Below are 49,218 nucleotides of genomic sequence, written 5' to 3'. Positions count from 1 at the left end.
CTGAACAGAAAGAACCCGAGGCCGATTAGGCCCCGAATGGTGAAGATAAGCAAAACCCGTTATCCGGTGAATCGCAATGCTGCTCCGCTTAAGTGAACAGCATTGCGCTCAGTGCGGGCTTTTTTGTGTCAGAAGTTTTTACGTACACCAAAGACGAAGCTTGTATCTGAATCGTCATCATCACCGGCATTCCCGAACGGTGTTTCATCCGAGATGTAATCTGCTGCGATAAAAATATCCACATGGCCCAGCTCAGGGAAATCGCGGGCTAACTCTGCACGGAAAGTAAAGGCAGAATCATCAGCATCATCCGGCGACCAGTAGCCGGCAGACAGATCCAGGTAGAGGCGGTAATCGAGGTTTTTCTCGTAGCTGATTTCCGGGTACCAGTACTTGTTTTTCACTCCACGATAGAGCTCGATGGTGACATTGCGTGTCGGACTGGTGCCTATCTTGAATTCCGTTTCATCTGACAGACCATCGGTCAGATAGTTATAGGTCAGGATTTCCAGATCCAGGTTAAAACCGCCGTTAAAGCGTAGGTTGTAGCCGAAGTTCACATCCATCTCCACCGGCAGACCTTCCGAGTCATCCGGCGTATCAACATTAGAAAACCACACACTGCCATAGGCGTCGCCATTTTTAACGTCAGCACCGCCCTGAATCGCAGGATCGTGATCCGTCATGGTCAGGCCGCGGAACAGGTAGTCAGACACCAGCGCTGCGTTATAAGAAACATTGGCGGCCATGGCTGCAGAGGTCATCAGAAGCGCTGCCGGAGCAGCCAGTAAAGCAATCGGTTTCATGGGATCTCCCGGTTTATTATCATCGGCGGCAATATGTCACAGGCGCTGTGATAAAACCGTGAAAAACCTCCCTGTTATGACAATTCGCGCGCAACGCGCAAAGGTCAGTGTCGCTCAGGGAAGCAAACAGCGGACAAATGCTGATCAACTGCAGGCCCGCTTGTGATAAACTTAGCGACATATTTAGCCGTAAATTTTATCTCTCAATCAGGGCGTAAGACTGCGCACTGTAAGAGCGCCTGAAAGACCCGGACCACTCCGGATCACACAGGCACAGCCCCGTGAGTAAAACCGCATGAGTAAAGAATCCCCAGCCAGTTCCGCAACCGAAGCTCAGAAAGCAGCCCGCAGCGGCGAAAAGTTTCGCAGCGAACACGGATTTAACGCCATTAAAGACGGTATGCGGACCCGTAAAAGCGATGAAGCTGAAGCTCCGGTAACCCGCAAGCCGGCCTGGTTACGGGCGCAATTACCGGGTGGTCAGCGCTTTGAAGCCGTAAAAGCCAACGTGCGCAGCCACAAGCTGAGCACCGTCTGCGAAGAGTCCCACTGCCCGAATATGGGCGAGTGCTGGGCCAACGGTACTGCTACCATCATGGTGATGGGTTCAGTCTGTACCCGTGCCTGTAAATTCTGCGCAGTCGACACCGGTAACCCGAAAGGCTGGCTGGATCACGATGAACCGGCCAACACGGCTGAATCCGTCCAACTCATGGGCCTGCGTTATATCGTGTTAACGTCAGTGGACCGTGACGATCTCGCCGATGGCGGTGCCGCGCACTACGCTGCCTGTGTCAGCTCAATCAAGCAACGCACTCCGGAAGTCCGCGTAGAAGCCCTGACCCCGGATTTTGACGGTGTTGAAGAGCATGTCGCCCTGGTAGTGGATTCCGGTCTGGATGTGTTTGCCCAGAACGTTGAAACCGTTGAGCGTCTGACCCATGTGGTACGCGATAAACGCGCCGGTTACCGCAAAACGCTGGACGTACTGGCCTTTGCCAAACGCCACAACCCAGCTGTGATCACCAAGAGTTCAATCATGGTTGGCATCGGCGAAACCGATGAAGAAATTTATCAGACCATGGACGACCTGCTGGCGGCTGGCGTTGACGTACTGACCCTTGGCCAATACCTGCGTCCGACCAAAAATCACCTGCCGGTGGACCGCTACGTAACTCCTGAGCAGTTCAACCGCTACCGTGAAATCGGTCTGGAAAAAGGCTTTATGGAAGTGGCGTCCGGCCCGCTGGTACGTTCCAGCTACCGTGCCGATAAGATGTTCAACAAGAACAATCTGGGCATCGAATTACCGACCATTCCGGGTTCTGAAGCCAGCGCGGCAGAGCAGCCGGAAAATCTGATTCCGATCACCCCGGTCAGTCAGTAATTCTGACTCGCCAAAAAGACATAAAAAAGCCAGACTCAGTGTCTGGCTTTTTTATGTCTGCGGTCGCTGCGGTTACCTTAACTGCTGTCAGCCGGCGTCCGCCCCACCCTCCAGCAGAGTCAGCAGCTGGCGCTGTAATTCTTCCTCAACGTCGGCAAACGTCACTGGCTGATCCGTCTCGTTGACGATCTGAGTCATCTCCATACCAGCATAGCCGCAGGGATTTATGCGATGGAAAGGTTCGAGATCCATATCCACGTTCAGAGCCAGACCATGAAACGAACGGCCATGACGGATACGCAGCCCCAGAGAGGCAATCTTGCGCTCGCCAACGTACACCCCAGGCGCATCAGGTTTGGAGTGTGCGTCAATTGACCAGCGCTTCAGAGTGGCGACGATAGCGTCTTCAATGGCTGTCACCAGCGCGCGCGGGCCCCAGCCTTTGCGTTTGATGTCGATCATCAGGTACACCACCAGCTGCCCCGGACCATGATAAGTCACCTGGCCGCCGCGGTCGGCCTGCACCACAGGAATATCACCGGGTAACAGAATATGCTCTGCCTTACCCGCCTGTCCCTGAGTAAATACCCGCTCATGCTGCAGAAACCACAGTTCATCTGCGGTGTCTTTGTCGCGCCCGGAAGTGAACGCCAGCATGTCATCGTAAACAGCCTCATAAGGCTGCAGGCCGAGCGAGCGGATATGTGTATCTGTCATCAGATCACCATGTGCACGTATTCGTGGGCCATCAGGTCCTGATGCAGGTTCTGCAGCTGATCAATCCCGGTGGCGGTAATGTACACCGTCAGTGCGCGGAAGCGGCCGTTTTTGCTGTCACGCACGGAAATACGCTCAACATCCAGATCCGGTGCATGAATACGCACAATTTCAAGAATGACGGCTTCGTAGTCGTCCTTGCCATGGCCCAGAACTTTGACCGGGTAGTTGGCGCAGGGGAACTCAATTTTGGGGGCTTCGGGCTGGCTCACAGCAGGATCCTCTCTGAATATCAGAGCGCTATATGGTTATTGCCGGTGGGTAATTCAAGGTGCACCGGGTAAATAGCTTACCCGGTGACAGTCATGGCTGAATCAATCAGCTCAGGCGAACAGTTTTACGAAGAACATCTTGATGCTGCCCATCAGGCGGCCAAAGAAACCGGCCTCTTCGACAGAGGAAAGTGCAACCAGCGGGCGCTGTGCCAACACTTCACCGTCTTTACTGATGGTCAACGTACCCAGCTTCTGACCCGCTGCAATCGGTGCTTCAATAAATTCATCGGTGGCGATGTTCACATCCAGCTCACCTTTCAGGCCGCGTGGCAGAGTCAGAGACAGTGGTTTTTCCACGCCCAGCTCGACACTGTCAGTGGCGCCCAGCCAGACATCAGCAGACTGCAGTACTTCACCACCTTCATAGAGGCTGCGGGTTTCGTAATAACGGAAGCCATAAGCCAGCAGCTTCTGGGTTTCACGGGCACGGGCTTCATCGCTGCGGGTTCCCATCACGACGGCAATCAGACGGGTGTTTTCGCGGATGGCAGAAGCTGCCAGACAGTATCCTGCGGCTTCGGTATGACCGGTTTTCAGACCATCAACGGAAGGATCGCGCCACAGCAGCTTGTTGCGGTTTGGCTGGCGGATATCGTTGTACTCGTAGTATTTCTCAGAATACAGACCATAGTAATCCGGGTGATCATTGACGATGTGCAGTGACAGCAGCGCCAGATCGCGGGCGGTGGTGTAATGATCATCGGCAGGCCAGCCCGTGGCGTTAACAAAATGGGTATTGGTCATGCCGAAGCGTTCTGCATACTGGTTCATCCAGCCTGCGTAGGCTTCTTCCGAACCAGCAAAATATTCTGCCACGGCGACGGATGCGTCGTTGCCTGACTGCACGATAATGCCGCGCAGCAGATCAATCAGCTTCACCTGCTTGCCAACTTCGACAAACATTTTTGAGCCGCCTTTGCGCCAGGCTTTTTCACTGATTGGCACCAGAGTGTCTTCTGCCACATTACCTGTTTCCAGTTCATGCACCGCAATATAACTGGTCATCATTTTGGTCAGACTGGCAGGTGGAAGACGCTCATCGGCATTGTGCTCAACCAGAATCCGGCCACTTTCTGCATCCATCAGGATATAAGCAGAGGCATCAAGATCCGGGGCTTTCGGCACGATAACTGCTGCCTGTGAAGTAAAAGACAAAAAGGTAAATAAAGTAACTAACAGAAGACGCATATAGGGACTCAAAACCGTCGTTTGGATACGGGCGCGCATTGTACCACGCTGAATGTTTTTTGCAGGCCGCAAAACGGCCCCGGAGGGAAAGACTGACTGACTGCTGCTAAGTTCCCGGCCGGAGGTGAAAACCCGACCGGGAAATGCACATTAATCCGAACTCTGACGAACCAGCGATGTTTCCCGCGAAGGGTGCAGGGTAACAAACGGATTGTTATCCGCTACCGCTTCAAAGCTGTGACGCAAACGGAAAGTGGTATCCATGCGGCGCAAACACAGAGTAAGGCGCACCGTCAGCCAACGATAATCGGCTTTATTTCCTGTATGAATCACCACCGAAGCATCGTTATCCAGAATCGCTTTGCACACAGGCTCGAGCGAATCAACGATATCGCGGTTGCGGTCGGCGAGCAGTTTGTCTTCCACCGGATAACTGGCAATAGGCGCAGAATCTTCTTTTGCTTCATTCCACAATTCTGCAACTTCTGCTGCATCCGCAGACACAGCAGCAGCTACCGCTTTACTGGCCACAGGTTGAGTTGCTGCAGGCTTTTTTACTGTAGATTTGGCCGCTGCGAGACGCTGCGCCTGGGCTGCTTTTTCTGCTTTTTCAGCCGCGGCACGACGCTGGCGTTCTTCCTGCTGACGCCGTTGCTGCTCTTCTGCCGCCTGCTTTTTAGCCTGAGCAGCAAGGCGTTTTTCTTCTTCCGCTTTGCGTTTCTGCTCCGCTTCCGCCCGGGCTTTTTCTTTTGCGGCAGCCTGTGCCAGCTGGCGTTGACGCTCCAGCTCGGCTTTATCCGGCGCGGTATTTTCAATACTGGCGGCCAGCTGAGGTTTGCCCTTGAAGACGTTATCCAGCTTTGCCTGCGCCTCTTCCAGCCCCGGGGTCAGCGCTGCAACCAGCCAGACTTTATCCAGGTAACTCTGCGCACGGGCATAATCTTTCGCGCTGATCGCGCTTTCTGCCAGCTCGACATAGGCTTCGCCCCACTTATAGGTAAGCGGCACGATGCTGAAATCAAACGGATTTTCCTGACGGATGCGGTCAATTTTTTCCAGGGCATTATTGCCCGCCGGACTCGACAGTCGCTTGGCTGCGATGTCGGCTTTGATGGCCCCCAACAGGTCTTCATTAGCAGCCTGTACCGGCGACGCCAATACAGCGCACACCAACAGGGCATGTGATATTAATCCTTTCATGGATCTGCAGCTCTTCGTTGTTATCGTTTTAATCAGGCGCTTTGTATTACGGACCCCAATAAATCTTCTGTGGATTCATTCCGTGGCTCCTTAGGGTAAAATGCAGAGTTTTGGCCTCTATTGTCAAGTTTCTTTAACCCGGAGTGATCTTATGTGGCTGCGTGCCGGATCCGTTTTATTCGCCCTGCCGGGCGTTATTCTGCTTATTTTCTACGGCATCGAGATGTCAGCCATGACCGACTGCCTGCAAAGCGGCAAGCATTTCGATTTCGTTAATCAGGTGTGCGCAGAGACTGAACAGCCCATCGTTACCTTCTACCAGCGCCATACACTGGTGGTGAATCTGGGCATGCTGGTTTCCGTGATCGGTATGTTCGCCATGGTCTGGGGGATGCTGATCAAAGGCATGGCGCACCCTAAAAATGATCAGTAAGCCTGCGGTTGCCGGCTGATAATCCGCTGCGGTTTCAGCCGCAGCATTTCTTGAATTTTTTACCACTGCCACATGGGCAGTTGTCATTACGTCCTGGTTGCCAGCGACGGCATTGAGCATCGCCATCAACATAACGCCAGAAGCCATCGTCATCACGTCTGAAGCGCGACGTCTCAGTCAGCTCCTGATAGCCATCCTGATCACGGAAGCGCGCCGCAAAGCGCACCCTGCCCTTATTACCCTGTTCAGATGCGTCGTAAATTTCCAGCCCGCACCATTGAGTATCATCGGCAACAAGCTCAGCAGGACGGTTTTCCTGCGCCCAGCTGCGCAACAGGTAATCAGTATGCCCCATTACAAACGCAGAATAACGCGAACGCATCAGTGCCTCAGGTGACGACGCCGGCTGACCGTTATGCAGCAGACCGCAGCAGACAGCGTAATCAAGGCCTGATCCACAGGGACAGAGCGTCACTGCAGTGCTCCGTTACCGCCGGTGCGCACCATTGAGAATAATTTCTCTACCGCGGCAACCAGTTCATCACTGCGTTCCGGCGAACCCAGCACCGCCATAAAGTGCGGGCGCATACCGGGCAGAGACAGCAGATCACCAACCAGCGCGTTAAATGCACCTTCACCCTGATCGTTGCGCGCCAGACACTCGAGATAATTCAATAACAGATTGCCGCGCAGGTCGCGCCAGCAACGGCTGCCCAAAGCGGCCAACAATTCAATGGAGTGTTTGGCCGGGTGCTGCAGCAGTGCCTGTAATAACAGAATACGCTGATCGGCATTGACGCTTTGTGAGAGTGCCCGGGCAAAGGCGGCAAGGTCCGCCGCATCGGCGCCCTCAGCCACGACTTTTGACAGGGTATCGTTGATCACTGTGGTCAGCGCCTGCCCTGGTTGCTGACTTTCCAGAAAACCCAGCAAGGCATTGCGCGGTACCTTTGGCATATGCGGCAATGCATTCTGCACCAGCAGGCTGTTGTGATCTTCGTCCAGACGGGCAACGACTTCGGCCAGCCCCTGCAGACCCAGCTGCTGCCATTTATCCCAACCCATATCACCGCTCAGATAGGCCCGCGCAGTGCTGTAATACTGAGTGGCATCCTGACCCAGAGCGCGCAGCGCCAGCGCATGAAAATACGCCATGCGGTTCGCATCCGGCTTATAACTGCACGGCGCTTCGCCATGCTGTTTTTTTGGGGCGGCAGCGACCTGCAGCCAATGCTGCAGAAAGGCATCCCGCGGGCCCGGCTGCAGAATGTTCTGTTCGTCCAAAGGCAGTTTCAGGAACCAGATATTGTGCTGGCCCGGCTCATCCGGATTCCAGCTGAGAATACCGAGCCACGCCTGCTTCAGATACGGCACAGGATAAGGTTCCGCCAGCGCTTCAAAGCGGGCGAAAAAATCCACCGGGATTTCCTCGATTCTGCGCCCGAGATCAAATACCCGCATTTGTGCGCCACTGTTGGCTACCAGTTCACCGATGGTCACGACCTGCCCCTTATCTGCTGATTTGGCGCGGAGTTTACCAGTTTTTAGCTGGCTTATGCCCGCCACGCTGACAATTACAGTCAAAGACCAACGGCGATCATAGGGAAACAGGCGAAGCCCCGGGCGTTTTCGGTTATCCTGAGCGGGCTAATTTCCGGGAGAAAGAATATGCCTTTTGTTTTTGCAGCTCTTGCAGGTTTTATCATCGGCGGCGGTGTCGTTGGCTACATTTTATCGCAGCGCTGGAAAGCCCAGGTGCAGGAAGCTGAACAGGCACTCAATGAGATCGCTGAGCAACACCGCAAAGAACAACAGGAAAGCAGCGCCCTGAAACAGGAGCTGGCGGGCATTAAGTTCGAACTTAACCAGACGCGCAACGAATTACGCGCGGCAAAGAAAGCCGACGACTAAAGAAAAGCCGACGACTAACGAACAGCAACGACAGTCGCTGCCCTCCCAAACGTCGATAGCCCTTATTATTTTGAACGCCGCGCCAGCAGACTGCTGACCACAAACGCCAGCACGCACACGACAGCAAAGATCAGCAGCATGCGCGGTCCGGAAATATGCTGCAGCGCCTCCTTACCCAGCCAGTAAACCGGTAACAGCCAGGCCGCCGCCCAGGCACAGCCGGAGAGTATATTCACCCACCAGAAGCGCGCTGCTGGCATATCACACACCGCAGCAACCGCCGGAATCAACGGCCTTAACGGTCCGACAAACCGTCCGATGGCAATGCTCACCACGCCATAGTCGTGAAAGAAGCGGTAACCGCGCTCCAGCCATTGTGGATGATCCTTAAGCACTGGCCACTGATGCAGCCCTCTGCGGCTGAAACGCCCTATATGAAAACTGATGCCATCGCCGGCAATGGCTCCGAGCGCCCCCGCCAGCCACCACCAGAAAGGCGGTAACCCCGCAGCCGCAGCCGCCAGTGTCAGCGCCACCAGCCCGGCCATGCCGGGTACCAGCAAACCAATCACCACCAATGATTCCACCGCCGCCAGCAGACATACCATCACCAGCAATGCCGGTGCGGACTGCATCGCCTGCTGCAGAAATTCGCTCACGCTGTACTCCTCCGTCATGGTACACAACTGGCACCATGGTCTTTCTGCCCTTCACAGCAGAGGTTAATGACTTTATTCTGCAGTTACCGGATCAACCTATAACAAGAATAATAAAACGTATGACTTCTCACTCTCTGCCCGACAGCCAGACCAAAGACACAGCAGATACCTCACGCATCAGCATCAGCGCCCACTACACCGGCCAGGTCTGGTACCGGCACGGTCTGTCGCAGCGCGAATTTGTAACACCAGCTGGCCGCATCGCTGGCCTGGCGCTGGCGCCGGTTAATGCCTTCCTGCGCTCCGTGGCTGGCGCGGATATTGATACTTTTCTGTTACAGCGTCATCGGGTCATCGACCACCTGGTCAGTGATCTGATTGAAAATCACGGCGTCACTCAGGTGGTGGAAATCGCTGCCGGGCTGTCGCCCCGGGGCTATCGTCTGCGCCGCAAATACCCGCATATCCGCTATGTGGAGGCTGACCTGCCAGCTATGGCAGCACGCAAAGCGCGCCTGCTCAGTGAACTTGATTGCGGCCCGGAGCATCAGGTAATGCCCTGCAATATTCTGCTGAATGATGGCCCGCTATCGGTTCACTCACTGCTGAACACGCTGAATCCTGCGGCACGCACGGTCATCGTCACTGAAGGTCTGGTGAATTATTTCGAACTGCCGCTGATCCGTGAAGTCTGGTCGCGCATGGCCGTCAGCCTTAAGAAATTCGATGCCGGATTCTACGTAACCGATCTGTATCCCGATTTTGCCGATCATCCGTCTTACCGCTATGTGAAACTGGCCCAGAAACTGGTCGGCCTGTTCACCCGCGGACAATGGCCGCTGCACTACTCTTCAGACGATGCAATCCGCGCCGGGTTCCATGAAGACGGTTTTGATAAGGTTGAGGTGCATGACCCCGCAGCGTTTTACGATTCGCTCAATCTGCCGCGCGCCAGAACACAGACTCTGGTGCGCCTGATCCGCTGCTCAGTCAATGCCTGAAGAAACAGCAGCCAGACGCTTCATTAATTAATCAGAAAAAGCTGCCAGCTGCAGGCTGGCACGCTTTTGTTTCCTGAGTTTGGCTAACAGGCGCTTCTCGGCATCTTTGGCGTCTTCGCCCGGCGTCAGCCCCATAGACGCAGCGCTCAGAGAAATTTCCGCAAAGGGCTGCCAGGGTTTCTGCTGCAGGCTGCGTTTGATCCGTTCCATCAACACCAGCGCACCGTCCTCGGCGCAATGCGGCAGAATCAGCGCAAACAGATCGTCCCCAAGGCGGAAGACTTCATCACCGGCCCGGATCATCTGCTGGGTATTCTGCGTAAAATATGGCAAAAACTGCGACATCACCCGGTTACCGTGAATATCAATCAGCTGGCGGTAATCATCAATCGACAATCCGATCAGACTGACGCTCTGCCGCGAATGTTCGCTGCGTGCGATTTCACGTTCCAGCGTGTTAAAGAAATGGCGGCGGTTATAAGCGCCAGAGACCTGATCGGTCAGCGCCAGACGCTTCAATGAGGCAATTTTGAGCATCATCAGATAAGCAAAACACCAGGCCGACCCCAGCAACAGCGAATAATTCACCCCGGTTCTTAATGCCCGGGCAAACCCTTCATCCATCCACAACAGAATCACCATAATCACAGCCACCAGCAGATTAATCAGGGTGGCGGCCGCCAGTGGCAGAGCAAAATAACTGAACATCGGCAATGCAAACAGGCAATGCGTCATCAGCTCCGGATATTCTGGCAACTGATACAGAGCCAGCCCGGCCAGCGTGATGGTCAGCGGATAATTGATCCAGGCGGAGCTGTCGTGATTGCGGTTAATAAAGATATAAAGACTGCTGAAAATAAGGACCGGAATTGCAATCGCATTGCTCAGCACCAGCGAATACAGGCCCTGACGATACTGATCATACATAAGCACAGCGATGGCCGGTGCCGCCAGCAGATACACTATGGTCTGCAGGCGTGGCAGCAGTTCTTCCCGGGTAAGGTTATTCAGCATGCTGCAGGCCCTCTGTTAACCGGCTGATCAGACTGTCGGCATCGTCGTCCGGCCGGTAAAGCTCGGCGTGCAGCGTGAGGTTACAGATCACGCCTGGCTCCTCGTCATCCTTCGTCTGGCGCAGCGATGCCATCAGCTGCTCAGCCTGGCGCTGATGACTGTGTGGCATCAGAATAACAAAATCATCGGTATCGAGGCGGTAACAGGCATCGTAACGACGCAGGGCACGACGCAGCTTTTTACCCAGCTGCACCAGTTTCTGCTCATAGTCTTCTTCCTTCAGCCGGCTCCACTCCTGCGGTGTCGCCACCGCCACCAGACACAGGTCACTGCGCTGACGGTCAGCCCGGGTCATCTCTTTATTAAGATCAAGATGCAGCTGAAACTCGTTGTAGACCTGAGTAACCGGATCGGTGTTGACGATTTCCCCCAGCGCCCGGTTAGTCCGCTCATTGATCAGGGCAAACATCACGGAAAAAGTAAAACAGGCGGCGTAGGTAAACAGCATCTGCAGGCGGGTGTAACTGCTGAAATCATCCAGAACCAGAATCACCAGCGCCACACTGTAAGCCATAGTGATGTAAGTGGCGGGCTTAAACGGGAAAAGAAAGTAAATATAGACGGGGACCAGATAGACCCAATGCGCGACATCCGCATTCTGATGCATACCAAACAGAGTGAATAACAACAGCATGCTGGCCAGCACCCACTCCGGATACGGCGACGAGCGTTTACGCCGGCGCAACAGCAGATAAGCGGCAAACATTACCAGAAAGAACGAAAATGCCGCGGCGATGACGGCAAACTGCTTTTTATTTTCCAGCAGATCCAGTGCTGCGATCACGCTCAGGCCCAGAGCCATCAGCAATGAATACAGAACCTTTACCTGCTGCATAATCAGATTGTGAAAATGTGCCTTTTCCATAATAAGGAAGACGTCCCGTCTGCTGAACCATACAGGATGGCGTTATCCTGTACCTCTTGGTGTATACTAGCGCACTTTATCCGATATTGAGTTCAGGCTTTACTGATGAACGTAGCTGAGTACATGCAGACTCTGGGTCAGAACGCCCGTCAGGCGGCGCGCGCTATGTCCAGAGCCACCACCGAAGACAAGAATAAAGCCCTGCTGGCCATTGCCGGAATCATCGCCGAACAGCGTGACCGGATCAAAGCCGCTAACGAGCAGGATATGGAACAGGGCCGCCGCAATGGCCTCGATGCCGCCCTGCTTGATCGTCTGGAATTAACCGACGACCGCATCGACACCATGATTGAGGGCCTGCACCAGGTAGCCTCTCTGGCAGATCCTGTGGGCGAAATCACTGACCTGAAATACCGTCCAAGCGGCATTCAGGTGGGTAAAATGCGCGTGCCTTTAGGTGTGATCGGCATTATTTATGAAAGCCGCCCGAACGTAACCATTGAAGCCGCATCTCTGTGTCTGAAATCCGGCAACGCGGCGATTCTGCGCGGTGGTTCTGAAGCCATTAACGCCAACCAGGCGCTGGCTGACTGCATCCGTGCCGGTCTGGAAGCCTCTGGTCTGCCGGCTACCTGTGTACAGGTGGTGGAAACCACTGACCGCGAAGCCGTTGGCCAGCTGATTACCATGCCTGAGTATGTGGATGTTGTCGTACCGCGTGGCGGCAAAGGCCTGATCGAACGCATCAGCCGTGATGCCAAGGTCACTGTAATCAAACATCTGGACGGTATCTGTCACGTCTATATCGACCAGTTTGCTGACAAAACCAAGGCCATCAATATCGCGATTAACGCCAAGACGCATCGTTATGGCACCTGCAACACCATGGAAACCCTGCTGGTGCATGAAGCCGTAGCGGCAGATGTTCTGCCGGAACTGGCCGAAGCCTACCGTGGTATTGGTGTTGAGCTGCGCGGTTGCGAACGCACCATGGCGATTCTTAACGACATTAATGCCGCCTGCCCTGAAGACTGGGATACCGAATATCTGGCACCGATTCTGGCGATGAAAATTGTCGATACGCTGGAACAGGCCATGGATCACATCAATGATCACGGCTCACACCATACCGACGCCATCATCACCGAAAACTACACACTGGCGCGCCGCTTCCTGACCGAAGTGGATTCCAGCTCAGTGATGGTGAATGCCTCTACCCGTTTTGCTGACGGTTTCGAATACGGTCTGGGCGCGGAAATCGGCATCTCCACCGATAAGATTCACGCCCGTGGTCCGGTTGGTCTGGAAGGCCTGACATCACAGAAATACGTGGTGTTAGGTAATGGTGAAATCCGTCAATAATCGGGAAAAACGCTGGGCGGTGCTCGGCGGCACCTTCGACCCGGTGCATATCGGTCACCTGCGGATTGCGGTGCAATTGCGGGATCTCGGCTTTGAAAAAGTGCTGCTGATCCCCAATCATGTTCCGCCACACCGGCCACAGCCTCAGGCCACCGGCGCTCAGCGTCTGGCCATGCTGGAACTGGCCTGCGCCCGTCTTGATGGCGTAGATACCAGCAGCATTGAGCTGGAGCGTGATGATCTGAGCTACAGTGCTATCACAGTAGAAGCCCTGCATGAGATGTACACTGACGTCGGCTTTACCTGGGTCATGGGTCAGGACGCCTGGCAGGGCTTTGAACACTGGCACAAACCCGGTGAACTGCTGGACCAGGCAAACCTGTTGGTTATCAGTCGTCCCGGTGTGCGCAATGTCAGTCACTGGCAGGAGCAGCAGCTGGAACAACGGGAATGCAGTATCCGTGAACTGTTAGCCTATGAAGCAGGTCGAATCTGTCTGCACCACTGGCCGGAGCTGGATGTATCGGCTTCCGACTTGCGCCGCGCCCTCAAGCAAGGCGACAATGTAACCTTTCTGACGCCGGACGCGGTGCTGGAATATATTGATCAACAACAACTCTATCGATAGAAATTAATGCAAGCTGACCAAATAAAAGATCTGGTAACCGAAGCGCTGGACGACATGAAAGCGCAGAATATTGTTACCCTCGACGTCCGCGGACGCACTTCCGTTACCGACTGGATGGTCATCGCCACCGGTACCTCTAACCGCCACGTTGCGGCTGTCGCCAACAACGTAGAAGTCAAAGTCAAAGAAGCCGGTCTGCGCCCGAATGGCACAGAAGGGCGCTCTGCCTCTGATTGGGTGCTCATCGATCTGGTGGATGTCGTCGTCCACGTAATGACCGATCAGTCCCGTCATTTTTACGATTTAGAACGCCTGTGGGGTGAACCGGACAGCGGAAGCAGCGACGCATGAAGCTGAGGCTGCTGGCCGTCGGGCACAAAATGCCCGCATGGGTTGAGCAGGGCTTTGCCGAATACGCCAAGCGCCTGCCCGCCGACTGCAGTATCGAACTGGTCGAAATCCCTCCTGGCCACCGCGCCAAAAACACCAGCAAAGAAAAAGCCATGCAACAGGAAGCGGAAGCCCTGCGCAAAGCCATTCGTCCCCAGGACCATGTGGTTGCGCTGGATGTGCTTGGTGCTTCCTGGTCAACTGAAAAACTGGCCTCACAGCTGGAAAACTGGCGTATGCAGGGTGGCGATGTTGCCCTGCTGGTCGGTGGTCCCGATGGCATGACCGACGACGTTCTGGCACTGGCCAAACAGCGCTGGTCACTGTCTGCCCTGACCCTGCCCCACCCGCTGGTGCGGGTCCTGCTGGCGGAACAAATTTATCGTGCCTGGAGCATCCTCCAGGGCCATCCTTACCATAAGTGAGGCCGGCTGATGTGGGAACATTCATTCAGAGATAAGGTGGCGGAGCACAGCCTGTTCCGCGCCCGGGCCATTGTCCTGGCTGTGTTTATCCTGATATTCCTCGGTATCCTCGCCTGGCGCATGGCCTACCTGCAGATTACCCTGCATGAAAAATACAAAGACCTCTCCGAAAACAACCGGATTCAGCTCCGTCCAATTCCTCCTAACCGTGGCCTGATCTACGACCGCAACGGCGTACTGCTGGCAGAAAATATTCCGGCCTACAGTCTCACTCTGGTGCCGGAACGGGTGAAGAATATGGACGAAACCCTGAACTTTCTCGATCAGCTGATTGGTATCAGTGAGCGCGATATTGAGCAGTTTGAAAAACGCCGTAAAACCCGTCGCCGCCCGTATGAACCGGTAGTGCTGCGCCACAAGTTGAGCGAAGAAGACATCGCCAAGGTAATGGTGAACCGCTTCTACCTGCCCGGCGTGGATGTCGAAGCCCAGCTGGTACGGCATTACCCTCAGGGCGAAGCCTTTGCTCACGCTCTGGGCTATGTCGGCCGCATTACGCAGGGTGAGCAGAAACGCATCGACGCCGACGACGATATGAAGCGCCGTTACAGCGCCACCCGGGTGATCGGTAAAATCGGTGTTGAAAAACAGTACGAAAATGATCTGCACGGTGAAGTTGGCTACCAGAAAGTGGAAACCAATGCCCGCGGCCGTATCATCCGTGTGATCGAACAGCAGGACCCGATTCCGGGACAGGATATCACCCTGAATCTCGATTCCCGCCTGCAGAATCTGGCGCGTAAAGAAATGCAGGGCATGCGCGGTGCGCTGGTTGCCATTGAAGTCGCCACCGGCGCCATCGTCAGCCTCTACAGTAACCCCAGTTTTGACCCCAACCTGTTCGTGACCGGTATTTCCCACACCAACTTTTCCGCCCTGCGCGACAACCCGGACCTGCCACTGTTTGACCGTACTGTGCGCGGCCAATACCCGCCGGCGTCAACGCTGAAACCGTTTATTGGTCTGGCGGCACTCAATGCCGGCACCACCAACTGGAAAGAAACCATTAACGACCATGGCTGGTTCCAGCTGGAAAATGACGAGCGCCTGTACCGTGACTGGAAACGTCAGGGTCATGGCATTGTGAATATGGAACGGGCAATCGTGGAATCCTGCGATACCTATTTCTATGAAATGGCCGTACGTACGGGGGTGGATTCCATCTCGCCGTTTCTCAGCCAGTTCGGTTTTGGCCGCGACATGACGCTGGATGTGATCAACGCCCTGCCCGGTCTGCTGCCCGACCGTGAATGGAAGAGTCAGCGTCATGGCTCATTCTGGTATGCCGGTGATACCGTAAACATGGGCATTGGCCAGGGCTATACGCTGGTCACACCACTGCAACTGGCCACCGCCACTGCGGTACTGGCCAATCATGGGGTATGGAAAGTACCGCATCTTATTTACGCCCATAACGACCAGGTCGATGAGATCGCCCACGGCGACATTCCCGATATCGAATTACGCGATCCCGCAGATTGGGATCGCATGAGTCATGCTATGCAGGAAGTGGTTTCCGGTCTGCACGGTACCGCGCGCCGTCTGCTTCCCAACCTGAAATACCCGATTGCCGGTAAAACCGGTACAGCGCAGGTTGTGGGAATTAAGCAGGATGAAGAATACGATTCTGAGGCCCTGCGTGAGCGTCTGCGTGACCACGCGCTGTTCGTCGCTTTCGCACCGGTGGAGAAGCCAGAAATTGCCATCGCCGTAGTGATTGAAAATGGTGAGTCCGCCGGACGCACGGCAGGGCCTGTGGCACAAAGCATTATTAACGAATACCTCGGAGGCGCGGAAGGCTGATGGCGAGTACTGATTTCAGCCGCACCATGGGCAGCGGCGAACACCATTCCGGCTTCGGGCGCAGTCAGGCGATGTTCCGCAAGGTGCACCTCGATCTGCCTCTGACCTTACTGCTGCTCATCCTCGCTGCTGGCGGTCTGTTGATTCTGTACAGTGGCAGCGGTCAGATGATGGGCATGGTCGAACGTCAGGCCATTCACTTCGCCATTGGCATGGTGGTCATGGCCATCGCCGCACAGATTCCGCCGCGTATTTACCGCAATCTTGCTCCGTGGGCTTATCTGATCGGCGTGCTGGCGCTGGTCGGTGTACTGGTGATGGGCGTTGGTGCCAAGGGGGCGCAGCGCTGGCTGGCACTGCCCGGTCTGCCGCGTTTTCAGCCATCCGAACTGGTCAAGCTGGCACTGCCATTAACCGTGGCCTGGTATATGTCGCGTCATCCGGTACCGCCAAAATTTACCCATCTGCTGAAAGCCATCATTATTATTGCTGTGCCTACCGTTCTGATTCTGAAGCAGCCGGATCTGGGGACTTCCATTCTGATTTTCGCCTCCGGTGCGCTGGTGCTGTTTTTTGCCGGTATGTCCTGGTGGCTGATTTTATCCTGCGTCAGTCTGGTAGCCGCCTGCGCGCCACTGATGTGGTTTTTCGTAATGCGTGAGTATCAGAAACAAAGGGTACTTACGTTTCTCAACCCGGAAAGTGATCCGCTCGGTTCCGGCTGGAATATCATTCAGTCGAAGACCGCGATTGGCTCCGGCGGTATTGATGGCAAAGGTTTTCTGCAGGGTACTCAGTCACAGCTTGAGTTCCTGCCGGAAAGCCACACTGACTTTATTATTGCCGTGCTGGCGGAAGAACTGGGGCTGATCGGTGTACTGATTCTGCTGTCCGTTTATTTCCTGATTATTATGCGCTGTCTGTATTTGTCTTCCCGCTGTGAAACTCTTTTTGGTCGTCTGTTGTCCGGTAGTTTATCTGTGACCTTTTTCATATATGTTTTCGTAAACATAGGTATGGTCAGTGGCATCTTACCAGTGGTCGGCGTACCCTTGCCTTTGGTGAGTTATGGCGGCACGTCAGTGGTCAGTCTGCTGACGGCATTTGGGGTACTGATGTCGATGGCGACTCACCGCCGCAGTTAAAACGGCAATTACAATAAGCAGGAAAGTGCATGCAAATTATGGGAAAAAAACTGATCGGAATTGGCAGCCTGTTATTTTTCAGCGCGTCATCAGCACTGGCAAATTACGATCAACATGAGCGCACCGAAGAATTCATCGCCGAAGCCAGCAAAGAATACAAACTGAATCCGGATGAACTGCGCAGCTGGCTTGCAAAGGCTGAAAAAATGGATTCGGTCCTGGAGGCCATCCAGCGTCCTGCGGAAAAAGTTCTCGAATGGGACGGCTATCAGGATATTTTTCTGACCAGCAAACGCATTTCTGCCGGTAAAGCCTTTATGGAAAAGCATGCAGATCTGCTCGCTGCAGCAGAAAAAGAATATGGCGTCAGCAAAGAAATCATTGCCGCGATTATTGGCGTCGAAACCTTCTACGGTACCCGTCAGGGTGGCTACCGGGTTCTGGACTCACTGTCCACGCTGGCCTTTGACTATCCTAAACGCCCGCTGTTCTGGCGCGAACTGAAAGCCTTCTTCTCACTGGCCGAAAAAGAAGGCCTTGATCCGGCCACCATCAAAGGTTCATACGCCGGCGCTATGGGCTATGGCCAGTTTATTCCAACCAGCTACCTCGCCTATGCAGTCGACGGTGACGGCGATGGCAAACGCGACCTGTGGGGCAACCCGGCGGATGCCATTTTCAGTGTTGCCAACTATTTCAAACGCCACGGCTGGAAATCCGGTGAAGCTGTAATCCAGCGTGTGCATGTCTCCGGTGATAAGTACGAAGAGATCATCAATGACAGCCTCAAGCCTAAATGGACAGTGGCCGAGCTGGAAGCGCTTGGGGTTAAGCCGACGGAAGCGATCGCCGGTGATCGCCCAGCCAATCTGGTGCGCCTGCAGGGCAAAAACGGCGCGGAGTTCTGGCTCGGTGAATACAACTACTACGTAATCACCCGTTACAACCACAGCCGTCTGTACGCGATGGCCGTGTACCAGTTGAGTGAGGCACTTAAGTGATATTGACCGGGCGCCTTTGCGCCCTGTTCTGCCACCGCCTTATTGACCAGCGCGCAATGACAGGTACTTCAGGCCGGCATTCAGCCCTGCTGGCAATGATCGCAGCGCTGCTGCTGGCCGGTTGCAGCAGTGCGCCTTCCCGCTACCAGCATGATCAGGATTTCACGCCATCGCCGCTCACAGAGCAGCATGAAATGGCAGAACCTGAGCCCAGAATTGAACCCCGCAGTGCCATGGGTAACCCTGCCAGCTACAAAGTATTTGGCAAGGAATACCATGTAATGGACAGCGCAGTGGGCTATAAAGAACGGGGAATTGCCTCCTGGTATGGCATGAAATTCCATGGTCACCGCACGTCCAACGGCGAAATTTACGACGTCTACCAGTTCACCGCCGCGCACAAAACCCTGCCTTTACCGTCTTATGTAAAAGTTACCCGACTCGATAACGGTAAATCCGTCATTGTGCGGGTGAACGACCGTGGCCCCTTCCATGAAGGCCGTATTATTGATCTGTCCTACGTCGCCGCAGTGAAACTGGGAATAAATAAGCAAGGCACTGCAGAAGTGGAAGTTGAAGTGGTGCAACCACCCCATGACGACAGCGTGCGTTGGGTTCAGGTCAGTGCATTATCGGATATCAAAGCCGCAGAACGCCTGCAACAGACTCTGCAGCAAGCCCTTATGCCAATGCAGTGGCCGGTTAGCATTACCACGCCGGATACCGTAAAGCCGCTGCACAAAGTCCGTATCGGTCCCGTACCGGAAGGGGAATCTCTCGATGCGGTGCTGGCCCGCCTGAAAGAAATCAATATAACCGATCCCCTGCTGCTGGCGGTTCATCAGCTTTAGGGCTTCTTTTTCTAATGCTTACTGCGTTTCTGTTCGCTTCGTTTAACTTCATCCCTTTAACTTCATTCCTTTAGCCCCCTTCTCTTATTCTCATCCTTTTCTTGCCCAGCTTGCTGACTCAGACACAGATTGGCAGTGAACAGGCGAGTTGGCAGGTAAATGGCAGGCAAAAAAAAGGGCCACAACCATTGTTGGGCCCAGAGGCAAGGTACTCAGCGCAGAAAACAGGAGGGCTGATGCCCAACGACCACGTTTGCAGCCGCCCCCGGTGCCCTGTCAGCCCGGGGTAAACGACTGACGATTACTCGCCAGTTCCGTGTTTTTGCATATCTTTTTTGACGGCAATGTATACGCCAGCAAAAAAGGCGCAGGTAAGACCTACGATCAATAAACCGGAAATAACCACTTCATCCATAAACATAAGCTTTACCTCTCGTCGCATTTCGCCGGGTCTGTGCCAGGCATGATTGCCGGTATGAAGCTCGTCAACTGGGTTGATCCTGCCCGAACCACTGGGCTCGTCCGGCGTCGTTGAAGTAACTTTAGCAAGGCGCCGGAAGCCGGAATTGATTCAAATCAAGTTAAAAATCGCGCTGAACGCACTTAAATCCACACATTGATTCAGGTCAAATATCCTTATTCAGCCAATGGTTAATGGTGCAAAGATTGCTGAGGATGGAGGCGCAAAAACTACTTAATCGGAACAATTACGCCGGATTAGTCATTTTGCCGATTGGTATTTAAGCAAAGTGCGGGCAAACTAGGATCACGGGCAATAACAAAAAGTCATCAAATGGCAACCAGGAACACAGGGATTCAGGATGAGCATTCGATCATTGTCAGCAACCCTGCTGGCGATTCAGATAGTGCTGCCACAGGCGGTTAATGGGGAAGAATTCACCGCTCAGGCCAGTGGCGATGCGACACAGTCAGAGGCTGCAGCAGACACAAGCCTGCCGGCAACACTGCAAAAACTTAACGAACTTTTTCGCGCTGACGACTACGACGCCGCCTACCAGCTGGCTTCAGATAGCGCTGCAGATTACGAAGGCGATGAGAGTTTCGATTTCTTCTATGGTTTCAGCGCCATGCAGTCCGGCCATGCGGATCAGGCCGTTTTCATCTTTGAACGGCTGAGTAACAACTAGCCGTACAATCCCAGATACCAGACCGAACTGGCGCGCTGTTACTACACGCTCGGTAACTACGCTGAGGCCGAACGTCTGTTCCTGCAGATTAAAGAGCTGAATCCGCCGGAAAATGTTGCCCGCAGTGTGGATAAATTTCTCGATGCTATTGAAGAAAAGCGTCGTCAGCAGCAATCCATTGCCTCAGCCCTGATTACTCTGGCCGGCGGTTACGATTCCAACATCAACAGCGCCACGGATCTTGAGGAAGTGGAAGTTCTCGATTTTGTTCAGCCCGTGCTGCTCAACCGCGACTCGCGCGAACAGGACAGTGGCTACCTGCAATTACGCGGCGTGGCCAGTTACTCCGCGCCTATGACCCGCCGCAGCCGCTGGAATATCGGTGCCGGGGTCAGCCGCAAAGACAATACCGACAGCAACGCTTTCGACCTTGATACCGCCAATCTCAACGCCGGCCTGCAATGGCTGCGCGGCACACATACTCTGGGCCTGAGCGCCAATTTCAGCCATTACTGGTTTGGCGGTGACTCGCTGCTGAATGATGGTGGCCTGCGCTTCAGCTGGAAAAACCAGCGGGCCAGCGGTTTACGTTATACCTCAGACATCAGCTATAACCTGCAGCGCAACCGCGTGGATCAGGAACTGGACCTTAACCGTCTGCAGTGGCAGGCCGGTATAGGTTACAGCCAGCCGCGCTGGAGCACCGCCCTGACACTGCTGCTGGCCACGGATGATCCGCAAACCGATTATCGCGGGCGCGACACCGCCGGTCTGTCATTACAGGGAATTTATCGCGCTGGCGCTGCAACCAGTATTTACTCGCAGCTACAGTACCGCGCTTATCGTTATCAGGAAGCACTGCCGACAACCAATATTCTGGCCGCTGGCGAAACCCGGGATGACGACCTGGTGCAGTTTCTGGCAGGTGCCCGCCATGCTCTGCATAAGCAGGTATCCCTGTACATTCAGGCAAATGTAATGGATTACAGCAGCAATATTGATCTGTACAGCTATGATCGTTACCTGGCGGAAGCCGGGGTGAATCTGACTTTCTGAGGACGCCACTATGAACAGGATTTCTTCCGCCCTTAAGGCTGCCCTTCTGCTGCCACTGTTATTACTGGCGCTGCAGGTTCAGGCCCTGACCGAATCCGGCCACGTCATTATGGTCAAAGGCGAAGCCAACGCCATTTCTGCGGACGGCATCAGCCGTGAACTGAAGCGCCGCGATGCCGTGTATGAAACCGACACCATTGTCACCGGCGATAACAGCCGCATTCAGATCCGTTTTATCGACAAAGGCATGCTGGCATTAAAAGCCAACAGCCAGCTGAAAATTCAGGCCTATCATGATGCCGGTGCTGAAAATGCCGAGCCCCAGGTACTGCTGGAGCTGGTAGAAGGTGGTTTCCGTACCCTCACCGGCAGCATCGGCAAAGGCAACCGCGAAGCCTATAAAGTCGAAACCCCGGTGGCCTCCATCGGCGTGCGCGGCACCCTGTACAGCATTCAGCTGCAACGCGGTGATCTGATCGCAGGTGTGTGGGAAGGCGGTATCCGTATTACCTCGCCAATGGGCAGTTTTAATCTGGGTATGGATGCCGACTTCGCCTATGGCATCGTCAGTGGCAACGGCTTTACCGGCCTGCTGCAGGCTCCACCATCACTGGACGAAGCGCCGGATACGGACTCGGGCTCACAACAGCAGGCGCCTGCACAGGACAACACCCAGGCCGCGGCCGACATTCTCAATAGCCTGCTCAACAACCCGGATGACGTGACCTCCGAGGAATTGGGTGAAGCGCTGGAAGCGCTGAAGGATCTGGGCATCGAAGTGGTGGAAGTGCCTGATCAACCAGATACCCCGGAACCCGATACACCTGAGCCAGTGGAACTTATTACCGCCGCACAATTGGCCGATCTGCTGGCATCCCCCGAGCGGGCAGTGATTTCCTCAGGCGCCCATGGTGGCAGCCTGGCCTACCTCACTGATCTGGATGGCACCATGTCTTTCGTACGCATGGACGGCAATACCATTGCTGATGTGATTGATGTCACTCAGATGGGCAGTGCAGATTCTGCTGCGGTTGCGGACCCGACCATCGCTCTTACGCCGACAACGCTTGTGTCCTGGGGCGTATGGAATGGCAGCAGTGAAACGCCGCTGTCCTTCCAGCAGGAAGGCGATGCGCAACCCGGCGCACTGGAAGAGCCGCTTTACTGGGCCATTGCGACTCCGGTGGATATGTTTGAATACAGTAATGCTGCGGAAATCACAGGCATTGTTACCTTCGTCGTCGAAAGTGGTATCGGCTCAGACAATCAGGGCTACGACATGACGTCAGCTTATGGCGACTTTCAGCTGGATCTTGATACCGGGGAAATCAGTACAGGCACTCTCTTTATGGACATAGGTACCGACATTGAAAGTACCGTGGGAAGCTGGAATGTCGATTTTGAAGGCAACCTGATCAATGTTGATGGCACAAGCCAGATAACTACGATACTGACTGGTGGCGCATTCAGTGACTTCCTGACCGATGGTTCTGTGCCGCTCGACCTGAACGCCAGCAACCTTAACGGCATGCTGTTCGCACCGGACCCGCAACAGGATCAGATTCTGCCCAACTTCCTCAGCGCCTTTTATCTGAAGACCATTATCGACTCCATCAATCCGGACCCGCGTACACTCAACGGTCTGCTGATTTGGAGCTCATTCCCGGGCACATTGCAGTAAATACTCACCGTGCTGAGAACAAAGAAAAGCGCCATACGGCGCTTTTCTTTTATCCGCTGAACAACGATTGCTTACTGGATCGATTACTTACTGGTATGGCGATACACCCCATCCCAGTCCCCGGGCAACGGCTGATCTTTTAACTCCGCTATCCTCTCAAGATAGATGTGGTAAATCTTTGCGCCATGGGCCTGGGCAAGATGAGTAAACAGCACGCTGGCTTTATCCCACTGCTGCTGAAGATAAAATCCGCGGGCACGGCTGTAATCATCCAGCTCTGTCAGCAGTTCTTCACCAGCATCGGCGGCAAGACAGACAGGCTCGTACACATCCACGGCTTCTTCCTTGCCCTTCACCTGAATGCGGTCAATAAAACGGAAAAGGTAATCGCCGGCCTGCTCCCGGGTAAATTCACTGACCAGAATTTCAACACCGTAAAACTTGGTCAGACTTTCCAGACGCGAACCCAGGTTCACCGCATCACCCAGCACGGTATAGGCCCGGCGGTAAGAAGACCCCATGTCACCGACGTTCATCAGCCCGGTGTTGATACCAATGCCGATGGCGACTTGCGGCCAGCCACGCTGTACAAATTCAACGCTCAGTTTGCGCGTCACCTGCTGCATCTGCAACGCTGCAGCTATGGCATGACTGGCATGCCGTTCATCGTCCAGTGGCGCCCCCCAGAAAGCCATCACCATATCGCCTACGTATTTATCAATGGTGCCTTCATGATCGAAAATCACTTTGGTTACCGGGGTAAAATAGCTGTTCAGCAGGGCTTTCAGATCTGCAGCACTCAATCCTTCAGAAATACTGGTAAAGCTGCGGATATCACTGAACAGTACCGACAGCTCTTTACTCTCCCCGGTGAAGTGATAGGCATCCGGGTCTTTCACCATACGGTCGATATGAGCGGGCGGTACGTACTGATCGAACATGCCTTTTAACAGGCGGCGGCTGCGGTTTTCCCGGGTAAAGCCCCAGCCCAGATTCAGCATGGTCAGTGATACTGCCAGAATCAGCGCCGCCGCTACCGGCAGATCGAGCCGGTAATTAACCCACAGCGCAAGATTACCGGCGACCAGCAATGCCGCCGCCAACGTGCTCAGCAGCACGGCAGATAATGGCCCCAGTGATGGCAGCCACAAAGACAGCAGAGCCCCAAGCAGTACCAACACCGTCAGGGTCGCACCAGCCTCCCATTCAGGGCGGTAAGGAAAACCATCGTTGAGAAACGCGTCGATGATGGTGGCATGCACTTCGACGCCGGGATACTGGGTTTCCAGCGGCATGGTCCTGAGGTCAGCCAGGCCGATTGCCGAGGTTCCCACCAGCACAATCGCACCTTCCAGTGCGCCGTCCGGAATATTGCCCTGCAGCACATCAGTAGCGGAAAAATACGGGAACGTTTTGCGCCCGCCGCGATACGGCACAATGACCTGACCAGAGGCATCCGTACGGGCAAACATATTACCCAGACCAACCCCACGGATCACTTCAACATCGCCGATCCTGGCCTTTTCCAGCTGTATTACCCGGTCAAACAGATAAGTGGTCAGGGTCGCCAGTGCCAGCGACGGATAAAGTTCATTGCCATAGCGGATCAGCAACGGCGCCCGGCGTATGGCACCGTCGGCGTCGTTCAGTGTGGTAACAAAGCCGCCGTCTGCCGCGGCCTGCTGCAGCTCAGTGAGCGGGGCTGCATAGCCCGGCCTGGTGATAACGACCAGATGGTTAATTTCCTCTGCAGACAGGCGGTAAACCGGCTTGGGTAAAGCACCGACAGATACCCCGCTTTCATCCAGAAAAAAATTACCCAACACCACATCTGTGGCAGGCAGACTTTCGACAAAGCGGGCATCGGCATCAACCAGTGGGCGCCAGTCTTCATTCAGCTCTTCACTGCCCTCTCCATGAGATTTCAGACGCTGCTGCAGTTCATCCAGCGGATTAGGTTCAGGCTCCGACAGCACCACATCAAAAGCAGTCACCACAGCACCGGCCTCTGCCAGACGGTCCACCAGTTCGGCCAGACGGAAACGACTCCAGGGCCAGCGTCCTTCGGTGGCAAGTGAGCGCTCATCCACATCAAGAATAACGATGGGCTGCCCGCCCGTTGTCTGCGGTTCAAGCGCCAGTCCGGCGGCAAAGCGCCAGTCGTAAAGAAGGTAATCGAGGCGCTGAATCCACTGCCCCATGCCTTTTGGACTCAGGGACAAAAGAATTATAAGGAAGGTAATCGCAATACCGGTTAAACCGGGCAAGCCGCGCCCTGACGAGACAAACCTGAACATGAAGTTCCCCGCTGACATCCCTGCTGAGAGCTGTGCTCCGCTGTTGTTTTTATCACCCGCCAGTCTGCGGTTGCAGTGAACCGGGGAAAGATTCTTATAGTAGCGGCAGTGCTCTTGCTCAGGCAAACGACCTGTGCTCTGCGCGTTGAATCCGTGCCGTTAATATTGCGAAAAAATGGAGTGAGGGAGATGACAGGTGTCAGCATCACTGACGGGAATCAGCTGCCCGTAAAAATCCTTATTTACGGGTCTGCAGGAATCAGGCTGTTACCACCTGGCCCCGGTAAATACGCTGATTGCGTGGTGCGCGCTCAGCGTCATCGATCAGAATCTGTCTGCCGCGATACACCCGGTGAATCTCGGCTTTTGCCGGTGGTTCCTGAGTCGGCAGAAATTCCTCAACCAGCATCAGCAGCTCCTGACTGACGCCGCTTTTGACCAGCAGGCGCAGATCTTTCTCTAACGTATCAGAGTCAAAATGAATCACGTAACCCTGCTCATCTTTTGCCAGACGTTTAATCTTTTGCAGAAGAGCGATGTTATGGCGATTAAATTCCATACGTTTCCCCCGGTTATTTATAATTCAATGTCAAGGGGGTTTAGCAATGCTTATACCATTCTTTTGTCAGTGCTCTGTAAAGTTGCTGCAGAGCCCACCAGCTCAGCATTTATCAGTACTGAGAACTGATCGGCAATGCTTTTCCAACTGGCAAATTCTGCCTGCTTCCGTGCATTCTGTCGCAAAACTGCAACATTCTGGTTCAGGATACCGAGAGAAGACTCAATAAAGGCACGATCGTCACAGGACGCCGCCAGCAGGCCGTTTTCTCCATCCCGGATATGTAAAGCTGCGGCCGCCAATGGAAAAGCGACCACCGCCAGTCCACTGGCCATGGCTTCCAAAGTGACGAGGCCAAAGGTCTCCGTCTGACTGGGAAACAGGAACATATCAGCGGAAGCGTAATGGCGGGCAAGCATTTCACCGGTCTGCACTCCGGCAAAGACAATCTCCGGGTACTCGCGCTCAAGTTCCGCACGCATCGGACCGTCACCGACCATCACCAGGCGCACGTTATCGCCGCGGTCGCGTAATGCCCGCCAGGCATCAATCGCCAGCGGGATATTTTTCTCTGCAGCGATACGGCCAACGTACAGCAATACCCGGGTCGCTTCACTTGCCTGCCACTGCTCACGCAGAGCTGCCGAACGGCGCCGCGGGTGAAAAAGATCACAATCAACACCATGGGACAGCACCCGCACGTTATCAAAGCCGTCCTGACGCAGATTCTGCGCAATATCTTCCGACGGCACTATGGTCATGGCGGTACGGTTATGGAAGCGACGCAGCCAGTTCAGGGTAAAGGTCTGCACCCAGCCCAGACCATAGAAGCTGCTGTAACGATGAAAATTGGTGTGGAAAGCGCTCAATACCGGCAGGCCGCGCTGCTGCGCTTCTTTGCGCGCTGAAATGCCTAACGGACCTTCGGTGGCGATATAAACGATATGAGGCTGAAAACTCTCCCATGCGTGGCGGATTTTACCGCTGGCAGGCAGGCCCAGCTGAAGATCGGGATACATGGGGATGCTGACACCACGACACCAGATTTCGTCGTGCTCTGGCGTCCAGTCCTCACGGGGACGGGTGCGGATGATCTGAATACGGAACTGTTCCGGGTCCAGTGCCTTCAGCAATTGCCGTAAAGAATTGGCAACGCCATTCACATCGGGCACATAGGTCTCGGTGACGATAGCCAGGCGTATCGGGCCTGATCCATATTGCGCTGAAGATACTGATCTCATGCTCTGACGGACACTCCGGGTAGAATTTACCCAGTGTGCCTGTCAGACCATGACAGTTTCATGAAGAACAGTCTTCAGCCAGGACTCAGGCTTCTTCTTCTGACAGTTTCGACAGGCGGTAACGCAGCTGCCGTGGTGTCAGACCCAGTACTTTGGCAGCCATGGTTTTGTTGCCATTGCACTTCTCGATGGCCGCGCGGATTTCGCTCAGCTCATCAGCCTGTACACGCTGGTAAGGACGCGCGTACAGAGTTTTAAAGTTTGGTACAACCTGAGTTGCCAGTACGTGAGCAATCTGAGCGCCAAAGAAGTTAACGATGGTCAGATCCAGATCTTCGTTACGGCCACGCAGATCCAGTACCATAACGGCCAGTACAGACTGACGCAGCATCAGAGGTACCAGCAGACAGCGGTCAGCTTTGCTCAGTGCATCAACGGTCGGCTCAAAGCGTTCCGGGCGTTCACTGCCCTCTTTGATCACCAGCCATTCACGGGACTCAAACTGACGGCACAGCGCATGCTGAACAGCAAAGCTGTAAACACCGTTAGTGACTCCGGTTGAACAATACTGCGCCTTGAAACGGCTTGGGGAATCCGGTAACGCAACAGAAACGTTGCTCAGACCCGTCTGATCGGCTACCAGCATCAGAAGCTGTTGAATAGCTTCGTCGTCGTGGTAACGACCTTCCAGAATTTCGGTAACCTTGTGCAACCAGGCAGTAGCGGCTACTGAAGCAGCTGGAGCGGGTTGGCGATAGTCCTGCATTTCGGCGATTTTATACATGGGCTGTTCCTCCTGAACTTTACCCTTCGCAAGGACCGTACCATGTTTGCGTAACACTCGTATTACGCGGGAACTCAGCCATAAACCAAAGTATCATTCTGTTCGATCTACGACAAATGGCGCATTATGTGCGCCATTTGTTAACAATGGAACCTGAGTAATGTTCCATGCCGGTGCAAATAGTGATCAGGCTACGCCTGGGTCATCATCCGGCAGATACTCTTTCTGCAACCAGAGAGCAAATGCCCGGCAGGCATCCTGACTGGTCAGAATACCCGCCAGTTTGTCCTGTTTCAGTACCAGCACCGCATTAATGCCCTGATCGGCCATGCCCATCAGTACCACATCCAGCCGGGTATGAAGATCAACCTGCTTAAGCTGGCGGCGGCACAGATCCCCGGCCGTCAGCTCACCCGCATCCTCAATACTGTGCCCCGGCGTTTCTGCCAGGCGCAGTTCTTCAGTCGTCAGCAGCCCCACCACCTGATTGGCATCGTCCATGACCGGCAAATGATGGCAGCCATGCTCACGCATCACTTCCGCGGCTTTGACCAGAGGCATCTGTTCATCGACATGGACCGGAAATGCTGTCATAACTTCGGCAAGAACAGGCATGTGGCGCATGGGCTTTCTCCTTCAGGCTGAGGTTACGATCAGACGCCGATGCGTCCCAGGGTATCAACGATCTGGCGCAGAACGCCGGACAGAGTTGGATGATCCTGCTCAAACTGCACAGCCTGCTCCTGTACCATATCACTCAGGTCAGCGACGGCATCGCCTTCCGCAGCTTCGATATCAGCGGCAATTTTCAGCATCAGGGATTTGGTTTCGTCATCCAGTTCCGGATGTTGTTCGAGCGTATCGTGCAAGGTCTGCAACTGCTCTTTGAGTTTTTGTTCTGGCATAACTAGCTCCTCTGTCAGATACGACAGTTTAGCAATTCACAGCCAGCAGGCGCCAACTTAAATCAATACAGCGCGTGGTAAGAAAACGGCATGTGGCTCTCGTTGGCCATGGCTTCCATGGGGCCGCGGTTAGCGCTGTCACCAATGTACAGCAGGCGTACCTTACTGACACGGCCACCGGACAGCGATGGCAGCGCCATACGGAAGCTATGCAGAATGGTCGCATGGCTGGCAGAAATCGGCACGACAGCCGCCTGCATGCCATCCAGCTGACCAAACAACTGCACGAGCGCGGCGGCATTATCAGCGAGTGATGTTCGCGGATTAATATAGATAAAACACACGGGTTCAGCGCCACTCTGACCGCTGCGGGTCAGCAGATGCCAGACCAGTGGCAGTGTTTCTTCAATCAGTTCACTGAGCTGTGGGGTGCAGCCGGCAAGGCTGTGCTGATCCGGGTTGACCGGTACATTGGACAGATAGGCACTGCCCCGCAATCCTTTCATCAAAGACGGCGGCAGGCGGAATCCTGGTCTGAAATCATTCACAGGTAAAGCTCTGGCGGCAGTCATAACCACTCCTTGTAGCCCCGGGAAGGGGATCTTCACAAGGTATAGTCAAGGAACATGCCGCCTGCCAGCCAACTCCGTCCACAGTGTCACCTGTGACCGGTTTCGTGGGTAGCTATGGCCTTATATGACAGATAGTGGGCGCTCACGCCCCCGCCAGCGATGCCATTGGCATCAGAGATCCATGAACTCCACGATGACGGTTTTGATCAGAAAACCAACAACGCCCAATCCAAGAGCAAAGAAAAGTACAAACATACCGAACTTGCCCGCATCTGAGCGTTTTCCCAGATCATAGACAATCCATGCCATCAGGCTGATCAGGGCTCCGATACCGACGAATAAAGAAATGGATTCAAACTGCGCTGCATTCATTAAACATAACCTGTCTGTCGTTGGCCTGATCTGATATATCCGGCCAGTTATTCTGTTTATCCGGGTGCTGACGGACGCTGCGGCGCGTATCTTACTCATGGCTGCACAGACACGCCAGCCCGGTTACCGTGCGTTCCGTGCAAGACTCCAATAATAATAAAAGGCTTCCAGCATGTTCTCCTGTGCAACAAATCTTTCCCGGACCAAGGCCGGCAACACAAAGCTGCTTCTGCTTCTGAGCGCGCTTCTTCTCTCTGCCAGCCTGAACGCAGAAGGAGCAGCCTCTACTGCGCCAGAGCGGATCTTCTGTGTGTTCGACCCGGTCGGCAGCAAAGGGCCGGTATTCAATGCCATGCGCGATTATCAGACCAGCGCGCTGAACTGGGGCGCCAATCTGACGCTGAAGGCCTATACCAGTGAAGCCGTTGTGCTGGCGGACTTCAATGCGGGAAAGTGCGATGCTATGGGCGTTACCGGAACCCGTGTCCGTCCATACAATCAGTTCACGGCCAGCATTGAAGCCTTGGGCGGGATCACGGATTACCAGCAGCTGGAAAGCCTGATCGGCATGCTCGCCAGCGAAAAAGCGGCACCTTATATGCGTCAGGACGATTATGAAGTGGCGGGGATTATGCCTGGCGGTGCGGTCTATGTTTACGTGCGCGACAAACGCATCAACTCGGTAGCCGCTGCTGCGGGCAAACGTATCGCCACGCTGGACTACGATAAACCGTCATTAAAGGTGGTGGAGCATATAGGCGCCACCATGGTGCCCTCCACCGTAGCAACCTTCGCCCCACGCTTTAATAACGGCGATGTTGATATCGCTTATGCTCCGGCCATCGCTTACCAGCCGTTTGAAATGTACAAAGGTCTCGGAGACAGCGGCGGCATATACCGCTTCAGTCTGGCGCAGATGAATTTTCAGCTGGTGATTTACGCCTCCCGTTTTCCCGCAGATTTTGCCCAGCGTAGCCGTGAATACGCCTTTACCCACTTCGATAAAGCCCTGCAGCATATCCGTCAGGCTGAATCTGACATCCCACAAGGTTACTGGCTCGACCTGCCGGAGCAGATGGAACTGGACTACCGTGAAATGTTGCGCCAGATACGTCTGACTCTGACCACAGACGGCGTTTACGACCCACGTATGATGAAACTGATGTTCCGCCTGCGCTGCCATGCAGACCCCGGCCATTATGAATGTGCCGAAAAACGCGAGGGCTGAGACGGTTACTGCTCTGAATGCTTTCGCTACAATTGCCTTCAGTTAATGGTACTGAGCAGATATGGGTGCAGAGCAGAGATATGAGTGCGGATTTTGACTACTGCATTATTGGCGGCGGAATCACCGGTCTGGCCTGCGCCTGGTACCTGAGCCAGCATGGTCAGGTTCTGCTGCTGGAGAAAAATGCGCAGTTCGGTGCAGAAACCAGCAGCCGCAACAGCGAAGTTATTCACGCCGGGCTGTATTACCCTCCCGGCAGCCTGAAAGAACGCCTGTGTCTGCGCGGCAAAGAACTGCTTTACGCTTTCTGTCAGGAATACTCAGTCGCTCACCAGCAAATCGGCAAGCTCATCGTCGCGCCGTCCGCCGACCACCCAAAACTGTCAGCACTGCAGACAACCGGAGAGCGTCTGGGAATACCATTGCAGTTGCTCAGTCGTACGGAGCTGCACGACATGGAACCCGCCGTTCAGGCTGAAGCGGCACTCTTTTCGCCAACTACTGGCATCATCGACAGCCACGACCTGATGCAGACCCTGGCCGCTCAGGCACAACGGCGCGGTGCCCTGCTGCAACGCAATACCCGCTTTTTATCCGCCCACGCCGACGGCTCACAATGGCAGATCACGACCAGTACGTCAGACAGACCTTTTGCCGTTTCAGCGACCACCCTGATTAACTGTGGAGGACTGCACGCCCAGACCGTGGCCGGTAGCCTGCAACCCAGCCCCGCCGGAGTTCCTCAGCTCTACCCCTGCCGTGGTCACTATTTCCGCTACAGCAGCAAATCCCCTTTCAGCCATCTGATTTACCCTTTGCCGGACACCAACCTGGTGGGCCTGGGCATTCACGCCACGCTGGATCTGGGTGGCCAGGTAAAATTCGGACCCGATACCGAATACCTGCCAGCGGGCGTTATTGATGATTACCAGGTAGATGAACAGCTGAAAGAGAAATTCAGCAAGGCAATACAAAGCTATTTCCCGGCACTCAATCCTGAGCTGCTGCAACCGGACTATGCGGGCATCCGTCCCAAGCTGCACAGTGCGGAGCAGCCGGCTGCCGATTTTCACATCACGCTCAGTCACCGCGCTCCAACCGCCATTCAGTTACTGGGGATCGAAAGTCCGGGCCTGACGTCGTCCCTCGCCATTGGCGAACTGGTTACAGAAATGATACAAAGTAGCTGTGTCCAGTAAGAAAGAACCAGTTAAAAAGCATATTGGTACGAGTGTTTACAATATTCGAAGCCAATGCCGGGAACTTTCTGTGTAACTGAGACACTACTGGGGCACTACTTGGGAACTACACTGTAACTGTTTATGCCGTAACCACAGCCGCAAAGTGTTACGAAATCTAACGATAACGCTCTGATACGACACAAGCATCGTTCCAGCGCCTGCTATTCTGAGAACAGTTGTTAATTAAAAGAGATTTGCAGAGAGGTGTCGCACATGAGTCAAGCATTGCCGGTCAGTTCCGAAGTACCAGCGCCCGGCGACGTCAGTACGATCCTGTCCGATAAAGTCATGATACCCATGACCTGCGATCATTGTGATGAAGAAACGGATATCAGCCTGCATCTGCTAAAGACGCAGCACTTTTATCTGTGTGAACACTGCAATGCGACGCACAGAGTATCCGATACCGAATTGCGCCTGATGCGCATGATGCTGGCCCGCCACGGCTACCACTTTGCGCTGTAAGCGATACAGCGCAAAGTGTGCGTTGATCAGGGTTTGATCTGATCGAGCAGATTAGGCAGTAACAGGGATACGTAACGACGGATCGTATTCGTGTACTGAGACAGATCATCTGCCCGATCCATCAATAATGCGCGGTATTCCAGCGAGTGGAACAGACCGAGAAGAATTTCAGCGTCAGCTGCTGGCTCAGGAGACTGCGCCACCTGCGAAAAGAACTCCACAGCGCGATCAAAAATCACGGTACGGTGCAGCTTCGCCAGCTCACGAATACGCTCGTTAACGATCGCTTCGTAGCGGAATGCCTGCTCCACCACCAGCATGTCACGTTGGGCAACAATCTGCTCACGCATAAACAGAGTCAGCTGTTCAACCATAAAGTCGATCAGATCTTTCTGCCCTTCCGGCGTGGTAATGTCATGCCCGCTACCGGCCATGGTGCTCATCGGCTGATAAAACTGATGAGTAAACTCATTAACCGTGGACAGCGCTTTCTCTGTATAAAGAGTAAAGGTATCGACGATCAGTTCATCAATATCTTTAAAGTAATAGGTGGTTGCTGCCAGGGGAACACCTGCTTCCTTCGCAACGGCACGGTGACGGATACCGCGTACACCATCGTGCACCACGATGCGTAATGCCGCTTCCAGAATCAGCCGCCTGCGCTGCTCACTTTTAGCCCTGCTGGCCTTTCTTCCCTGATATTCTAATGGTTTTGTTTTCTCAACTTCTGCTTGCCCAGCCACTGTCATCATGAACTCCCGGGCATACTCATTACTGCTATGTATAAAAACATTATGCTGAATTAACCACTAATTTACATGGGTATTTCAGCCAGAATGCGCCATAGGTAAAAATCCGCACCCGTTTTAGTGCAATAACTCTATATATTATGTACCTTAGTACCACTAATTTATTTAGCCAGTTATTAACAATAAGAAAATGCTATCTCACACTAAACGGGGCTTATTTTATGCGCTTTATCCACATGCTAAACCGCACGGTCGTCTTCTTTGGTCTGATCTTTATGATACTTCCGGCCGAGGCGGCCAGCACCGCAAAAACCGAAAGGCTGAATTTTATTCAACAAAGTTTTAATAAAACGGAACAGAATTCCAGGTTATGGCAGAACGGCTGGTTCAGTATTTTTACCGGGGTAACGGTGCTTAACGGCATTGCCTACACCCAAACAGAGGGCAGCCATAACCGCTATGACAGAGCGACCGGCTTTACCACCAGCCTGCTGGGCGCCGCAGATATGTTGCTCAATCCCATGCAAACGCATAACTACGCCGGGCAGCTGGCGGCCATGCCAGACGACAATGAAGAACAGCAGCAGGCCAAACTGCTGCAGGCAGAAGCCTGGCTCAGCGCCGCAGCCAGCCGCGAACGCTATGAGCGCAGTTTTACCAGTCATGCACTGTCAACGCTGGTAAATGGGCTGGCGGGGCTGGCGGTCGCCTATGATGACAAACGTCCGGACGACGGCTGGATGACCTTCATCAGCGGGGTAATCGCCTCCGAAGTTAAAATCTATACCGCCCCCACGCAGATGATGCAGGCAGAGGAAGACTACAACAACGGCAACTACCGGCAGGCAGCGGCAAACTCTGCCGCCCAACGCTGGCAGGTTGCCGCTTTCGGTCCTGTTTTAGCGGTGCAATACCGCTTCTGACGGGGCTTTACACGCTCACTGCGCGACTGGCACAGGCGCTGCATAGTCCCCCTCAGAGAGGAGAAACACGACTATGCTCAGCGCACTGACTAACTATCTGCAACATCAGCCAGCTCCTGGCAACGACACCAGCACCCAGCAGGCAGCGGCTGCCAATGCAGTAAACGCCGCCACTGACAGCGCAGAAGCGGCGGACCTGAATGGGCTTTACTCCCCGTCTCAGAGAGCCTTAATGGTGAGTGCGGTGGCTACCGACTTTGACGTGCACGCTCTGACGCCGGATCAGACTTCCGCACTGCAGCAGAAACTGCAGCAATATGGTCTTGTCAGCACCTCGGATCTTAATGCCTTCGCCGCCATTCACATGGCGCGCAGCGACATGAATGAAGAAGACACCCTCGACGCAGTCGCAATTCTCGACAATGCCCGAGAGCAGTTCACTGAGCGTGGCACCGGCTACTCTGAACGCCAGCAGATCACCCGCCTCAATACCCTGATGCACAACATAGCCTCGGCCCGGATCACGCAATAAGGCGTTTTTTACCTCACATGCGCCAGTACAACTCAGCCGAGTACTTTCTCAACCCATTCCTGCAGCCAGAACAAAGCGTCATCATCCGGGGTGATGGTTTCCATGGCATCAATGGTAACGCGCGGCACTGGCTGGGTTCCCTGCAGTTCGTAAAAACGCTCTTCAAATAAAGCGCCACCATTACAGAAAGTGGAATCATAAGAGCTGTCGCCCAGGCTGATCACGCCGAACGGACGACCATTCTGCAGCGGGAACTGTTCTTCGAGAGCAACGTAAAAGGGGATGATATTGGCCGGCAGATCGCCCTGACCTGTCGTTGAAGTAATGATCAGCACCGCATCACAGCCGCTGCTGTTCAGTCCTTCCACCGATGCGTTTTCTTCCTGAATCACGGTGTGACCCAGAGACTGCAGCTGATCCTTTACCGTCTGAGCCACAGCCATCGCTGTGCCGCTGACACTGCCAACCGCAAGATATACAACAGACATATCAATAAATTCCCGGTAAAAGCCGGATTATACGAACAGAGGCGGCGTTCAGTAACCCTGACCGCCGGATTGATTCAGCCGATACTGATCGATGTGCAGGATGATGGCATCGTACTCTTTATCCAGCTCCTTCTGGTTCCACTGCGTCAGACGGCCATGGGCGCGGCTCAGCTGACAGGTCTCCTGATAACATTTACGCACGCTGTTGCGCAGTTCACTCAGCCGGTGATGCTGCAGCAGTGTCGACAGATCGCCACACCATTCAACCCGATCGGCATTCTCCACGCCCTGCTCCATCAGCCATTCACTCAGCAGCTGGCGGAACAGAGGCACAGGTTCGCGTTCAGCTTTCAGAGTCTTCAGGCCGGAGTTTTCCAGCGCGGCATCAATGCGGGCCAGCACTTCTAACGGCGAGGGAATGTTGTTGTCCGCCATTAATAATCTCCTGCATATTATCTCAGTGCGATTCTGCCCTGAGCTGCTTTACTTAAAGGAAGCATAGACCTGAGCACGCAAATTGCCCGAAAACACCTTATGACAAACCGCAGCCCCTCGCCCAATGTGGATCTGGAAGGCTTACTTAACGGCCTGATTCAGAAAATGTTTCCCGCCTGGTATGCCTGTCAGGCGGCCAAAGAAGCGCATCTGGGGAATTTGGGCGTTCTTAACCCCCACAGCTTTCTCAGTCACCGCTGGCTCAGCCTGCACGCGGTGTTCAGCGACGCCGGCAAATCCCTGATAGAAGCCGGCGAAGAATGGAAACCTCTGTGTGGCCTGCTGGAAAAGCTGATCAGCGAACGCGAGTTCAACCGCTCATTATCCATCAGCGCCATCGACGGGCTTGAGCACAGTGCCCACGATGAAGACTGGCCGAACCTCTACAGCTGGGCAGAACACGTCGGTAAAGACGTTCCCCACGACAGCGCCGAAGACTTTGACCGTCTGCGACAGGAAGCTTTTCCAGCGGAAAACAAACCGCACCGTATGGTGTATCGCGAATGGGATGGCCGTTATTACTGGCTGAACAAAAGCGATTCTGCCGCCTTTGCTGGTCTGCTTCTGCACGCGCAGAAGAAACAGCGTGACGCCAATATTAACACACTTATCAATGTTGAAAGCATCAACGACAAAGTACTCGACCGCATTCACGCTGAGTACTGGTGGCTGCTGCTGACCCGCGACAGCGCGGAGGCATTTTATGCGCTGCTGGAGCAGGCCGGATTACCCGCCACTCTGGCGGACTTTGAATGGCGGCGCAGTGATCTGGCGTTTCTGATCGCCCGTAAAAACAACCGTAAGCTGAACCAGGTCATTCTGAATCTGCTGAACAAGCGCTCCAGCCAGCATATTATCGAATTCGGCCGCTGGCTCGGCCGCCATCATTTTCCCTTCCGTAACCATTGAAGTCTGTTCCGGCACGGCGGTAATTCACCCGATCCATTACGCCAGAATTCACGACCGTTTGTCCTTTACAGACCAGTCACTACTTGATTTAACAGGTAAGCCTGTCATTCTGTCGGTGAGGTAAACAGCTGACCAGGCCATCGAGAAGTCTGGCATTGCACCCATTATCACCATATAACAATAACGGTACTCAGATGATCCGAGGAACATGGAGTCTGACCGAACCACTGGTTCCGGTAAATATCCCGGCGACAATGATCCGGGTTGGCGGGCAGCGGGGGATTGACGTTCAGGTACTGCTGAACGGCACAGGGCTGGCCGAAGCACAATTGTCCGATCCATCCACACGCCTGACGTATCAGCAGATCATCAGTCTGACGGATAATCTTATCCGCCATTATCCTGATAATAAGCTCGGGCTGGATCTGGGCACATCCATCAATATCAATCAGCTGGGTATGCTCGGCTACGCCATTCTCAGCTGCGCTGATCTGCGCAGTGCGGTGCGCCTGGGCCTGAAATATCACAGTCTGGTTGACCCGGCGTTTACGTTTGAAATGATCGAACAGCGCGACACCAGCGCCATCCGCCTGACATCACACATCCCCTATGAGCCCATGTACCGCATGCTGTGTGATGTGTTTATCGGCCTCTTTATATCGCTGGCGCGTTTTCTGTCGGGGCAACATCTGACCCCGAGGGAAGTACACCTGAATCAGCCACGACCGGACTACGCAGATACCTACAGTGAGCTGTGTGGCTGCCCGGTGCTGTTTGATCAGCCGCGTACAGAAATTATTGTCGACAGTACCCTGCTGGATACTCAGGTCACCATGGCTGACAGCGCCACGGCCGCCATGGCCGAAGCTCAGTGTGCCGATATTCTCGCGCGGATGGGCCCGAAAGAAGGTGTGGTGGCCAAAGTGCGGCGCATTCTGCTCAGTAACCCGGGCACCTTTCCGCCGGTCGATACCGTTGCCAGCCATCTGGCCACCTCGACCCGGACCCTGAGCCGCAGCCTGCAGGATGTCGGCACCTCGTATCAGAAAATTCTCGACGAGGTACGCAAGGAAATGGCCATCGAATATCTGCGCAATTCCAATCTGCCGATCGAAGAACTGGCGGCATTGGTCGGCTATTCCGATCCATCCAATTTCCGCAAAGCCTTCCGTCGCTGGACCCAGCATGCACCGTCATACTATCGCGAAGATCGTAATCGCTGACGGCGTAATCTCACCTTTTCCGCTGACCTGTGCGCCTGACAGGCCAGCGGATTTCCTGCCTTTTTCTCAGATTAATCTGACTTCACCAGACTGTCACAAGGCTGCAAGATAACTGTCACATAGCTTGCGCAAAGTATCACTCAGATACCTGAACAGTGATGCTTATGAGCCAGACCGCCCTGCAGCGGGTCACCATAGTGACAGAAACCTTTGCCCCCGAGATCAACGGCGTTGCCAATACGCTGGGGCATCTGGTGCGCGGACTGCGTGCCCGCGGCGTGCAGGTTCAGCTGATCCGTCCGCGTCAGGGTAAAGATGACACTGAATGCGATCAGGCCGATGATCTGCTGCGTCTGCCCGGCCTGCCAATTCCCGGCTATGACAGCCTGCGCTTTGGTCTGCCGGTATCCGGCCGCATTACCCGTGCACTCAAACGCTTTGCCCCGCAGGCGGTTTATGTCGCCACCGAAGGCCCGATGGGCTGGGCTGCTGTACGGGCTGCACGTAAAGCCGGCATCCGTGTCATCAGTGGTTTTCACACCAACTTCCATCAGTACATCGAACACTATCGCCTGGGTTGGCTGGAAGGCCTTGCTTACCGTTATCTGCGTCATTTCCACAATCTGACTGCCGCCACTCTGGTGCCTACTGGTGTACAGCGTGAGCAGCTGACTGGCCACGGCTTTAACAATGTGCAGGTGTTTTCCCGCGGCGTTGACAGCAACCTCTTTACCCCGCGTAAACGCAGTGACGAACTGCGCCAGCGCTGGGGCACCCGCGCGGATGATGTGGTGCTGCTGTACGTCGGGCGCATCGCCGCGGAAAAGAATCTCGAACTGGCACTGGAAACCTATCGCCGCCTGCACGAAGCCGATGAGCGTGTGCGTATGGTACTGGTGGGTGATGGCCCATTACTGGCCGGTATCCGTGAACAACATCCGGAAATCATCTGTTGCGGTATGCAGCGTGGTGAAGACCTCGCCACACACTTTGCAAGCGGCGATGTTTTCCTGTTTCCGAGTCTCACCGACACCTTTGGCAATGTTGTAACGGAAGCCATGGCCAGCGGTCTGGCGGTCGTCAGTTTTGATTACGCTGCCGGGCATGAACACATTCTGCACGGCGACAACGGCATGCTCGCAGCGTTTGCAGACAGCGAGCAGTTTATTCACTGCGCAGCTACCCTGACCGACAGCCCGAACAGGCTGCGGACGCTGCGCGCTAACGCCCGTAACCGCGCTCTGGCGATTGGTTGGGAGCGGATTGTTGATGAATTTTCCCGCCACCTGTCAGGTGACCGCTATGAGGATAGCAGCTATGGACATGAGCAAAACTCTGCAGCCACGAAGCGCTCTGCTGTTCAGCAAAGCTGATCGTTTTGAGCTGAATCTGTGCCAGCTTCTGAACCGCACCGGACGCTATACGTCAGTGCGTCTGTTCTTTAAAGCCATCAGTCGCCTGGGCGATGGTGTTTTCTGGTACACACTGGCACTGGCCATGCCGCTGACCATGGGCGCCCGTGGCCTGGAAGCCGTCGGTCACATGGCCATCACTGGCCTGACCTGCGTACTGATTTACAGCCAGCTAAAAAATCGTCTGGTACGTCAGCGTCCGTTTATTTCCTGGGATGCCATTAACGCCCACACCGCCCCACTGGACCTGTACAGTTTCCCGTCCGGGCACACCATGAATGCGGTCAATTTTGCCGTACTTTTCTGTGTATTTGCCCCGGCGCTGTTCTGGCTGGTTGTGCCTTTTGCCATTCTGGTGGCGCTGTCGCGGGTAATTCTCGGCATGCACTACCCGACGGACGTTCTGGTCGGTGCGGCACTGGGACTGTTAATCAGCCAGTTATCTCTGGTGATCTGGCCAATCGGTATGTTCAGCGGCCTGCTGTAAGCAACGCCTCTTCGGACACAGATTAAGGCACAGATAACCAATATCAGAACAGGGACATCTGATTGGGATCGGTTTCCGGCAGACGTCCACCAATCCCCAGCAGGCGTACGGCTTTATTCTCGCGCCTGAGCGCCAGCTGCAATAAGCGGGCAAATCCCTCGCCGTTCGCTTCTTCATGACTGTCTGCCAAAGTAGTCTGAGTAAAATCGGCAAACTTCACTTTAACGAATGGCGCCAGCGCTGATGTGCGCCAGCCACTGCGTTCCACCCGTTCCTGCCAGCGCTCCCATAATTCGGGAATCTGCTGTAAGCATTCGTATTCCCCATTAAGGTCCTGTGCATAGGTACGCTCAACACTGATGGATTTACGCAGCCGCTCGTTATTCAACAGACGATGATCAATTCCCTGCGCCCGCTCATACAGGATTGCGCCGGTACGACCGAAAGTACGTACCAGTTCCACTAACGGCCACTGACGCACATCGGCACAGGTATGCAGCTTGTACAGCGTGAGCTTTTTTTCCATCGCCGGGCCAATACCGGGAATTTTTTTCAGTGCCAGACCGGAGACAAATTCATCCACCTGCGATGGCTTCACGACCCATTGGCCATCAGGCTTATTCCAGTCGGAGGCAATTTTGGCGAGGAATTTATTCGGCGCTATGCCGGCCGATACGGTAATACCGAGCTCTTCACGCACCCGCTGACGGATTTCTTCGGCAATGGCTGTGGCATTAAGCTCAGGATCGATTTCCAGATAGGCTTCGTCGACCGAAACCTGCTCCAGCTGCAGCGCATACTGCGCGAGAATATCCATCAGCTGGGCAGAGACTTCGCGGTACAGCGCCATACGCCCGGGTAACAGCTGCAGGTGCGGGCATAACTTTTTCGCCTGAGCCGTCGCCATGGCGGAACGCACACCAAATGTACGCGCCGGATAATTACAGGTAGCAATCACACCGCGTCGGTCAGCGGCACCACCGATGGCAATGGGTACATCGCGCAGCGCCGGGTTTTCACGCATCTCCACCGAGGCAAAAAAACAGTCGCAGTCGATATGAATCACCTTACGTTTCTGCGCAGGCAGCTGCTCAGCCTGCAGCTCCGGCAAAACAGCAGCGTCTGCAGCAGAGGTGGTATACCCCTGGCCGATAGCGCCCTCTGCTACCGCGGATGCGATACGATCTGAACTCATATTTCTACTACCTGAACGGTAACTCATAAAAGTACTGTATATACATACAGACAAAGAATCAAGACGCATAGCGCTGCGCCACGCACAGTGGTAGCCTTAGCCCACTTTGTTAAGTCTTTGTAAGCTGAGGAATATTTGTGAACGATTTTGATCAGGCAAAAAACGAATTTTTAAACTCCATCAACACCGACAGTCACGTTTTTGCCGACACTCTTACCTTCATCGACACCTGGTTTGAATTTACCCCTACCGCTTTTCAGAATGGCGACGTCAGTAACAGCGCTGACCAGAACCAGGGCAGTGCCCGGGTATTTGCCCTGGCAGAAACTCTGGGCCTGAGCAGTGAACAGGCTCTGCGCTGCTTCGGTGAACACTATCGCGATGTTCTGGCCACCCCGGATGTGGATAACCACCACAACCTGCGCCGTGTACTGCGCGAAGGTCTGAGCAACATCAGCTTTGATCAGTTTCCGCTGCAGGCCAAAGCCTGAAATGGGTGCGGTTAAGTTAAAAGCCGGGTCAGTTTCACTGACCACGCTGCACTTCGATAGCTCAGATGCCGCAGAGATCGAAGCGGTTCTGAGCCACAAAAAAACAGAAGCCCCGGCACTGTTCAGTAACCTGCCCTGCCTGCTTGACCTGAGCGGCCTGGACGCCAGTGTATTGCCACTGGCTCAACTGATCGGCCTGTGTCGCGATAACGGCCTGTTACCGGTTGCCGTGCGCAACGCCGACGATGCCTATAAAGCTCAGTGCAGCGAACTGACCCTGGCTGACCTTGGCAAAGCCAGCAACCGCCGCAGCGACAGCAGTACAGCAACCGCTGCAGCAGAGGGTGTAACAGAAGATGCTGCAGCCGCTTCAGGCGCGACCCGTCCGGTGAAAATACACACCGGCAACGTGCGTTCCGGGCAGCAGCTGTTTACCGACGGCGATCTGATTATCCTCGGCATGGTCAGTGCCGGAGCGGAAGTGCTGGCCACCGGTGATATTCATATTTATGGCGCCCTGCGCGGCCGTGCATTAGCCGGCGTAAAAGGCGATGAAAATGCTGTTATCGGCTGTCAGCAGTTTGATGCTGAACTGGTGGCCATTGCCGGTCAGTACCGGTTATTTGAAGACGCGCCGGAAGAACATCTGAAGACTGTCGTGATCAGTCTCAATGACGGCAACTTGAACATAGCCAGCGTTTGATAAATACTGCGCTGCACATTGAAATTTCAGGGAAATACGGCTTTGGCAAAAATTATTGTTGTCACCTCCGGTAAAGGCGGTGTGGGTAAAACCACGACCAGTGCAGCGTTTGCAGCAGCACTGGCCATGAAGGGACATAAAACCGTTGTCATCGACTTTGACGTAGGTCTGCGCAACCTCGATCTGGTGATGGGTTGTGAGCGTCGTGTGGTATACGACTTCGTCAACGTTGTGCAGGGTGAATCCACCCTCAAACAATCCCTGATCAAAGATAAACGTCTCGACAATCTGTACGTACTTCCAGCGTCCCAGACCCGTGATAAAGACGCGCTCAGTCACGAAGGCGTAGAAAAAGTACTGAACGAGCTGTCTGAAGACTTTGACTATATCGTCTGTGATTCACCGGCCGGTATCGAACACGGTGCGCAGATGGCGCTGTATTTTGCTGAAGAAGCCGTCATCGTGACCAACCCTGAAGTGTCATCTGTTCGCGACTCCGATCGCATCATCGGGATTCTGCAGAGCAAGTCCCGCATGGCCGAACAGGGCAAAAGCGTAAAAGAGCACCTGCTGCTGACCCGTTACAATCCTGAGCGTGTGGAACGCGGTGAAATGCTGTCGGTTACCGATGTGGAAGAAATTCTTGCCATTCCTCTGCTCGGCGTTATTCCGGAATCAGAAGCCGTGCTCAAAGCCTCTAACCAGGGTGTGCCTGTGGTTCATGATGCTGACAGCGATGCTGGTCAGGCTTATGCCGATGCTGTTGCACGCTATCTGGGTGAAGACCGCCCACACCGTTTTCTTGAGAAGCAGAAAAAAGGCTTCCTGAAACGCGTGTTCGGGGGTTAATACGATGAGTTTGATGGATTATTTCCGCAAGGAGCAAAAAACCAGCGCATCCGTTGCCAAAGAGCGGCTGCAGATTCTGGTTGCCCACGACCGCGCACGTAACAATGGTCCGGATTATCTGCCACAGATGCAGCAGGAACTGCTGGCTGTTATCCGCAAATACGTGCCGATTGGCGATGAGGATATTAACGTCAGTCTGGAGAATCAGGGCAGCACATCGGTGCTGGAACTGAACGTCACCCTGCCCGACAAGTAATGCCTGCACCTGACTCTGCCCGCCCGACCTCTGAAGTGCCTTCTGTCCGCCCTGCTTACAGCAGCGCCCAGAAGGCCGGCCTGTTGCTAACCCTGTTAAGTTTTCTGCTGTTGTGGCCCGGCATTACTCAGCCGATCATGACCGTGGATGCAAGTATCAGTATGTTCGGGCTGAAAACCAGCCTGTTCCACGAAACCCGCTCCATCTGGCAAACCGTTATCAAACTGCACGAACTCAATTACACCGCCGTTGGTGTGATGATCCTGAGCTTTTCCGTGATTATCCCATTACTGAAACTGGCGCTGATTCTGTATACCTGGTTCAGTAACAGCCCGCGTCTGTGGCGGGTAATCGCCGTCATCGGTAAATGGTCCATGGTTGATGTGTTTGTTATTGCCCTGTTGATCGCGTTTTTCAGTGCGCAGGCAGCCGCCGAAGTATCTGCGCAGCTGGAGGTTGGTTTTTACTGGTTCCTGGCGTTTTGTCTGAGTTCAGTCTGCGCCGGTATTCTGCTCGAAAAATCCCGTCCATAAACTAAACTCATAACATTCCCGCCAACATACCGGAACTGTTATGAGCACCATTGCCCTGCACCATATTCTGCTGAAAAGCCCGCTGCTGGCGGATGACGTGATGAAAGAACTGTCGCTGGGAGCGGATTTTGGCGAAATGGCCGCGGAATATTCCGCCTGTCCTTCGGCGAAACACCAGGGCTTTGCCGGCTACCACCACAGTGATCAGTTACCGGCAAACCTGCTGGAAGCCTTGTACAGCCATGAGCAGGACAGCCCTTATTGCGGTCCGGTAAAAACCGGTTTTGGCTTCCACATTATTAAGGTTGTGGACAAACCTGAGCGGCCAATGCTGGTCGATGAATAATCAGCCTATTGCTTCGCCGCCAGCCAGCGGACCAGTACCTCGGCAGCCGAGCTGCCGTGGTAACTGCGCTCAACCATGCGGGTACGCTGACAGACAACTTCAATACAGCGGTCCGGCCAGTTAAAAATCAGCTGCAGTTCATCGTCTTCCGTCAGCTGCTGAACCAGACCGTAATCCAGCTCATCGCCGGCGTCTGAAGCCGACACCATCCAGGCTTCTTCATCAAACTGCAGCAGACAATACTGCCTTGGCGCAGACAGAAAATCCCGGGCAACTTCATACACCAGACAGGGCAGTGTCTGAGTTCGCCCCGACGGAAAGAAGTAAGCTACCTCAGCTGCAGTGTCTTCCGTTGCCGGATCCGGTAAAGCCATTTTTTCAGGCTTTTTATGCCATAGGTTCATAGTGACTCAAAGGATATTGAAGGCCGCTGACCGCGCACAGAACCTGCAGAAAGGCTTCGCAGGAATTCAGTGCCGCACTTTCATTCATGGTGTGATATCCGGTGGTTGGAATCTGCAGTGTGGTGCCATCCACCAGCCCGTGCGAGGCAGAAATAATACGCCCCATCTCGGTACTGCCGAGGGATTTCGGGGCGTGGCCGTCCGCCGCCAGCTGACGGTTCTGCTCACGGATATACTCATCTTTAAAACTGTAGCTGATACCGAGGTCATGGCATAACTTCGCCAGTTTCCCGGTCAGCTCTTTATTAAAGCTGGCGTTGGCATCGCTGTGACGCAGCACCAGCTGCTGTTTATCTGCAGCTTCGGTATCGGGATACGGACTGGTATCCACCACCACCAGCTGGTTGGTCGAACCACCAAAACGGCGGAACCATTCCAGCAGATAACGCCAGCTGCGTCCGGCTTCTTCCTGCGCGGTAAAAAACGCCGTGCCGGTAAAGCCCAGCTCAAACAGATACACCAGCATGGCTGCCGTCAGTACGTTATCCAGCTGACCACTGAAGCGACCATCTTCGGTCACCAGTTTGTCACGGAACGCCACCGGCGTACCCGCTACCAGATGAGCCATATCGGACAGCTCAAAAATCAGGTTGTTACGGTGCGGACAGATATGCGCCGACTGAATAGAACCCTGCCCGCGATAAGCACCGGACCAGGGTTCATAAGCGTAAACATCAACCCCGGTAAAACGGTCCACGATGGTTTTCATCAGCTCCTCAGAAACAGAGTTTCCCAACAGGTCGGAACGGCCGCCGGCAACAAACGCTGCGTACTGAAATTCGTTCGGACCGGTACAGATCAGGCCATGACGGTCAATGTGGGCCGACAGCATCAGGCTGTCTGGTTCGCTGCCCTGAGCAACCAGCAGACCTTCATACCAGGTGACGCGTGCGCCACGTTCTTCCAGCTCACGCTGCAGCACACGAAAGAAAGAGTGTTCAGCACTGACCACCGCAGGTGTGCGGATGAGACTTTTTAAGATGTCGCCAAAGGCGGTCTGGTTGAGCATAGTGTTTTCCGTTTTAGTAAACGCTGAAGACAAAAAAGGGTGCCTGAGCACCCTGTTTTGACATTATGCTCAGACGCCGGATCAGACTTCCGGGTAATCGATATCATAGCCCAGCATATCGCGCAGGCGGGCCTGTTCAAGTATACGTTCAGCACGACGACGTTTTTTATCATAGTCAGCACTGCGTCCCCGGGCTTTGGCTTTGGCCTGGGTGAAATCGTCGTAATCTTCGTATTCGTCCTGTTCTTTTCTGTTGCTCATGTCTCTGTATCTCCACGGATTTTCTGAATCTGTTTCTGTGCCAGAAAACCGGATAAGTCAGCCAGAAACCTCAGACAAGCGCATAGTTTCACCGCTGTTCAGTCACGTAAATTGAAATAATTTTCCGTTGTAGATAAAAAAATCTGATGGAACTGACAACAGGAAAAATTTGCTATATGATGCGCTTTCTCTTGGGGGAGTAATCTGCCCGCTGAGGCATTAAACACAGTTTAAACGCCAGCAGCCGGGCCCCTGCGTCAACATAATTAAGCCTCATGCTTATGGCGCCGGGAACCTGTGGTCTGAGACCCGGGTTTGATGAGACCTGAGACAAATACCGGAGTGACCAGGGCGGCACACCGATGTTTGTCTTTGGTTAAAATTTCCGCCCGGTATCTCCTAATGACAGATCTTATCTCTGGCCTGAGCGAAAGCTTTGCTCATTCCGCAGTCCTGACCTCTACCCTCGTTGTCGCTGTTGCCGAAATTGGCGATAAAACCCAGCTGTTGTCTCTGCTGCTGACGATCCGGTTCCGCAATAAAGCGGCCATTGTTATGGGCATTCTGTGCGCCACCCTGCTTAACCACGCCTTATCCGCATGGCTGGGTGTGTGGCTGCAGGAAGCGCTGCAGCGCTGGACCGAAGCTCACTATATTCAATGGGGCCTGGCTGCAGGCTTTGTACTGATGGCGTTGTGGGTATTAATCCCGGATAAAGAAGATGATGAAACCAACACCCATGAGAGCTGGGGAGCGTTTCTGGCCACCTGCGCCCTCTTTTTCGTGGCAGAGATCGGCGACAAAACTCAGGTTGCAACCGTACTGCTTGGTGCCGAATACAGCTCAGTATTCTGGGTAACCGCAGGGACAACACTGGGTATGCTGCTGGCCAACGTGCCGGTCATCTACTTTGGTGAGCGTCTGATGCGCCGCATGCCTCTGCATCTGGCCCGCTACCTGACCAGCGCCCTGTTCTTTATTCTGGCCATTACCGTGATCTGGGCTGGCTGATGCCCTGCTGGTGCAGATTTCTTTATCTACACCAGTAAATTATTTTGTTTTCCCGTGGGCGGGGGATGCGGTAAAAACCGCGTCCTTATTCGCCCCGGGAAAATAACAACAGTGACTCCATCCCCACAACTGATGCTGAACGAAGCTCAGGAGCAGGTGTTTGAAAGCATCGCTTCCGACCTGATTCAGCAGGGCTATTCCATCCAGCACTCCGCACTGCCACTGAGCTTGTGTTCCGGTCTGCTGTACCGTATTTCCAGCATGAACGAGCAGGACTTTCATCGCGCCGGTACCGGGCGTCAGCAGGATCACCAGCTGAATACCTTCGTACGCCGTGACCGTATTCACTGGTTATCCAGCGAAAATACTTACGAACAGGCGTGGCTGGACTATGCCGGGGAATTGCAGCGTTACCTCAACCGCCGCCTGTTTCTTGGTCTGTTCAGTTATGAATGCCACTTTGCTCAATACCGTCCCGGTGATTTTTACAAAAAGCACATGGACGCTTTTCAAGGACAGGCCAACCGTATCCTGACCACCGTGCTGTACCTGAACCCGGACTGGGAAACCCAGCACAAAGGCGAGCTGGTGATTTACGATCCGCAACAACAGGAACAGGAGCTGCTGCGGGTAATGCCAAGATTCGGAACATTGGTGACATTTCTGAGCGAAGAGTTTCCGCACGAAGTGCTGCCTGCTGAACGCGAGCGTTACAGCATTGCCGGCTGGTTCCGCCTGAACAGCAGCAACAGTCTGCAACCTGATCCTCCGGCCTGATTCCTCAGGCCGTATACAAAACCACTGATAAAAATCACACCAACGCAACCGAGCACGGTTGCGGTACCCCCGTCGTGAACTAACCTCATATAGCATCCGTAAAAATACGGCATTGATTCATATAACGACCGGAGGTCTGAATGAGGTGGTCTGACCTTAGCCTGGCTAAAAAGATGATTACTCCAATCGCAGTACTGGTAATACTGCTGGCGGTTTTATCCTGGGTTCAGCTGAGCGCCCTGCAAAGCATCACTAAGAGCTATGGGCATATTAACAACGAATACTTTCCCGCCCTGCAGCTGGTACTCAACGCCGACCGCGACCTGTATCAGGCGCAGATAGCCGAACGCACCATCGCTTTAGGAACGCTGGAAGATCACTTTGTCGAAATGCACAAAGAGAACCTCGATCAGATTCAGCAGCGCCTGGGCAAACTGGATTCACTGGATATTTCTGCTGAAACCAAACAACTGGCGCAGAAATTTCTGGTCGCTTTCAATGAGTGGCGACCAAAATCAGAAAAACTGGTGCAACGCTCGGTGGACGGTTTTATTTCCTTCACAGCTGCCGCCGATATCAGTACCACCAGCCTGAATGATGAGTTTGAAGGCCTGCGTGAAATTCTCGATGAACTGGGTGAAACCATAGGGAAAAAGGCTGGTACCCTGACTGCCAGTGCTCAGGCAGCAAAAGCAGCAACGATTACCACCATCATTACTCTGCTGATCGCTGCACTGATTATCGCCGTGCTGGTTGGTATATTCTTCCCGCGCCTGATCACCCGTCCTATCAATCAGCTGAGCAGCGTACTGGGCCAGATGGCAGAAGGTAAAGGTGACCTGACCATCCGCATGCCACAGATGGGCAAAGATGAAATCGGCGTTATGAGTGATAACTTCAACCGCTTTATTGGCGGTATGCAGCAGATGATCAGCACCATACAACAGGTTGCCAGCGGCCTCAGTCATACCAGTGAGGGGCTCAGGTCCACAGCCAACGACAGTCAGCGCATCAGTGCCGACTACTCAGATCTGATGGATACAGTAGCAACCGCCAACCACGAAATGGGGCTGGCGATCGAAGAAGTTTCGTCCAATACCCAGCAGGTGTCTGTGGAAGCGAAATCCGCTGATCAGTCTGCACGGGAAGTCAGTGGTCAGTTTGCCAGTGCCATGAGTGAAATTCAGTCTCTGGCGGATAACGTTAACCACTCAGGTGCTGTTATTCAGGAACTGGTTGCGGAAACAACCAACATTGCCTCGGTTCTTGATGTTATTAAAGGCATCGCCGAACAGACCAACCTGCTGGCACTGAA

The 49,218-nt window shown here is 54.2% G+C and carries 59 protein-coding genes; 33 read left to right on the top strand and 26 right to left on the bottom strand.

Annotated elements, in window-relative coordinates; translation table 11 throughout:
* Positions 1 to 128: 128 nt before the first annotated feature.
* Entirely contained in the window at positions 129 to 806 is a 678-nt protein-coding gene (locus tag B2Z72_RS13390; RefSeq protein WP_296981261.1) for a TorF family putative porin, read from the bottom strand.
* 295 nt (positions 807 to 1,101) lie between these two features.
* Here B2Z72_RS13390 and lipA point away from each other — a divergent pair, with 295 nt between their 5' ends.
* Positions 1,102 to 2,193 carry a lipoyl synthase gene (gene lipA / locus B2Z72_RS13385; protein WP_296981259.1) on the top strand — a complete coding sequence of 364 codons (1,092 nt, stop codon included), beginning with the start codon at positions 1,102 to 1,104 and terminating at the stop codon, positions 2,191 to 2,193.
* An 87-nt stretch (positions 2,194 to 2,280) separates the two neighbouring features.
* Here lipA and lipB read toward each other — a convergent pair whose 3' ends face one another.
* The 4 genes from lipB to B2Z72_RS13365 form a co-directional block, all read right to left on the bottom strand.
* Entirely contained in the window at positions 2,281 to 2,910 is a 630-nt protein-coding gene (gene lipB, locus B2Z72_RS13380; RefSeq protein ID WP_297005021.1) for a lipoyl(octanoyl) transferase LipB, read from the bottom strand.
* Positions 2,910 to 3,182 (bottom strand): YbeD family protein, encoded by a 273-nt coding sequence (locus tag B2Z72_RS13375; RefSeq protein ID WP_296981256.1) that lies wholly within the window; start codon positions 3,180 to 3,182, stop codon positions 2,910 to 2,912. The genes lipB and B2Z72_RS13375 overlap by 1 nt, the downstream gene beginning before the upstream one ends.
* A gap of 111 nt (positions 3,183 to 3,293) precedes the next feature.
* Positions 3,294 to 4,433, bottom strand: coding sequence for a D-alanyl-D-alanine carboxypeptidase family protein (locus B2Z72_RS13370; RefSeq protein ID WP_296981254.1), 1,140 nt, complete (start codon positions 4,431 to 4,433; stop codon positions 3,294 to 3,296).
* A 150-nt stretch (positions 4,434 to 4,583) separates the two neighbouring features.
* Positions 4,584 to 5,633, bottom strand: coding sequence for a hypothetical protein (locus tag B2Z72_RS13365; protein ID WP_296981252.1), 1,050 nt, complete (start codon positions 5,631 to 5,633; stop codon positions 4,584 to 4,586).
* Between the two features lie 151 nt (positions 5,634 to 5,784).
* Between B2Z72_RS13365 and B2Z72_RS13360 the strand changes: the two genes are divergently transcribed.
* Positions 5,785 to 6,066: a hypothetical protein gene (locus B2Z72_RS13360; RefSeq protein ID WP_296981250.1), complete on the top strand. Its 282-nt coding sequence runs from the start codon at positions 5,785 to 5,787 to the stop codon at positions 6,064 to 6,066.
* Between the two features lie 34 nt (positions 6,067 to 6,100).
* On the opposite strand, the gene B2Z72_RS13355 is transcribed toward B2Z72_RS13360, so the two are convergent.
* Both B2Z72_RS13355 and B2Z72_RS13350 read right to left on the bottom strand, forming a co-directional pair.
* Positions 6,101 to 6,541 carry a YchJ family protein gene (locus B2Z72_RS13355; RefSeq protein WP_296981249.1) on the bottom strand — a complete coding sequence of 147 codons (441 nt, stop codon included), beginning with the start codon at positions 6,539 to 6,541 and terminating at the stop codon, positions 6,101 to 6,103.
* A complete protein-coding gene (locus B2Z72_RS13350) occupies positions 6,538 to 7,566 on the bottom strand; it encodes a DUF3549 family protein (RefSeq protein WP_296981248.1) in 1,029 nt (342 codons plus the stop codon). Before B2Z72_RS13350 ends, B2Z72_RS13355 begins: the two co-directional genes overlap by 4 nt.
* 168 nt (positions 7,567 to 7,734) lie before the next feature.
* Here B2Z72_RS13350 and B2Z72_RS13345 point away from each other — a divergent pair, with 168 nt between their 5' ends.
* A complete protein-coding gene (locus B2Z72_RS13345; RefSeq protein WP_296981246.1) occupies positions 7,735 to 7,977 on the top strand; it encodes a hypothetical protein in 243 nt (80 codons plus the stop codon).
* Positions 7,978 to 8,042: 65 nt separating this feature from the next.
* On the opposite strand, the gene B2Z72_RS13340 is transcribed toward B2Z72_RS13345, so the two are convergent.
* Entirely contained in the window at positions 8,043 to 8,636 is a 594-nt protein-coding gene (locus tag B2Z72_RS13340; protein WP_296981244.1) for a DedA family protein, read from the bottom strand.
* A gap of 119 nt (positions 8,637 to 8,755) precedes the next feature.
* Here B2Z72_RS13340 and B2Z72_RS13335 point away from each other — a divergent pair, with 119 nt between their 5' ends.
* Positions 8,756 to 9,637 carry a class I SAM-dependent methyltransferase gene (locus B2Z72_RS13335; protein WP_296981243.1) on the top strand — a complete coding sequence of 294 codons (882 nt, stop codon included), beginning with the start codon at positions 8,756 to 8,758 and terminating at the stop codon, positions 9,635 to 9,637.
* A gap of 27 nt (positions 9,638 to 9,664) precedes the next feature.
* Here the strand turns inward: B2Z72_RS13335 and B2Z72_RS13330 are convergent, their stop codons facing one another.
* A complete protein-coding gene (locus tag B2Z72_RS13330) occupies positions 9,665 to 10,651 on the bottom strand; it encodes a GGDEF domain-containing protein (RefSeq protein WP_296981241.1) in 987 nt (328 codons plus the stop codon).
* The gene (locus B2Z72_RS13325) at positions 10,641 to 11,576 is read right to left on the bottom strand and encodes a GGDEF domain-containing protein (protein ID WP_296981240.1); all 936 of its coding nucleotides are present in this window, start codon (positions 11,574 to 11,576) and stop codon (positions 10,641 to 10,643) included. The genes B2Z72_RS13330 and B2Z72_RS13325 overlap by 11 nt, the downstream gene beginning before the upstream one ends.
* A gap of 105 nt (positions 11,577 to 11,681) precedes the next feature.
* Here B2Z72_RS13325 and B2Z72_RS13320 point away from each other — a divergent pair, with 105 nt between their 5' ends.
* The 8 genes from B2Z72_RS13320 to B2Z72_RS13285 are packed head-to-tail and all read left to right on the top strand — an operon-like array spanning position 11,682 to position 19,241.
* Positions 11,682 to 12,938 (top strand): glutamate-5-semialdehyde dehydrogenase, encoded by a 1,257-nt coding sequence (locus B2Z72_RS13320; protein ID WP_296981239.1) that lies wholly within the window; start codon positions 11,682 to 11,684, stop codon positions 12,936 to 12,938.
* Entirely contained in the window at positions 12,919 to 13,566 is a 648-nt protein-coding gene (nadD, locus tag B2Z72_RS13315) for a nicotinate-nucleotide adenylyltransferase (protein ID WP_296981237.1), read from the top strand. Before B2Z72_RS13320 ends, nadD begins: the two co-directional genes overlap by 20 nt.
* Positions 13,567 to 13,572: 6 nt before the next feature.
* Positions 13,573 to 13,917: a ribosome silencing factor gene (gene rsfS / locus B2Z72_RS13310; protein ID WP_296981236.1), complete on the top strand. Its 345-nt coding sequence runs from the start codon at positions 13,573 to 13,575 to the stop codon at positions 13,915 to 13,917.
* The gene (gene rlmH, locus B2Z72_RS13305) at positions 13,914 to 14,381 is read left to right on the top strand and encodes a 23S rRNA (pseudouridine(1915)-N(3))-methyltransferase RlmH (RefSeq protein ID WP_296981235.1); all 468 of its coding nucleotides are present in this window, start codon (positions 13,914 to 13,916) and stop codon (positions 14,379 to 14,381) included. Before rsfS ends, rlmH begins: the two co-directional genes overlap by 4 nt.
* A gap of 9 nt (positions 14,382 to 14,390) precedes the next feature.
* The gene (mrdA, locus tag B2Z72_RS13300; protein WP_297005017.1) at positions 14,391 to 16,244 is read left to right on the top strand and encodes a penicillin-binding protein 2; all 1,854 of its coding nucleotides are present in this window, start codon (positions 14,391 to 14,393) and stop codon (positions 16,242 to 16,244) included.
* Entirely contained in the window at positions 16,244 to 17,389 is a 1,146-nt protein-coding gene (gene rodA, locus B2Z72_RS13295; protein WP_296981231.1) for a rod shape-determining protein RodA, read from the top strand. Before mrdA ends, rodA begins: the two co-directional genes overlap by 1 nt.
* A gap of 29 nt (positions 17,390 to 17,418) precedes the next feature.
* Positions 17,419 to 18,390, top strand: coding sequence for a lytic murein transglycosylase B (mltB, locus tag B2Z72_RS13290; RefSeq protein WP_296981229.1), 972 nt, complete (start codon positions 17,419 to 17,421; stop codon positions 18,388 to 18,390).
* A gap of 56 nt (positions 18,391 to 18,446) precedes the next feature.
* Positions 18,447 to 19,241, top strand: a complete 795-nt coding sequence (locus B2Z72_RS13285) for a septal ring lytic transglycosylase RlpA family protein (protein WP_296981227.1) — start codon at positions 18,447 to 18,449, stop codon at positions 19,239 to 19,241.
* A 301-nt stretch (positions 19,242 to 19,542) separates the two neighbouring features.
* On the opposite strand, the gene ccoM is transcribed toward B2Z72_RS13285, so the two are convergent.
* Positions 19,543 to 19,662 carry a cytochrome c oxidase subunit CcoM gene (gene ccoM / locus B2Z72_RS13280; RefSeq protein ID WP_296981226.1) on the bottom strand — a complete coding sequence of 40 codons (120 nt, stop codon included), beginning with the start codon at positions 19,660 to 19,662 and terminating at the stop codon, positions 19,543 to 19,545.
* A gap of 400 nt (positions 19,663 to 20,062) precedes the next feature.
* Here ccoM and B2Z72_RS13275 point away from each other — a divergent pair, with 400 nt between their 5' ends.
* The 3 genes from B2Z72_RS13275 (at position 20,063) to B2Z72_RS13265 (ending at position 23,126) form a co-directional block, all read left to right on the top strand.
* A complete protein-coding gene (locus B2Z72_RS13275) occupies positions 20,063 to 20,389 on the top strand; it encodes a hypothetical protein (protein WP_296981224.1) in 327 nt (108 codons plus the stop codon).
* A gap of 126 nt (positions 20,390 to 20,515) precedes the next feature.
* The gene (locus B2Z72_RS13270) at positions 20,516 to 21,445 is read left to right on the top strand and encodes a hypothetical protein (protein WP_296981222.1); all 930 of its coding nucleotides are present in this window, start codon (positions 20,516 to 20,518) and stop codon (positions 21,443 to 21,445) included.
* A 10-nt stretch (positions 21,446 to 21,455) separates the two neighbouring features.
* Positions 21,456 to 23,126, top strand: coding sequence for a FecR family protein (locus B2Z72_RS13265; protein ID WP_296981219.1), 1,671 nt, complete (start codon positions 21,456 to 21,458; stop codon positions 23,124 to 23,126).
* A gap of 83 nt (positions 23,127 to 23,209) precedes the next feature.
* On the opposite strand, the gene B2Z72_RS13260 is transcribed toward B2Z72_RS13265, so the two are convergent.
* The 8 genes from B2Z72_RS13260 to B2Z72_RS13225 form a co-directional block, all read right to left on the bottom strand.
* Entirely contained in the window at positions 23,210 to 25,423 is a 2,214-nt protein-coding gene (locus B2Z72_RS13260; protein ID WP_296981217.1) for a CHASE2 domain-containing protein, read from the bottom strand.
* Positions 25,424 to 25,682: 259 nt separating this feature from the next.
* Positions 25,683 to 25,982, bottom strand: a complete 300-nt coding sequence (locus tag B2Z72_RS13255; protein WP_296981216.1) for a hypothetical protein — start codon at positions 25,980 to 25,982, stop codon at positions 25,683 to 25,685.
* Positions 25,983 to 26,032: 50 nt separating this feature from the next.
* Positions 26,033 to 27,223: a glycosyltransferase family 4 protein gene (locus tag B2Z72_RS13250; RefSeq protein ID WP_296981215.1), complete on the bottom strand. Its 1,191-nt coding sequence runs from the start codon at positions 27,221 to 27,223 to the stop codon at positions 26,033 to 26,035.
* An 85-nt stretch (positions 27,224 to 27,308) separates the two neighbouring features.
* Positions 27,309 to 28,007: a helix-turn-helix domain-containing protein gene (locus tag B2Z72_RS13245; RefSeq protein ID WP_296981213.1), complete on the bottom strand. Its 699-nt coding sequence runs from the start codon at positions 28,005 to 28,007 to the stop codon at positions 27,309 to 27,311.
* A 186-nt stretch (positions 28,008 to 28,193) separates the two neighbouring features.
* On the bottom strand, positions 28,194 to 28,631 hold the full coding sequence (locus tag B2Z72_RS13240; RefSeq protein WP_297005014.1) for an HPP family protein: 438 nt from the start codon (positions 28,629 to 28,631) through the stop codon (positions 28,194 to 28,196).
* A gap of 29 nt (positions 28,632 to 28,660) precedes the next feature.
* Positions 28,661 to 28,912: a DUF4404 family protein gene (locus B2Z72_RS13235; protein ID WP_296981209.1), complete on the bottom strand. Its 252-nt coding sequence runs from the start codon at positions 28,910 to 28,912 to the stop codon at positions 28,661 to 28,663.
* Positions 28,913 to 28,974: 62 nt separating this feature from the next.
* Positions 28,975 to 29,484, bottom strand: a complete 510-nt coding sequence (locus B2Z72_RS13230; RefSeq protein WP_296981208.1) for a hypothetical protein — start codon at positions 29,482 to 29,484, stop codon at positions 28,975 to 28,977.
* Positions 29,485 to 29,655: 171 nt separating this feature from the next.
* Complete coding sequence (locus B2Z72_RS13225) at positions 29,656 to 29,856, bottom strand: DUF2788 domain-containing protein (protein WP_296981205.1); 201 nt, start codon at positions 29,854 to 29,856, stop codon at positions 29,656 to 29,658.
* A gap of 310 nt (positions 29,857 to 30,166) precedes the next feature.
* Here B2Z72_RS13225 and B2Z72_RS13220 point away from each other — a divergent pair, with 310 nt between their 5' ends.
* From B2Z72_RS13220 to B2Z72_RS13210, 3 genes are all read left to right on the top strand, one after another.
* Positions 30,167 to 31,084 (top strand): putative solute-binding protein, encoded by a 918-nt coding sequence (locus B2Z72_RS13220; protein ID WP_297005011.1) that lies wholly within the window; start codon positions 30,167 to 30,169, stop codon positions 31,082 to 31,084.
* 80 nt (positions 31,085 to 31,164) lie between these two features.
* The gene (locus tag B2Z72_RS13215) at positions 31,165 to 32,283 is read left to right on the top strand and encodes an NAD(P)/FAD-dependent oxidoreductase (RefSeq protein WP_296981565.1); all 1,119 of its coding nucleotides are present in this window, start codon (positions 31,165 to 31,167) and stop codon (positions 32,281 to 32,283) included.
* A gap of 255 nt (positions 32,284 to 32,538) precedes the next feature.
* A complete protein-coding gene (locus B2Z72_RS13210; RefSeq protein ID WP_296981566.1) occupies positions 32,539 to 32,790 on the top strand; it encodes a hypothetical protein in 252 nt (83 codons plus the stop codon).
* 26 nt (positions 32,791 to 32,816) lie between these two features.
* Here the strand turns inward: B2Z72_RS13210 and B2Z72_RS13205 are convergent, their stop codons facing one another.
* Complete coding sequence (locus tag B2Z72_RS13205; RefSeq protein ID WP_297005009.1) at positions 32,817 to 33,542, bottom strand: TetR/AcrR family transcriptional regulator; 726 nt, start codon at positions 33,540 to 33,542, stop codon at positions 32,817 to 32,819.
* Positions 33,543 to 33,760: 218 nt separating this feature from the next.
* Between B2Z72_RS13205 and B2Z72_RS13200 the strand changes: the two genes are divergently transcribed.
* Positions 33,761 to 34,462 (top strand): hypothetical protein, encoded by a 702-nt coding sequence (locus B2Z72_RS13200; protein ID WP_296981568.1) that lies wholly within the window; start codon positions 33,761 to 33,763, stop codon positions 34,460 to 34,462.
* A gap of 73 nt (positions 34,463 to 34,535) precedes the next feature.
* On the top strand, positions 34,536 to 34,994 hold the full coding sequence (locus B2Z72_RS13195; protein ID WP_296981569.1) for a hypothetical protein: 459 nt from the start codon (positions 34,536 to 34,538) through the stop codon (positions 34,992 to 34,994).
* A gap of 32 nt (positions 34,995 to 35,026) precedes the next feature.
* Here the strand turns inward: B2Z72_RS13195 and B2Z72_RS13190 are convergent, their stop codons facing one another.
* Positions 35,027 to 35,482: a flavodoxin domain-containing protein gene (locus tag B2Z72_RS13190; RefSeq protein WP_296981570.1), complete on the bottom strand. Its 456-nt coding sequence runs from the start codon at positions 35,480 to 35,482 to the stop codon at positions 35,027 to 35,029.
* Positions 35,483 to 35,530: 48 nt separating this feature from the next.
* The gene (locus tag B2Z72_RS13185) at positions 35,531 to 35,917 is read right to left on the bottom strand and encodes a hypothetical protein (RefSeq protein ID WP_296981571.1); all 387 of its coding nucleotides are present in this window, start codon (positions 35,915 to 35,917) and stop codon (positions 35,531 to 35,533) included.
* A gap of 99 nt (positions 35,918 to 36,016) precedes the next feature.
* On the opposite strand from B2Z72_RS13185, the gene B2Z72_RS13180 reads away from it, so the two are divergent.
* The 4 genes from B2Z72_RS13180 (at position 36,017) to B2Z72_RS13165 (ending at position 40,008) form a co-directional block, all read left to right on the top strand.
* Complete coding sequence (locus B2Z72_RS13180; protein WP_297005005.1) at positions 36,017 to 36,886, top strand: hypothetical protein; 870 nt, start codon at positions 36,017 to 36,019, stop codon at positions 36,884 to 36,886.
* A 194-nt stretch (positions 36,887 to 37,080) separates the two neighbouring features.
* On the top strand, positions 37,081 to 38,109 hold the full coding sequence (locus B2Z72_RS13175; RefSeq protein WP_296985488.1) for an AraC family transcriptional regulator: 1,029 nt from the start codon (positions 37,081 to 37,083) through the stop codon (positions 38,107 to 38,109).
* Positions 38,110 to 38,273: 164 nt separating this feature from the next.
* Positions 38,274 to 39,482 (top strand): glycosyltransferase family 4 protein, encoded by a 1,209-nt coding sequence (locus B2Z72_RS13170; protein WP_296985490.1) that lies wholly within the window; start codon positions 38,274 to 38,276, stop codon positions 39,480 to 39,482.
* Positions 39,427 to 40,008 carry a phosphatase PAP2 family protein gene (locus B2Z72_RS13165; RefSeq protein WP_296985492.1) on the top strand — a complete coding sequence of 194 codons (582 nt, stop codon included), beginning with the start codon at positions 39,427 to 39,429 and terminating at the stop codon, positions 40,006 to 40,008. Before B2Z72_RS13170 ends, B2Z72_RS13165 begins: the two co-directional genes overlap by 56 nt.
* A gap of 43 nt (positions 40,009 to 40,051) precedes the next feature.
* Here the strand turns inward: B2Z72_RS13165 and dinB are convergent, their stop codons facing one another.
* Positions 40,052 to 41,203: a DNA polymerase IV gene (dinB, locus tag B2Z72_RS13160; RefSeq protein WP_296985494.1), complete on the bottom strand. Its 1,152-nt coding sequence runs from the start codon at positions 41,201 to 41,203 to the stop codon at positions 40,052 to 40,054.
* Positions 41,204 to 41,340: 137 nt separating this feature from the next.
* On the opposite strand from dinB, the gene B2Z72_RS13155 reads away from it, so the two are divergent.
* From B2Z72_RS13155 to B2Z72_RS13130, 6 genes are read left to right on the top strand one after another with little or no spacing between them, the layout of a single operon-like run.
* Positions 41,341 to 41,694: a HopJ type III effector protein gene (locus B2Z72_RS13155; protein ID WP_296985495.1), complete on the top strand. Its 354-nt coding sequence runs from the start codon at positions 41,341 to 41,343 to the stop codon at positions 41,692 to 41,694.
* A gap of 1 nt (position 41,695) precedes the next feature.
* Complete coding sequence (gene minC / locus B2Z72_RS13150) at positions 41,696 to 42,397, top strand: septum site-determining protein MinC (RefSeq protein WP_296985498.1); 702 nt, start codon at positions 41,696 to 41,698, stop codon at positions 42,395 to 42,397.
* A gap of 42 nt (positions 42,398 to 42,439) precedes the next feature.
* Positions 42,440 to 43,246 carry a septum site-determining protein MinD gene (minD, locus tag B2Z72_RS13145; RefSeq protein WP_296985501.1) on the top strand — a complete coding sequence of 269 codons (807 nt, stop codon included), beginning with the start codon at positions 42,440 to 42,442 and terminating at the stop codon, positions 43,244 to 43,246.
* A gap of 4 nt (positions 43,247 to 43,250) precedes the next feature.
* Positions 43,251 to 43,502, top strand: a complete 252-nt coding sequence (gene minE / locus B2Z72_RS13140) for a cell division topological specificity factor MinE (protein ID WP_296985503.1) — start codon at positions 43,251 to 43,253, stop codon at positions 43,500 to 43,502.
* Positions 43,502 to 44,035, top strand: a complete 534-nt coding sequence (locus B2Z72_RS13135; RefSeq protein WP_296985505.1) for a paraquat-inducible protein A — start codon at positions 43,502 to 43,504, stop codon at positions 44,033 to 44,035. The genes minE and B2Z72_RS13135 overlap by 1 nt, the downstream gene beginning before the upstream one ends.
* A gap of 40 nt (positions 44,036 to 44,075) precedes the next feature.
* Positions 44,076 to 44,381, top strand: a complete 306-nt coding sequence (locus B2Z72_RS13130) for a peptidylprolyl isomerase (protein ID WP_296985507.1) — start codon at positions 44,076 to 44,078, stop codon at positions 44,379 to 44,381.
* A 5-nt stretch (positions 44,382 to 44,386) separates the two neighbouring features.
* Here the strand turns inward: B2Z72_RS13130 and B2Z72_RS13125 are convergent, their stop codons facing one another.
* The 3 genes from B2Z72_RS13125 to B2Z72_RS13115 form a co-directional block, all read right to left on the bottom strand.
* On the bottom strand, positions 44,387 to 44,755 hold the full coding sequence (locus B2Z72_RS13125; RefSeq protein ID WP_296985509.1) for a hypothetical protein: 369 nt from the start codon (positions 44,753 to 44,755) through the stop codon (positions 44,387 to 44,389).
* 13 nt (positions 44,756 to 44,768) lie between these two features.
* Positions 44,769 to 45,854 (bottom strand): peptidase M42, encoded by a 1,086-nt coding sequence (locus tag B2Z72_RS13120; RefSeq protein WP_296985511.1) that lies wholly within the window; start codon positions 45,852 to 45,854, stop codon positions 44,769 to 44,771.
* A gap of 81 nt (positions 45,855 to 45,935) precedes the next feature.
* Complete coding sequence (locus tag B2Z72_RS13115; protein ID WP_296985513.1) at positions 45,936 to 46,115, bottom strand: hypothetical protein; 180 nt, start codon at positions 46,113 to 46,115, stop codon at positions 45,936 to 45,938.
* A 402-nt stretch (positions 46,116 to 46,517) separates the two neighbouring features.
* Between B2Z72_RS13115 and B2Z72_RS13110 the strand changes: the two genes are divergently transcribed.
* The 3 genes from B2Z72_RS13110 to B2Z72_RS13100 form a co-directional block, all read left to right on the top strand.
* A complete protein-coding gene (locus B2Z72_RS13110; protein WP_296985515.1) occupies positions 46,518 to 47,126 on the top strand; it encodes a TMEM165/GDT1 family protein in 609 nt (202 codons plus the stop codon).
* A gap of 111 nt (positions 47,127 to 47,237) precedes the next feature.
* On the top strand, positions 47,238 to 47,903 hold the full coding sequence (locus B2Z72_RS13105; protein WP_296985516.1) for a 2OG-Fe(II) oxygenase: 666 nt from the start codon (positions 47,238 to 47,240) through the stop codon (positions 47,901 to 47,903).
* Positions 47,904 to 48,076: 173 nt separating this feature from the next.
* Positions 48,077 to 49,218, top strand: a 1,142-nt coding sequence (locus tag B2Z72_RS13100; RefSeq protein ID WP_297005003.1) for a methyl-accepting chemotaxis protein, incomplete at its 3' end; no start/stop codon positions are given.

It is taken from the genome of Thalassolituus sp. UBA6592 (assembly GCF_002433655.1).
GTDB lineage: Bacteria > Pseudomonadota > Gammaproteobacteria > Pseudomonadales > Oceanobacteraceae > Venatoribacter.
Note: the sequence above shows the minus strand (reverse complement) of the source record. Positions and strands in the feature narration are given on the sequence as shown.

Coding starts and splice junctions, on each gene's coding strand:
- B2Z72_RS13240 (WP_297005014.1), bottom strand. CDS start 28,631: ATGCGCCACATGCCTGTTCTTGCCGAAGTTATGACAGCATTTCCGGTC.
- B2Z72_RS13250 (WP_296981215.1), bottom strand. CDS start 27,223: ATGAGATCAGTATCTTCAGCGCAATATGGATCAGGCCCGATACGCCTG.
- B2Z72_RS13345 (WP_296981246.1), top strand. CDS start 7,735: ATGCCTTTTGTTTTTGCAGCTCTTGCAGGTTTTATCATCGGCGGCGGT.
- B2Z72_RS13275 (WP_296981224.1), top strand. CDS start 20,063: ATGAGCATTCGATCATTGTCAGCAACCCTGCTGGCGATTCAGATAGTG.
- B2Z72_RS13200 (WP_296981568.1), top strand. CDS start 33,761: ATGCGCTTTATCCACATGCTAAACCGCACGGTCGTCTTCTTTGGTCTG.
- B2Z72_RS13215 (WP_296981565.1), top strand. CDS start 31,165: ATGAGTGCGGATTTTGACTACTGCATTATTGGCGGCGGAATCACCGGT.
- B2Z72_RS13255 (WP_296981216.1), bottom strand. CDS start 25,982: ATGGAATTTAATCGCCATAACATCGCTCTTCTGCAAAAGATTAAACGT.
- B2Z72_RS13135 (WP_296985505.1), top strand. CDS start 43,502: ATGCCTGCACCTGACTCTGCCCGCCCGACCTCTGAAGTGCCTTCTGTC.
- B2Z72_RS13360 (WP_296981250.1), top strand. CDS start 5,785: ATGTGGCTGCGTGCCGGATCCGTTTTATTCGCCCTGCCGGGCGTTATT.
- B2Z72_RS13175 (WP_296985488.1), top strand. CDS start 37,081: ATGATCCGAGGAACATGGAGTCTGACCGAACCACTGGTTCCGGTAAAT.
- B2Z72_RS13335 (WP_296981243.1), top strand. CDS start 8,756: ATGACTTCTCACTCTCTGCCCGACAGCCAGACCAAAGACACAGCAGAT.
- rlmH (WP_296981235.1), top strand. CDS start 13,914: ATGAAGCTGAGGCTGCTGGCCGTCGGGCACAAAATGCCCGCATGGGTT.
- B2Z72_RS13330 (WP_296981241.1), bottom strand. CDS start 10,651: ATGCTGAATAACCTTACCCGGGAAGAACTGCTGCCACGCCTGCAGACC.
- B2Z72_RS13190 (WP_296981570.1), bottom strand. CDS start 35,482: ATGTCTGTTGTATATCTTGCGGTTGGCAGTGTCAGCGGCACAGCGATG.
- B2Z72_RS13245 (WP_296981213.1), bottom strand. CDS start 28,007: ATGTATAAAATCGCCGAAATGCAGGACTATCGCCAACCCGCTCCAGCT.
- mrdA (WP_297005017.1), top strand. CDS start 14,391: ATGTGGGAACATTCATTCAGAGATAAGGTGGCGGAGCACAGCCTGTTC.
- B2Z72_RS13195 (WP_296981569.1), top strand. CDS start 34,536: ATGCTCAGCGCACTGACTAACTATCTGCAACATCAGCCAGCTCCTGGC.
- B2Z72_RS13120 (WP_296985511.1), bottom strand. CDS start 45,854: ATGCTCAACCAGACCGCCTTTGGCGACATCTTAAAAAGTCTCATCCGC.
- rsfS (WP_296981236.1), top strand. CDS start 13,573: ATGCAAGCTGACCAAATAAAAGATCTGGTAACCGAAGCGCTGGACGAC.
- B2Z72_RS13205 (WP_297005009.1), bottom strand. CDS start 33,542: ATGATGACAGTGGCTGGGCAAGCAGAAGTTGAGAAAACAAAACCATTA.
- minE (WP_296985503.1), top strand. CDS start 43,251: ATGAGTTTGATGGATTATTTCCGCAAGGAGCAAAAAACCAGCGCATCC.
- dinB (WP_296985494.1), bottom strand. CDS start 41,203: ATGAGTTCAGATCGTATCGCATCCGCGGTAGCAGAGGGCGCTATCGGC.
- B2Z72_RS13110 (WP_296985515.1), top strand. CDS start 46,518: ATGACAGATCTTATCTCTGGCCTGAGCGAAAGCTTTGCTCATTCCGCA.
- B2Z72_RS13170 (WP_296985490.1), top strand. CDS start 38,274: ATGAGCCAGACCGCCCTGCAGCGGGTCACCATAGTGACAGAAACCTTT.
- lipA (WP_296981259.1), top strand. CDS start 1,102: ATGAGTAAAGAATCCCCAGCCAGTTCCGCAACCGAAGCTCAGAAAGCA.
- B2Z72_RS13390 (WP_296981261.1), bottom strand. CDS start 806: ATGAAACCGATTGCTTTACTGGCTGCTCCGGCAGCGCTTCTGATGACC.
- ccoM (WP_296981226.1), bottom strand. CDS start 19,662: ATGTTTATGGATGAAGTGGTTATTTCCGGTTTATTGATCGTAGGTCTT.
- B2Z72_RS13130 (WP_296985507.1), top strand. CDS start 44,076: ATGAGCACCATTGCCCTGCACCATATTCTGCTGAAAAGCCCGCTGCTG.
- B2Z72_RS13260 (WP_296981217.1), bottom strand. CDS start 25,423: ATGTTCAGGTTTGTCTCGTCAGGGCGCGGCTTGCCCGGTTTAACCGGT.
- B2Z72_RS13125 (WP_296985509.1), bottom strand. CDS start 44,755: ATGGCTTTACCGGATCCGGCAACGGAAGACACTGCAGCTGAGGTAGCT.
- B2Z72_RS13325 (WP_296981240.1), bottom strand. CDS start 11,576: ATGGAAAAGGCACATTTTCACAATCTGATTATGCAGCAGGTAAAGGTT.
- B2Z72_RS13180 (WP_297005005.1), top strand. CDS start 36,017: ATGACAAACCGCAGCCCCTCGCCCAATGTGGATCTGGAAGGCTTACTT.
- rodA (WP_296981231.1), top strand. CDS start 16,244: ATGGCGAGTACTGATTTCAGCCGCACCATGGGCAGCGGCGAACACCAT.
- B2Z72_RS13265 (WP_296981219.1), top strand. CDS start 21,456: ATGAACAGGATTTCTTCCGCCCTTAAGGCTGCCCTTCTGCTGCCACTG.
- B2Z72_RS13365 (WP_296981252.1), bottom strand. CDS start 5,633: ATGAAAGGATTAATATCACATGCCCTGTTGGTGTGCGCTGTATTGGCG.
- B2Z72_RS13225 (WP_296981205.1), bottom strand. CDS start 29,856: ATGAATGCAGCGCAGTTTGAATCCATTTCTTTATTCGTCGGTATCGGA.
- nadD (WP_296981237.1), top strand. CDS start 12,919: ATGGTGAAATCCGTCAATAATCGGGAAAAACGCTGGGCGGTGCTCGGC.
- mltB (WP_296981229.1), top strand. CDS start 17,419: ATGCAAATTATGGGAAAAAAACTGATCGGAATTGGCAGCCTGTTATTT.
- minC (WP_296985498.1), top strand. CDS start 41,696: ATGGGTGCGGTTAAGTTAAAAGCCGGGTCAGTTTCACTGACCACGCTG.
- B2Z72_RS13185 (WP_296981571.1), bottom strand. CDS start 35,917: ATGGCGGACAACAACATTCCCTCGCCGTTAGAAGTGCTGGCCCGCATT.
- B2Z72_RS13230 (WP_296981208.1), bottom strand. CDS start 29,484: ATGACTGCCGCCAGAGCTTTACCTGTGAATGATTTCAGACCAGGATTC.
- B2Z72_RS13165 (WP_296985492.1), top strand. CDS start 39,427: ATGGACATGAGCAAAACTCTGCAGCCACGAAGCGCTCTGCTGTTCAGC.
- B2Z72_RS13285 (WP_296981227.1), top strand. CDS start 18,447: ATGACAGGTACTTCAGGCCGGCATTCAGCCCTGCTGGCAATGATCGCA.
- B2Z72_RS13210 (WP_296981566.1), top strand. CDS start 32,539: ATGAGTCAAGCATTGCCGGTCAGTTCCGAAGTACCAGCGCCCGGCGAC.
- B2Z72_RS13370 (WP_296981254.1), bottom strand. CDS start 4,433: ATGCGTCTTCTGTTAGTTACTTTATTTACCTTTTTGTCTTTTACTTCA.
- B2Z72_RS13115 (WP_296985513.1), bottom strand. CDS start 46,115: ATGAGCAACAGAAAAGAACAGGACGAATACGAAGATTACGACGATTTC.
- lipB (WP_297005021.1), bottom strand. CDS start 2,910: ATGACAGATACACATATCCGCTCGCTCGGCCTGCAGCCTTATGAGGCT.
- B2Z72_RS13320 (WP_296981239.1), top strand. CDS start 11,682: ATGAACGTAGCTGAGTACATGCAGACTCTGGGTCAGAACGCCCGTCAG.
- B2Z72_RS13235 (WP_296981209.1), bottom strand. CDS start 28,912: ATGCCAGAACAAAAACTCAAAGAGCAGTTGCAGACCTTGCACGATACG.